The sequence below is a fragment of the Micromonospora sp. CA-259024 genome (assembly GCF_050936255.1).
GTDB lineage: Bacteria > Actinomycetota > Actinomycetes > Mycobacteriales > Micromonosporaceae > Micromonospora.
In genome coordinates, this window is record NZ_JBNJND010000001.1 from 1,148,129 (window position 1) to 1,205,799 (window position 57,671).

Annotated in this window: 50 protein-coding genes (2 of these 50 running past the window's edge); 37 read left to right on the forward strand and 13 right to left on the reverse strand. The window is 71.4% G+C overall.

Annotation, left to right across the window (positions count from 1 at the left end):
* Positions 1–589, forward strand: the end of a protein-coding gene (locus ACQEUX_RS04670) for an aspartate aminotransferase family protein (RefSeq protein WP_433041626.1). 701 nt of this gene lie to the left of the window's left edge; the window shows 589 of its 1,290 coding nt (coding positions 702–1,290); its start codon lies off the left edge, out of view; the stop codon is at positions 587–589.
* Positions 586–2,076, forward strand: coding sequence for a CoA-acylating methylmalonate-semialdehyde dehydrogenase (locus ACQEUX_RS04675; RefSeq protein WP_433041629.1), 1,491 nt, complete (start codon positions 586–588; stop codon positions 2,074–2,076). Before ACQEUX_RS04670 ends, ACQEUX_RS04675 begins: the two co-directional genes overlap by 4 nt.
* A 48-nt stretch (positions 2,077–2,124) precedes the next feature.
* Here ACQEUX_RS04675 and ACQEUX_RS04680 read toward each other — a convergent pair whose 3' ends face one another.
* Positions 2,125–2,424, reverse strand: coding sequence for a DUF4326 domain-containing protein (locus ACQEUX_RS04680; RefSeq protein ID WP_433049599.1), 300 nt, complete (start codon positions 2,422–2,424; stop codon positions 2,125–2,127).
* Here ACQEUX_RS04680 and ACQEUX_RS04685 point away from each other — a divergent pair.
* A complete protein-coding gene (locus ACQEUX_RS04685) occupies positions 2,305–3,495 on the forward strand; it encodes an MFS transporter (RefSeq protein ID WP_433041632.1) in 1,191 nt (396 codons plus the stop codon). The genes ACQEUX_RS04680 and ACQEUX_RS04685 overlap by 120 nt on opposite strands.
* Before the next feature lie 111 nt (positions 3,496–3,606).
* Here ACQEUX_RS04685 and ACQEUX_RS04690 read toward each other — a convergent pair whose 3' ends face one another.
* The 6 genes from ACQEUX_RS04690 to ACQEUX_RS04715 all read right to left on the reverse strand — a co-directional run bounded on the left by ACQEUX_RS04690 (position 3,607) and on the right by ACQEUX_RS04715 (position 6,914).
* Complete coding sequence (locus tag ACQEUX_RS04690; RefSeq protein WP_433041635.1) at positions 3,607–5,235, reverse strand: isovaleryl-CoA dehydrogenase; 1,629 nt, start codon at positions 5,233–5,235, stop codon at positions 3,607–3,609.
* Positions 5,232–5,831 (reverse strand): TetR/AcrR family transcriptional regulator, encoded by a 600-nt coding sequence (locus ACQEUX_RS04695; protein ID WP_433041638.1) that lies wholly within the window; start codon positions 5,829–5,831, stop codon positions 5,232–5,234. The genes ACQEUX_RS04690 and ACQEUX_RS04695 overlap by 4 nt, the downstream gene beginning before the upstream one ends.
* Before the next feature lie 185 nt (positions 5,832–6,016).
* The gene (locus ACQEUX_RS04700; protein ID WP_433041641.1) at positions 6,017–6,175 is read right to left on the reverse strand and encodes a hypothetical protein; all 159 of its coding nucleotides are present in this window, start codon (positions 6,173–6,175) and stop codon (positions 6,017–6,019) included.
* Positions 6,172–6,378: a hypothetical protein gene (locus ACQEUX_RS04705; protein WP_433041644.1), complete on the reverse strand. Its 207-nt coding sequence runs from the start codon at positions 6,376–6,378 to the stop codon at positions 6,172–6,174. Before ACQEUX_RS04705 ends, ACQEUX_RS04700 begins: the two co-directional genes overlap by 4 nt.
* Positions 6,379–6,502: 124 nt before the next feature.
* Complete coding sequence (locus ACQEUX_RS04710) at positions 6,503–6,742, reverse strand: hypothetical protein (RefSeq protein WP_433049999.1); 240 nt, start codon at positions 6,740–6,742, stop codon at positions 6,503–6,505.
* Positions 6,663–6,914, reverse strand: a complete 252-nt coding sequence (locus tag ACQEUX_RS04715; protein WP_433041647.1) for a MerR family DNA-binding transcriptional regulator — start codon at positions 6,912–6,914, stop codon at positions 6,663–6,665. The genes ACQEUX_RS04710 and ACQEUX_RS04715 overlap by 80 nt, the downstream gene beginning before the upstream one ends.
* Here ACQEUX_RS04715 and ACQEUX_RS04720 point away from each other — a divergent pair.
* The 4 genes from ACQEUX_RS04720 (at position 6,913) to ACQEUX_RS04735 (ending at position 12,327) form a co-directional block, all read left to right on the forward strand.
* A complete protein-coding gene (locus tag ACQEUX_RS04720) occupies positions 6,913–8,157 on the forward strand; it encodes an MFS transporter (RefSeq protein WP_433041650.1) in 1,245 nt (414 codons plus the stop codon). The genes ACQEUX_RS04715 and ACQEUX_RS04720 overlap by 2 nt on opposite strands.
* Positions 8,154–9,194, forward strand: coding sequence for an NADP-dependent oxidoreductase (locus ACQEUX_RS04725; RefSeq protein WP_433041653.1), 1,041 nt, complete (start codon positions 8,154–8,156; stop codon positions 9,192–9,194). The genes ACQEUX_RS04720 and ACQEUX_RS04725 overlap by 4 nt, the downstream gene beginning before the upstream one ends.
* 193 nt (positions 9,195–9,387) lie before the next feature.
* A complete protein-coding gene (locus ACQEUX_RS04730; RefSeq protein ID WP_433041656.1) occupies positions 9,388–11,334 on the forward strand; it encodes a beta-propeller domain-containing protein in 1,947 nt (648 codons plus the stop codon).
* Positions 11,335–11,433: 99 nt separating this feature from the next.
* Positions 11,434–12,327 (forward strand): NAD-dependent epimerase/dehydratase family protein, encoded by an 894-nt coding sequence (locus tag ACQEUX_RS04735; protein ID WP_433041659.1) that lies wholly within the window; start codon positions 11,434–11,436, stop codon positions 12,325–12,327.
* A gap of 6 nt (positions 12,328–12,333) precedes the next feature.
* On the opposite strand, the gene ACQEUX_RS04740 is transcribed toward ACQEUX_RS04735, so the two are convergent.
* A complete protein-coding gene (locus ACQEUX_RS04740) occupies positions 12,334–13,437 on the reverse strand; it encodes a glycoside hydrolase family protein (RefSeq protein ID WP_433041662.1) in 1,104 nt (367 codons plus the stop codon).
* 225 nt (positions 13,438–13,662) lie between these two features.
* On the opposite strand from ACQEUX_RS04740, the gene ACQEUX_RS04745 reads away from it, so the two are divergent.
* Together ACQEUX_RS04745 and ACQEUX_RS04750 are read left to right on the forward strand one after the other, a co-directional pair.
* The gene (locus ACQEUX_RS04745) at positions 13,663–16,461 is read left to right on the forward strand and encodes a family 78 glycoside hydrolase catalytic domain (RefSeq protein ID WP_433041665.1); all 2,799 of its coding nucleotides are present in this window, start codon (positions 13,663–13,665) and stop codon (positions 16,459–16,461) included.
* 60 nt (positions 16,462–16,521) lie between these two features.
* On the forward strand, positions 16,522–21,174 hold the full coding sequence (locus ACQEUX_RS04750) for a family 78 glycoside hydrolase catalytic domain (RefSeq protein WP_433041668.1): 4,653 nt from the start codon (positions 16,522–16,524) through the stop codon (positions 21,172–21,174).
* Between the two features lie 65 nt (positions 21,175–21,239).
* On the opposite strand, the gene ACQEUX_RS04755 is transcribed toward ACQEUX_RS04750, so the two are convergent.
* Entirely contained in the window at positions 21,240–22,271 is a 1,032-nt protein-coding gene (locus ACQEUX_RS04755) for a LacI family DNA-binding transcriptional regulator (protein WP_433041671.1), read from the reverse strand.
* Positions 22,272–22,590: 319 nt separating this feature from the next.
* Here ACQEUX_RS04755 and ACQEUX_RS04760 point away from each other — a divergent pair, with 319 nt between their 5' ends.
* Positions 22,591–24,114, forward strand: coding sequence for a sugar ABC transporter ATP-binding protein (locus tag ACQEUX_RS04760; protein ID WP_433041674.1), 1,524 nt, complete (start codon positions 22,591–22,593; stop codon positions 24,112–24,114).
* Positions 24,111–25,184: an ABC transporter permease gene (locus tag ACQEUX_RS04765; RefSeq protein WP_433041677.1), complete on the forward strand. Its 1,074-nt coding sequence runs from the start codon at positions 24,111–24,113 to the stop codon at positions 25,182–25,184. Before ACQEUX_RS04760 ends, ACQEUX_RS04765 begins: the two co-directional genes overlap by 4 nt.
* Positions 25,185–25,197: 13 nt before the next feature.
* Here ACQEUX_RS04765 and ACQEUX_RS04770 read toward each other — a convergent pair whose 3' ends face one another.
* Positions 25,198–26,373, reverse strand: a complete 1,176-nt coding sequence (locus ACQEUX_RS04770) for an RNA-guided endonuclease InsQ/TnpB family protein (RefSeq protein WP_433041680.1) — start codon at positions 26,371–26,373, stop codon at positions 25,198–25,200.
* A 131-nt stretch (positions 26,374–26,504) separates the two neighbouring features.
* Between ACQEUX_RS04770 and ACQEUX_RS04775 the strand changes: the two genes are divergently transcribed.
* The 9 genes from ACQEUX_RS04775 (at position 26,505) to ACQEUX_RS04815 (ending at position 36,646) form a co-directional block, all read left to right on the forward strand.
* Positions 26,505–27,563: an ABC transporter permease gene (locus ACQEUX_RS04775; protein WP_433041683.1), complete on the forward strand. Its 1,059-nt coding sequence runs from the start codon at positions 26,505–26,507 to the stop codon at positions 27,561–27,563.
* Positions 27,564–27,600: 37 nt separating this feature from the next.
* Positions 27,601–28,686 (forward strand): rhamnose ABC transporter substrate-binding protein, encoded by a 1,086-nt coding sequence (gene rhaS, locus ACQEUX_RS04780; RefSeq protein ID WP_433041686.1) that lies wholly within the window; start codon positions 27,601–27,603, stop codon positions 28,684–28,686.
* Between the two features lie 62 nt (positions 28,687–28,748).
* Complete coding sequence (locus ACQEUX_RS04785) at positions 28,749–29,126, forward strand: L-rhamnose mutarotase (protein ID WP_433041689.1); 378 nt, start codon at positions 28,749–28,751, stop codon at positions 29,124–29,126.
* Entirely contained in the window at positions 29,123–30,304 is a 1,182-nt protein-coding gene (rhaI, locus tag ACQEUX_RS04790) for an L-rhamnose isomerase (protein ID WP_433041692.1), read from the forward strand. Before ACQEUX_RS04785 ends, rhaI begins: the two co-directional genes overlap by 4 nt.
* A gap of 37 nt (positions 30,305–30,341) precedes the next feature.
* On the forward strand, positions 30,342–32,375 hold the full coding sequence (locus ACQEUX_RS04795) for a bifunctional aldolase/short-chain dehydrogenase (RefSeq protein ID WP_433049602.1): 2,034 nt from the start codon (positions 30,342–30,344) through the stop codon (positions 32,373–32,375).
* Complete coding sequence (locus ACQEUX_RS04800) at positions 32,375–33,811, forward strand: rhamnulokinase (RefSeq protein ID WP_433041695.1); 1,437 nt, start codon at positions 32,375–32,377, stop codon at positions 33,809–33,811. The genes ACQEUX_RS04795 and ACQEUX_RS04800 overlap by 1 nt, the downstream gene beginning before the upstream one ends.
* 2 nt (positions 33,812–33,813) lie before the next feature.
* Positions 33,814–34,596, forward strand: coding sequence for a (Fe-S)-binding protein (locus tag ACQEUX_RS04805; protein WP_433041698.1), 783 nt, complete (start codon positions 33,814–33,816; stop codon positions 34,594–34,596).
* Positions 34,593–36,047: a lactate utilization protein B gene (locus ACQEUX_RS04810; RefSeq protein WP_433041701.1), complete on the forward strand. Its 1,455-nt coding sequence runs from the start codon at positions 34,593–34,595 to the stop codon at positions 36,045–36,047. The genes ACQEUX_RS04805 and ACQEUX_RS04810 overlap by 4 nt, the downstream gene beginning before the upstream one ends.
* Entirely contained in the window at positions 36,044–36,646 is a 603-nt protein-coding gene (locus tag ACQEUX_RS04815) for a LutC/YkgG family protein (RefSeq protein WP_433041704.1), read from the forward strand. Before ACQEUX_RS04810 ends, ACQEUX_RS04815 begins: the two co-directional genes overlap by 4 nt.
* Positions 36,647–36,650: 4 nt before the next feature.
* On the opposite strand, the gene ACQEUX_RS04820 is transcribed toward ACQEUX_RS04815, so the two are convergent.
* Both ACQEUX_RS04820 and shbA read right to left on the reverse strand, forming a co-directional pair.
* Positions 36,651–37,514, reverse strand: coding sequence for an anti-sigma-D factor RsdA (locus tag ACQEUX_RS04820; protein ID WP_433041707.1), 864 nt, complete (start codon positions 37,512–37,514; stop codon positions 36,651–36,653).
* On the reverse strand, positions 37,511–38,083 hold the full coding sequence (gene shbA, locus ACQEUX_RS04825) for an RNA polymerase sigma factor ShbA (RefSeq protein ID WP_433041710.1): 573 nt from the start codon (positions 38,081–38,083) through the stop codon (positions 37,511–37,513). Before shbA ends, ACQEUX_RS04820 begins: the two co-directional genes overlap by 4 nt.
* A 163-nt stretch (positions 38,084–38,246) precedes the next feature.
* Here shbA and ACQEUX_RS04830 point away from each other — a divergent pair, with 163 nt between their 5' ends.
* The 13 genes from ACQEUX_RS04830 (at position 38,247) to ACQEUX_RS04890 (ending at position 51,649) form a co-directional block, all read left to right on the forward strand.
* Entirely contained in the window at positions 38,247–39,218 is a 972-nt protein-coding gene (locus tag ACQEUX_RS04830) for an ABC transporter ATP-binding protein (protein ID WP_433041713.1), read from the forward strand.
* 5 nt (positions 39,219–39,223) lie between these two features.
* On the forward strand, positions 39,224–39,994 hold the full coding sequence (locus tag ACQEUX_RS04835; RefSeq protein WP_363754157.1) for an MlaE family ABC transporter permease: 771 nt from the start codon (positions 39,224–39,226) through the stop codon (positions 39,992–39,994).
* Between the two features lies 1 nt (position 39,995).
* Positions 39,996–40,799, forward strand: a complete 804-nt coding sequence (locus ACQEUX_RS04840; protein WP_433041717.1) for an MlaE family ABC transporter permease — start codon at positions 39,996–39,998, stop codon at positions 40,797–40,799.
* A 2-nt stretch (positions 40,800–40,801) separates the two neighbouring features.
* The gene (locus ACQEUX_RS04845) at positions 40,802–42,082 is read left to right on the forward strand and encodes an MCE family protein (RefSeq protein WP_433041719.1); all 1,281 of its coding nucleotides are present in this window, start codon (positions 40,802–40,804) and stop codon (positions 42,080–42,082) included.
* Positions 42,079–43,110, forward strand: coding sequence for an MCE family protein (locus tag ACQEUX_RS04850; RefSeq protein ID WP_433041722.1), 1,032 nt, complete (start codon positions 42,079–42,081; stop codon positions 43,108–43,110). The genes ACQEUX_RS04845 and ACQEUX_RS04850 overlap by 4 nt, the downstream gene beginning before the upstream one ends.
* Positions 43,107–44,087 (forward strand): MCE family protein, encoded by a 981-nt coding sequence (locus ACQEUX_RS04855; RefSeq protein WP_433041725.1) that lies wholly within the window; start codon positions 43,107–43,109, stop codon positions 44,085–44,087. Before ACQEUX_RS04850 ends, ACQEUX_RS04855 begins: the two co-directional genes overlap by 4 nt.
* Positions 44,087–45,337, forward strand: coding sequence for an MCE family protein (locus tag ACQEUX_RS04860; RefSeq protein ID WP_433041728.1), 1,251 nt, complete (start codon positions 44,087–44,089; stop codon positions 45,335–45,337). Before ACQEUX_RS04855 ends, ACQEUX_RS04860 begins: the two co-directional genes overlap by 1 nt.
* Positions 45,334–46,749 carry an MCE family protein gene (locus tag ACQEUX_RS04865; RefSeq protein WP_433041731.1) on the forward strand — a complete coding sequence of 472 codons (1,416 nt, stop codon included), beginning with the start codon at positions 45,334–45,336 and terminating at the stop codon, positions 46,747–46,749. Before ACQEUX_RS04860 ends, ACQEUX_RS04865 begins: the two co-directional genes overlap by 4 nt.
* Positions 46,746–48,002, forward strand: a complete 1,257-nt coding sequence (locus ACQEUX_RS04870; RefSeq protein WP_433041734.1) for an MCE family protein — start codon at positions 46,746–46,748, stop codon at positions 48,000–48,002. The genes ACQEUX_RS04865 and ACQEUX_RS04870 overlap by 4 nt, the downstream gene beginning before the upstream one ends.
* Positions 47,999–48,781: a hypothetical protein gene (locus ACQEUX_RS04875; RefSeq protein WP_433041737.1), complete on the forward strand. Its 783-nt coding sequence runs from the start codon at positions 47,999–48,001 to the stop codon at positions 48,779–48,781. Before ACQEUX_RS04870 ends, ACQEUX_RS04875 begins: the two co-directional genes overlap by 4 nt.
* A gap of 14 nt (positions 48,782–48,795) precedes the next feature.
* Positions 48,796–49,323 carry a hypothetical protein gene (locus ACQEUX_RS04880; RefSeq protein ID WP_433041740.1) on the forward strand — a complete coding sequence of 176 codons (528 nt, stop codon included), beginning with the start codon at positions 48,796–48,798 and terminating at the stop codon, positions 49,321–49,323.
* Between the two features lie 39 nt (positions 49,324–49,362).
* On the forward strand, positions 49,363–50,580 hold the full coding sequence (locus ACQEUX_RS04885; RefSeq protein ID WP_433041743.1) for a PP2C family protein-serine/threonine phosphatase: 1,218 nt from the start codon (positions 49,363–49,365) through the stop codon (positions 50,578–50,580).
* Positions 50,581–50,707: 127 nt separating this feature from the next.
* Positions 50,708–51,649: an anti-sigma factor RsbA family regulatory protein gene (locus ACQEUX_RS04890; RefSeq protein WP_433041746.1), complete on the forward strand. Its 942-nt coding sequence runs from the start codon at positions 50,708–50,710 to the stop codon at positions 51,647–51,649.
* A 51-nt stretch (positions 51,650–51,700) separates the two neighbouring features.
* Here ACQEUX_RS04890 and ACQEUX_RS04895 read toward each other — a convergent pair whose 3' ends face one another.
* Positions 51,701–52,654 (reverse strand): AraC family transcriptional regulator, encoded by a 954-nt coding sequence (locus ACQEUX_RS04895; protein WP_433041749.1) that lies wholly within the window; start codon positions 52,652–52,654, stop codon positions 51,701–51,703.
* A 231-nt stretch (positions 52,655–52,885) separates the two neighbouring features.
* On the opposite strand from ACQEUX_RS04895, the gene ACQEUX_RS04900 reads away from it, so the two are divergent.
* From ACQEUX_RS04900 to ACQEUX_RS04915, 4 genes are all read left to right on the forward strand, one after another.
* Positions 52,886–54,424 (forward strand): flavin-containing monooxygenase, encoded by a 1,539-nt coding sequence (locus ACQEUX_RS04900; RefSeq protein ID WP_433041752.1) that lies wholly within the window; start codon positions 52,886–52,888, stop codon positions 54,422–54,424.
* A 509-nt stretch (positions 54,425–54,933) separates the two neighbouring features.
* The gene (locus tag ACQEUX_RS04905) at positions 54,934–56,130 is read left to right on the forward strand and encodes a low temperature requirement protein A (RefSeq protein WP_433041755.1); all 1,197 of its coding nucleotides are present in this window, start codon (positions 54,934–54,936) and stop codon (positions 56,128–56,130) included.
* Between the two features lie 157 nt (positions 56,131–56,287).
* Complete coding sequence (locus tag ACQEUX_RS04910; protein ID WP_433041758.1) at positions 56,288–57,184, forward strand: acetyltransferase; 897 nt, start codon at positions 56,288–56,290, stop codon at positions 57,182–57,184.
* A 76-nt stretch (positions 57,185–57,260) separates the two neighbouring features.
* On the forward strand, positions 57,261–57,671 hold the start of the coding sequence (locus ACQEUX_RS04915) for an alpha/beta hydrolase (RefSeq protein WP_433041761.1). Its footprint extends 576 nt past the window's final position; 411 of the gene's 987 nt are visible here — the first part of the coding sequence; the start codon lies at positions 57,261–57,263; its stop codon lies beyond the right edge, outside the window.

Here is a 57,671-nt window from a genome sequence, read left to right on the forward strand (position 1 = left end):
CGACGAGTACGGCGTCCTGCTCGTCTCCGACGAGGTCCAGACCGGTTGGGGCCGGACCGGCGAGCACTTCTGGGGCATCCAGGCGCACGACGTCGTGCCGGACGCGATGACCTTCGCCAAAGGACTCGGCAATGGTCTGGCGATCGGCGGTGTCGTCGCGCGCGCGGAACTCATGGACTGCCTGCAGGCCAACTCGATCTCCACCTTCGGTGGCAACCCGATCTCCACCGTGGGGGCCCTTGCCACCCTCAACTACCTCCTCGACCATGACCTGCAGGCGAACGCGGCAAAGCTGGGAAACCGCCTGATCAATGGCCTTCGCTCGGTCGCTGCGACGCATCCGGTGGTCGGCGACGTACGCGGCAGGGGTCTGATGCTCGCCCTCGAGTTCGTCGGCCCGGCCGGCGAACCCAATCCCGCGGCCGCAGCCGCCCTGCTGGAGGAAGCGCGCAGTCGTGGACTGCTGGTCGGCAAGGGCGGCCTGCACGGCAACGTGATCCGGCTGGCGCCGCCGATGACGCTCACCGAGGACGAGGCCGACGAGGCGCTGGGCATCCTCGCTGAGGCAATTGAGGCGGTGTCGGCATGAGGATCACGCACTGGATCGGCGGCAAGGCATGGACCGGCATCGCCCAGCGCACGGGTGACGTGTACGACCCCGCGACGGGTCAGGTCGGCGGGCAGGTCGATTTCGCCAGCGCCTCGGACGTCGACGAGGCGGTGACCGCCGCCCGCGAAGCCTTCTCCCGGTGGCGCAACGCCTCCCTCGCCCAACGGGCGAACGTGATGTTCGCGTTCCGTGAACTGCTCAACGCCCGGAAGTCCGACCTCGCCGAGATCATCACCGCCGAGCACGGCAAGGTGCTCTCCGACGCGGCGGGCGAGATACAGCGTGCGCTGGAGGCGGTGGAGTTCGCCTGCGGTATCCCGCAGCTGCTCAAGGGCGGATTCAGCGAGAACGCCTCGACCAAGGTGGACGTGTACTCGATCCAGCAGCCGCTCGGCGTGGTCGGGGTGATCTCCCCGTTCAACTTCCCGGCGATGGTGCCGCTGTGGTTCGTGCCCAACGCCGTCGCCTGCGGCAACACCGTGGTGTTGAAGCCGAGCGAGAAGGACCCCTCCGCGGCGAACTTCCTGGCGGAGCTCTTCGCCGAGGCCGGGCTGCCGGATGGCGTGTTCAACGTCGTGCACGGCGACAAGGAGGCGGTCGACCGGATCCTCGAGCATCCGGAGGTCAAGGCGGTCTCGTTCGTCGGGTCGACGCCGATCGCCCGGTACGTCTACGAGACCGGAACGCGTAACGGCAAGCGGGTGCAGGCGCTCGGCGGCGCGAAGAACCATATGGTCGTGCTGCCCGACGCCGACCTCGACCTCGCCGCGGACGCCGCCGTCTCGGCCGGTTTCGGCTCGGCCGGTGAGCGCTGCATGGCGATCTCCGTCGTCGTGGCGGTGGATCCGGTCGGCGATGAGCTGGTCGGCAAGATCAGCGAGCGGATCGCCGGAGTGCATGTCGGCGACGGTCGCCGCCCGGGCTGCGAGATGGGACCTTTGGTCACCGGGGCGCACCGCGACAGGGTGCGGTCATATCTGGACGCGGGTCGGTCCGCGGGCGCGAAGCTGGTGGTCGACGGACGCGGTCATGCGATCGACGGTGACGACGCCGGCTTCTGGCTGGGGCCGACACTCTTCGACCACGTCGACGTGGACATGTCCATCTACACGGACGAGATCTTCGGTCCGGTGCTCTCGGTGGTGCGGGTCCCCAGCTACGACGCGGCGGTCGACGTGGTGAACGCCAACCCGTACGGCAACGGCACCGCCATCTTCACCAACGACGGCGGCGCCGCACGGCGGTACCAGAATGAAATCGAGGTCGGCATGGTCGGCGTCAACGTGGCGATCCCGGTTCCGGTCTCGTACTACTCGTTCGGTGGTTGGAAGGACTCACTGTTCGGTGACTCGCATGCGTACGGGCCGCAAGGCGTGCACTTCTTCACCAGGGCCAAGGTGGTCACCAGCAGGTGGCTCGATCCGTCGCACGGCGGCGTGAACCTCGGCTTCCCACAGAACAGCTGAGCAGCTCGTCGGCAGACCACCTCGACCCAGACAGCTCCGCCGGGCCTCCTACCGGAGGCTCGACGCCGCCGGCGAGTCGGCGAGTTCCGCGATCACCTCGGCGTGACAGAGCTCTGGCGCACACCAACAGCCGAGCCTGCCCGCGCACTTCCGCAGTTGTTGACTATGGCGCTGGTCGCCGCTGCCGATCCACGCCCGGCCAGCTTGCCGGTAGGCCAGACTGCACGGGTGAGAGTCACCGCGCTCACCATCAGGTGGACGCCGTGGCGGTTCGTGACCGCCTTCGGTGTTGTCAGCCTGCTGTCGGACGTGGTGTACGAGGGCGCCCGGTCGGTCATCGGCCCCTATCTGGCCACCATCGGCGCATCCGCGACCGTCGTCGGGCTGGTCACCGGAGCTGGCGAGGCGACCGCCCTGGCCGGGCGGTTGGTCACCGGACCCCTCGCCGACCGGACCCGCGCCTACTGGCCGCTCGTCCTGGTCGGCTATGCCGTGACCATGGTCGCCGTGCCCGCTCTCGGGCTGACCACCGCACTGTGGCTGGCTGCGGCGCTGTTCGTCGCGGATCGCGCCGGCAAGGCCATTCGCGGCCCGGCGAGGGATGTCATGCTCTCGCACGCCGCTGCGGCAGTCGGCCGCGGCAAGGGCTTCGCCGTCCATGAGGCGCTCGACCAGGCCGGCGGCGTGGCGGGGCCGCTGCTGGTCGCCGCCGTACTGGCCGCGACCGCCCACAACTACCGGCCCGCGTTCCTCGCCTTGGCTGTACCCGCCGTGGCGGCGATGCTCCTGCTGCTGTGGCTACGCGCCGGCGTGCCCGACCCGCGTCGCTTCGAACCAGGCCCTCGACCCGGCGCGCCGCCCGCCCCGCCGGGCGGCCGGCTACCCCGCGTGTTCTGGACCTATCTGGCGTTCACGGCGGTGACCACGGCCGGCTACGCCACCTTCGGTGTGCTCAGCTTCCACCTCGCCACCCGGCACGTCGTACCCGTGGCGGTGGTCCCGGTCGTGTACGCCGCCGCGATGGGCGTCGACGCGCTCGCCGCGCTGGCCTCCGGGTGGCTGTACGACCGGGCCGGCGTCCGGGTACTGGCCGCCGTACCCGTGCTGACCGCTCTGATCCCGCTGGCGGCCTTCACCACCACCCCGGCGACCGCGGTCGCCGGGGTCCTGGCCTGGGGCGCCGTGCTCGGCATCCAGGAATCCACCATGCGTGCGACCATCGCCGACATCGTCCCCGCCGCTCGGCGGGGCACCGCCTACGGCATCTTCGCCGCCGGGTTGGGCGGGGCGACCCTGGTCGGTGGGCTGCTCACCGGCGCCCTCTACGACTACTCGATCACCGCATTGATCATCACCGTGGCCGGCATCCAGGCCGTCGCCCTGGCCCTGTTCCTTGCCATCGTTCGACCGGCGACCTGACGCTGGGTCCCGAGAGGCGGCGGCGGACGTCCGGCTGACCAGCCGGCACCCCGCCGCGTCTGGTGTGGCCGACACCGCTGAGGACGGTGATGGCCACCGGGGAGGTTTCTGTCAGCTCACCTTCGCGGTGGCGCGGGAGATGATCGCGGCGAAGTCAACACCGGTCGGTAGGGTGCCGTACGCCTGGCCGTGGTCGCCTGCGAGCCGGGACGCGCAGAAGGCGTCGGCGACGGCGGGGTGGCCGTGCCGCACCAGCAGCGAGCCCTGCAGCACCAGGGCGAGCCGCTCGACGACGCGCCGCGCCCGCAGTTCGAGGTCGTCGAGGTCGGACAGGTCGGACCGCACCTGGCGGACTGCGGCGTCGAGCCGTGCGTCGGCGCCGGCAGAGGCGGCCACCTCGGCCTGGAACGCCTCCATGACCTGGGGTTCCTTGACGAGAACACGCAGGACGTCCAGGGCGGCGACGTTGCCGGAGCCCTCCCAGATCGAGTTCAGCGGCGACTCGCGGAACAGCCGCGGCATGCCCGACTCCTCGACGTAGCCGTTGCCGCCCAGGCACTCGAGGGCCTCCGCGGCGTGTGCCGGCCAGCGCTTGCAGACCCAGTACTTGCCGACGGCGAGGGCGAGCCGTTTGAACGCGGTCTCGCTGGCGTCGCCGCGCGCGGATCGATCGGTCGCTCCGGCGAGGCGCATCATGAGAATGGTGGCGGCCTCGGACTCGACCGTGAGGTCGGCGAGCACGTTGCGCATCAGGGGCTGGTCGATGAGGTACCGGCCGAAGGTCTGCCGGTGGGTGGCGTGGTGGACGGCGGTGATCACGCCTTGGCGCATCCCGGCCGCCGCGCCGATCACGCAGTCGAGGCGGGTCAGGTTGACCATGTCGATGATCGTGCGCACGCCACGGCCCTCGTCTCCGACGCGCCAGGCGACCGCCTGCTCGTATTCCACCTCCGCCGAGGCGTTGGACCGGTTGCCGAGCTTGTCCTTCAGGCGCATCAGCCGCATCGGGTTGCGGGTGCCGTCGGGAAGGACACGCGGGACGAGGAAGCAGGTGATTCCGCCCGGTGCCTGGGCGACGGTGAGGAAGATGTCGCACATCGGCGCCGACGTGAACCACTTGTGCCCGACGAGCCGGTAGGTTCCGTCCGGCTCAGGGCGGGCGGTGGTGGTGTTGGCGCGCACGTCCGAGCCGCCCTGCTTCTCCGTCATCGACATGCCCGCCAGCAGCCCCTGCTTCGCCAGCGGCGGACGCAGCCCGAAGTCGTACGTCGTGGCGGTGAGCAGCGGCTCGTACCGCGCGGCCAGCTCCGGGTTGTGCCGCAGCGCCGGCACTGCTGCGTAGGTCATCGAGATCGGGCAGCCGTGGCCGGCGTCGGGCCGCCATGTGTAGAACTTGGCTGCCCGGGCCACGTGTGCGCCCGGTCGGGCGTCCGCCCACGGTGCGGCGTGCAGGCCGTGCGTGACCGCGGTGCGCATCAGCTCGTGCCAGGCGGGGTGGAACTCCACCTCGTCGATCCGGTGGCCGTAGCGGTCGTGGGTGCGTAGGACCGGCGGATGCTCGTTGGCCAGCCGTCCGTACTCGAAGGCTTGCTCGGCGCCGCCCAGGCGGCCGAGCTCGTGCAGCTCGGCGGCGGCCCAGCCGGCGCCCTCCCGCTCGAGCCCGTCGAGCAGTGCCGGGTCGTCCGCCGCGTCGTAGCCAGCGAGCGGGGGAACCTGGTTGAAGACCTCGTGTGTCGTCACGGCGATACTCCCAGCGCGCGGTGGATGAAGGCGACCAGGGCGGGGATGGTCTGCGGGCCGGCGACCCCGGCGGCCAGCGGACCGACCATGGCCTCGGCCAGGGCGCCGACCAGCGCGTTCGCGGTCAGCTCCGGATCTTGCGGGGGTAGTTCACCGCTCGTCACACCGGCCGCGACGTACCCGGCGATCAGTTCGGCGTACGCGCGGCGGAAGACGAGCCGCTCGGCGTCGACCGCCGGGTCGACCGGCTCGGCGAGCAGGGCATACGCCAACCGTGGGGACTGCAGGGCGCGGCCGGAGAACGTCTCGACGACGGCGGCCATCTGCTCGGCGGCGGAGGTCTCCAGCGCTGCGGCGCGCGCGACCGCGTCCACCTCGTGCTGGGAGGCCGCGCGGAATACCTCGGCGAACAGGTCGGCCTTGGTCGGGAAGTGGCGGTAGAGGCTGCCGGTCGCCATGCCGGCCCGCTCGGCGACGGCGGCGACCGAGCAGCCGGCGTACCCGTGCTCGGCCATGATTTCCAGCGCCGCGCCGATGATCCGTTCCCGGGAGGCGCTCAGCCGAGCCTTCACCCGCTCGGTGCTTCGGTACGCCACGCAAGGATTGAACCATCATTCAATCCTTGCCGACAAGGTGTCCTGGGCCTGGCCGGCCTCGCCGGGCCGTCGCGGCGGTGCGACCGGAAAAGGTAGCCGGGGTGATCCAGGCCCGGCCACCTTGCCGATGGACCAGACTGCATGTTGACATCCTCCACCGCCCTGAAGGGCGGGGATTCCCTCGGTCACCCGAGGGGTTCCTGTTTCACCGGGCCACTCAGGTCGAAGTCGTGCGGGACGCCGCTGCCTTCCGGATAGAACCGCACCACCAGCCGCCCGCCCCCGTCGATCAGACGGGCCGGCGGCTCGTAGCCTGGCGCGGGCAGCGCCGCGCTGGGGCTCACCGCGCCACCCCCGGTGGGGCGTCGCAGGCGAGGGGGTCGGTGCGCACCCGCGGGTTGCCGCGCACCAGCGCCGTCACCAGACCGGCCACCGACTCCTCCCGGGCCTGTTCCAGCAGCACTTCCACGTCGAGCGACCGGAACGGCTCCAAGTACACGTCGATCGTGGTGCGCACGTCGCAGTGCCCAAGCATGGTCTGCTTCATCGAGGGCTCCTTGGGAGGCCCGCCCAAGCCCGCAGACGTCTCGGTGGTCCTGGACACTCTCGGCCTCCAACGCCGAGCGGTTGGCGGTGGTGTGGGTTTCTGCTGCCGACGAACCACCACGCGGCTACGCGTGGACGGGTGACCGCATCCGTTCGAGGTGTTCTTGGATCGCGCTCCGGCTCAGGCCCATGCATGTCATCTTGCAGTCGAGGCGCGCCAGTTCGGCCGCGAAGAGCTCTTCGAGGTTTGCGTCCACGCTGCTCGGGCTCTGCGCGCTGGGGTGGTTACGCAGCAGCGGGATGATCAGCTTCGTCGGAAGTCCGGACCGGACGAGGCTGCTGACGAGCACGACTTGTGACGTCACTCTCGCTGTACTCCCGGTACCCGTTGGTGCCGCGCTGTGGGGAGAGCAGTCCGCGTTCCTCGTAGTAGCGCAGCATCCGAACCGGGACCAGGCTCCGCTTCGACAACTCGCCTATGCGCACGTTTCCTCCCTTGACCCTCACACTGATGTGACACTTTACGGTTCGCGGCATGACCGCTCAACTGTCGGAGGCACCCTCCGACGCGTCGCGCAAGTTGCCATGGTGGCCACTGCTGGTGCTGTCCGCCGCAGCGTTCGCCACCGTCACCGTCGAACTGCTTCCCGCGAGTCTGCTCCTAGGACTCAGCGATGACCTGGATGTCACGGAGTCCACCGCCGGCCTGCTCGTCACAGCGTGGGCGCTCACCATCGCCGTCGCCAGCGTCCCCTTGACCCGCCTGACGGCTCGGGTACCGCGCCGCCACCTCGTGCCGTTTCTTCTGCTGCTATTGGCGCTGGCGACGGCCGGCACCGCCCTCGCACCGTCGTACGGTTGGGCGCTCACCAGTCGGATGGTCGCCGCCAGTACCCATGGCGTGTTCTGGTCGCTACTGGTCCCGACCGTGGCCACCCTTGTCCCGTCGGCGGTCCTCGGTCGAGCCGTCTCGGTGGTGCTGGCGGGGCCGGCGTTGGCCGGCATCATCGGTATCCCGCTCGGCGCGGCCATCGGCGAAGGCGTCGGATGGCGCGCGTCCTTCGCTCTGCTGGCCGGACTGCTGGTGGCGGCGTCACTGGCCGTGCGGAGTCTGCCGCTGCAGGATTCGCCGATTCCCGTCGCGCGGCAGGGGGGTCGGGATCCCGCGACGAGGGCCGTACTGGCCGTCGCGTTCGCTGGCGGCCTCGTGCTGACTGGTCATTTCATGCTGTATACCTACATCGCACCCCTGCTTCAGCAGTTCGGCGGGTACGCCGCCGCCGCCCGCACCGCCCTGCTGCTCGTCTTCGGACTCGCCGGTCTGATCGGCATCGCGGTCTCCGGACCGCTGTCCGACCGGTTCCCGCGTCAGGCACTCGGCTGGGTCAGCGCCGCCTTTGCCGGTAGTGCCGCCTCCCTGGCGCTGCTGGACGTGAACCTGGTCATGGCGATAATCGTCATCGCGCTGTGGGGCGTACTCATCGGGCTGCTCCCCCCGGTACTCCAGACCCGCCTGCTGCGCATCGCCTCCCCCGGCCGGGAAGCGGCGGCGGGAGCCGTCGGCATCGCCGTGCTCAACATCGGCATCGCCGCCGGCGCGGCATTCGGTGGATTCACCGTCGACATCTGGAACGCCGGTGCGCTGCCGATCGTCGCTGCCGCCGTCATCACGGTGGCCGCGGTCGGGCTCCTCGGCATCGGTGCGCGCCGGGACCGCCGATCCGAAGCCGCCTTGACCGACCAGCCCGCAGCCCGCGCCCAGGACGGAGTCGACGAATGACCGACCCGGCCGCACCGGTGCCGGGCGAGCCCTCGGATCCAAAGCTCATGCGGGCGGCCATAGTGGAGCGTTTCGGGGGACCGGAAGTACTGCGCCTGGTCCATCTCCCCCGACCGACACCGAAACCAGGACACGTCCTGGTCCGCGTGCACGCGGCATCCGTGAATTACGGCGAAACCAAAATCCGCAAGGGTCTAGTGCCGGAACTCGGGCCGCCACCGCACACGCTGGGATCTGACCTGTCTGGCACCGTGATGAACGCCCACCCCTCAACCCACCGGTTCAAGGCCGGCGACGAGGTCTACGGCATCCACTTCATCGGGACGTACGCCGAGTACGTCTCGGTGCCCGAACTGAGCCTCGCCGCGAAACCCACCACGTTGGATCACGTGCATGCGGCGGCTCTCCCCGTCGCCGCGCAGACAGCCCTGATCGCGATCTTCGACTACGCCACCCTGCGACCGAGACAGCAGATCCTGATCCACGCCGCAGCCGGAGGCGTCGGACACCTGGCGGTGCAACTCGCCAAACTCCGCGGCGCCCACGTAACCGGCACGGCCCGGCAGGAGAAACACACCTTCCTCCGCGGAATGGGCGCGGACGAGTTGATCGACTACACCCAGGTGGACTTCACCCGGGTGGCTCGCAACGTCGATGTAGTCCTCGACCTCATCGGCGGAACGTACGGACGACGCTCGTTGGACTGCCTGCGACCGGGCGGGTTGGTCCTGGGCGCGGCGCTCGAGCCCGGCTTGACCGATGCGGAGGCACACCGGCGCGGGATGCGGTACCGCTGGCTAGGCGGCACGAGCATCGACAGGCCACTCGACAGGATCCGCGACCTCGTGGACACCGGCCAACTACGGGTCCACGTGGACAGGACCTACACACTCGAGGAACTCCCCGCCGCTCATGCGTACGCCGACAGCGGTCGCGTTACCGGCAAGCTGGTCCTCACCATCAGGAGCAGCGGCGCTGCAGGCACAAATCCAGGGCTCGAGAGGCCAAGCTCTGATGCCAGGACAGGAGGCGAGTAGTGCCGCCGGCCCAGCGGCCGGTGCCGTAGTCGCGCAGGCGCCAGAACGGTGGTGAGGTCGGGGTGGGCAGGAACTGGCTGGGAACCCAGCCCGGGGCAGTCACGTCGTATGGGCCATGACGGGTAGCAGCGCCCACGTGTCCCATCCAACGGCCGCCATTGGCGTCCCCCGCGTCATGACTCCAGCTCGCGTCATGGGACTGGCCCTGGTCGCCGGCCTGGTGCTGGTCACCGGCTGTACGGCGGAGCCGGTCCCCGCGCCGCCACGTGACCGGGCAGTGCCGGCCGGCGGGTTCCGGCTCGTCACGTTCGACTCCTGCCCGGAGGCGCTGCGGCATCTGAAGACGGCTGCCCGGGCGTACGTCGGGCCCTGGGGGTTCGGGTCGAACGGGGACGTCCGTACCTTCGGCCGCGCCGAACAGGCTGGGGCTCCCGCCGCAGCGGGGGCGGCGGATACGGCGTCCAAAGCTGCCGCCCCCGGCTACTCGGGCACCAACACCCACGAGGCCGGGGCCGATGAACCGGACCTGGTCAAGACCGACGGCAAGCGGATCGTCACCGTGCAGCACGGCAAGCTGTACGTGGTCGACCCGGCCACCCGCCGGTTGACCGGAGAACTGGACCTGGCACCGGGTGCCGATCAGTTCGGCGGGGTCGAAGACAGCCTGCTGCTGCACGGTGACCGGGCGCTGGTGCTGCGCCGCGACGGGTGGGCGGGGAGGGCGAAACCGGCCGTCCCCGAGGGAGGCGGGCGCGTCGCGGACGCCCCGGCGCCGGACGGCATCGTCGGCCCCCGGCTGATCATGGTCGACCTGTCCGGCGAGCCGAAGATCATCGGCGAATACCGGATCGACGGCGATCTGGTGGACGCCCGCCAGGTCGGCACGACGGTCCGGGTCGTGGTCCGCTCCGCGCCCCGGCTGAACTTCCCGTACCGGGAACGGGCCACCGATGCGCAGCGCACCACCGCCAACCGCGAGATCATCGACAACGCCACCGCCGACGACTGGCTGCCCCGGTACGAGGTCACCTCCGGCGGGCGAACCAGCGCCGGACGGGTCGGCTGTGAACGGGTGAGCCGGCCGGCCGTCTACTCCGGCACGTCGCTGGTGACCGTGCTCAGCTTCGACCTCGGTGCGGCCGCGCTCGGCGCTGGCGACCCGGTCACCGTCATCGCCGACGGCGACACCGTCTACAGCAACGGGCCCCGGCTGTACGTCGCCAACGATCAGCGCTGGCGGATGCTGCCAATGCTGACCGCGGGGAACGTCGCACCCGATCCCAGGGACGAGACCACCGAGATCTACCAGTTCGACACCGCGGGCGCCGGTGCCCCGCGGTACGTCGCCACCGCGTCCGTACCGGGCTGGCTCATCAACCAGTACGCCATGTCCGAGTGGGACGGGCACCTGAGAGTGGCCACCACCAGTGGCCGTACCTGGGGCGACAGGCCGAACTCGACGTCGAGCGTGCACGTCCTGCGCGCCGACGGCACGGCGCTGACCCAGGTCGGCAAGGTCACCGGACTGGGCAAGGGGGAACGGATCTACGCGGTACGGTTCGTCGCCGGCACCGGGTACGTCGTCACCTTCCGGCAGACCGACCCGCTCTACACCGTCGATCTGCGTGATCCGGGGGCGCCGACGGTGACCGGCGAACTGAAGATCAACGGGTATTCGGCGTACCTGCATCCGGCCGGCGAAGGACGGCTGCTCGGTGTCGGGCAGGAGGCGTCCGGCCAGGGCCGTATCCAGGGCACCCAGCTCTCGCTCTTCGACGTCTCCTCTCCGGCGCAGCCGACCCGGGTCGCCCAGTATCACGTGAAGCAGGGGCACTCCGAGGCAGAGTTCGACCCGCATGCGTTCCTCTACTGGCCGGCGGAACGCCTGGTCGTGGTCCCACTGACCGTCCACGGCACGGGCCAGCCGAGCAACGTGGCGGTGGCCCTGCGGGCCGGCGACGGCGGCTTCACCGAGGTCGGCACGGTCGACCACACGCTGAACACGGGGCGTTCCGAGGATCTGACGCCGATCCGCCGGTCACTGGTGGTCGACGGAGTGCTCTGGACCGTCTCCGCCGGTGGCCTCAAGGCGACCAGCCTTTCCACGATGAAGACCCTCGGCTGGCTGCGTACGGCGTGAACGGCGTGGTGGTGTCCGGCGTGGGGTTGTTCCGCTGCCGGAGGGGACCGGCCTGCACCCGCGTGCGGGGCATCGCGCCTCGCCGGAGAAGATGTCAGCATGACCGATCCCGTACTGCCCAAGCGCGTCGTCGTCACCGGTGCCACCGGCAAACTTGGTCGCGCCGTGGTCGCGCACCTGCGCGCCGTGGGCGTCGACGTCCTCGCGGTCGACCGCGTCGGCGGACGTGACCCCCGCGATGTCGACGGCGAGTTCCTCCTCGTCGACCTGACCGACTACGGGCAGGTGGTGGAGGCGTTCACCGGCGGCGCCGACGAGCACGCGGGCGGGGTCGAGGCGGTCGTGCACCTGGCGGCGGTGCCGGCACCCGGCCTGATGTCGAACGCGACCACGTTCGCGAACAACTCCGCCGCGACGTACAACGTCTTCGCCGCGGCCCGGGCGGCCGGCGTCAAGCGGGTGGTGTGGGCGTCGAGTGAGACGGTGCTCGGGCTGCCCTTCGACACACCGCCGCCGTACGCGCCCGTCGACGAGGAGTACGCGCCTCGGCCGGAGTCGACGTACTCGCTGAACAAGGCGCTGGAGGAGGAGATGGCGCGGCACTTCTGCCGGTGGGACCCGGAGTTGGTCATGGTGGGCCTGCGGTTCTCCAACGTGATGGACGTCGAGGACTACGCGCCGTTCCCCTCGTTCGACGCCGACCCGCAGCTGCGCCGGTGGAACCTGTGGGGTTACATCGACGCCCGCGACGGGGCCCAGGCGGTCGAGCGGGCGCTCGCCTACGACCAGCCCGGCGCCGATGTCTTCATCATCGCCAACGCCGACACCGTCATGACCAGGTCCAGTGCCGGCCTGATGGCCGAGGTCTACCCGGATGTCGAGGTCCGCAAGGAACTCGGCGAGCACGAGACGCTGCTCAGCATCGACAAGGCCCGGCGCGTGCTGGGCTACGAGCCTCAGCACTCATGGCGAGACCACGTGGACCTGACGTAGTCCCGGTCAGCGTGCGGCCTGGTAGGCGCGGCCGACGGCGGTAGCCGTGCTGCCGGTGCGGAAGAGGCCGGTCTGGTCCTTGTCCGTGGCGGGCAGGCCGAACCAGGCGTACCGGTGCAGCCAGGACAGGCCGCCCAGCATCCGGGTCGCCGCGGTGAGGAACGCGGCCTGCTGTGCCTGGGTCGGAAAGCGAACGCCGTTGGAGAAGTCGATCAGGGCGAACTCGGTGAGCCAGATCGGCAGCTTGTAGCGGTCGTGGACCGCCTGGAGGTACGACCGGAGCTGATTGACCGCGTTGGCGGTGGTGAAGTCGCCGCCGTACCAGTGCAGGGCGATGAAGTCGACGCGGTAGCCGCGCTGCTTCGCGCCGGTCATGAACCGGTCGAGCCACTCGCCCGGCCGGTCGCCGCCCCAGGCCACCGCCGGGCTGCCCAGCGGAAGGCCGGTGGCTTCCAGTTGCGGCCACAGCTCCAAGGCCTGCTCCACGCTCATGTCCGCCTGCCCACCCATGTCCGGCTCGTTGAACCCGAGTAGCTGTCGACCGTTCTTCTTGGCCTGCTGGAGGTTGCTGGCGGTGACGCTCTTCGCCCCCCAGATCATCGGGACGAACTCGGCGCCCTTCGGGCTGGTGACGCCCTGGTGGGCCACGTCCCAGGTGTAGTACCAACTCGCACCGGAGTTGGCCAGTGCCTGGCTGACGCCGTCGAAGGTCCACACACCGACGCCCTTGCGCTTCGAGGTGACCGCGGTGGCCGCCGGGGCGACCGGGCGCCCGGTCGTCGGCTTCGCCGTCGGCGTCGGGCTCGGGGTCGCTCCCGCCGGGCTCGCCGTGGCGGCGGGTGTGGTCGCGGTGGGTGCGTCGGGCGCCGGGTTCGTGGGCGGCAGCGCTTCGGCCGCCTGCGTCGCGGCGGGGGCGGGTGCCGGCCCGGTCGGTTGGACCACGACGATCACCCCGGTCACCAGTACGGCGACCGTGGCGGCCACGGCGAGCGGCCACAACAGACGCCTCGCGCCGAACGGGAGGCGACCGCCCAGCCCACGTCGGGGTTCCGCGTGGGCGCCCCGGGTCACCTGTGCGGTGTCGGCTCGGCCGTGACCGGTTCCGCGCATTCTTTTCACTCCTTCACGTGGTCGCACGACTACTCGATGGAGGGGTGATGGTTGATCGCCACCAGGGCCTCCCATCAGGAGACTGGCCGGCCGCACCGGGATAACGGTTTCACGTGTCGATCGCCGCCCGTGAGCCGTCTCGGGATCAGACCACAGTGAACGTCTTCACTTGCTCACAACGAGCGCGTAGCCTGCTTGAAACGATTCATAAGATCGGAGGTCGGCGTGACCAGTCGTACTCTCGGAATCCAGTCATCGGCCCGGCGGCGGCGAACAGCGGTGTCCCTGGCCGCGGCGGCCGTCGTCACGGTGGTTCTCACCGGGGCGCCACCGGCGATCGCCGCCCGGGGCCACGCGCCCGGCGCACCCGCATCGCTGACCGTCGGAGACCGAAGCCGCCCGCTCAACGTCGAGGGCGTCCCGCGGTTCGGCTGGCTGCCCCGCGACGCCGACCCCGGCGAGACGCAGACCGCGTACCGGATCACCGTCGCCGAGAGCGGCGGCGACCGGGTCTGGGACTCCGGCAAGGTCGCATCCGACCAGCAGTCCTACGTGCCGTACGCGGGGCCCGCCCTGCGCCCCGGCACCGCGTACGAATGGACGGTGCGTACCTGGGATCGCAGCGGACGGCAGTCCCCGCCGGCGGCCGGCGCCTTCGAGACCGGCATCGCCGACAACCAGTGGGAGAACGCCAGCTGGATCCGACGTGCCACCACCGAGGCGGACGACTACACACTGGCCCGCGCCGAGGTGCGCCCCAACGCCAGCCCCGTGATCCGGGCCCGCGCGTACACCGCCGCCGACCACACCTACGAGCTCTACCTCAACGGCGCCCGCGCCGACCGGGGCACCTCCTTCGGCTACCCGGGCGAGGACTACTACCAGGCCGCCGACGTCACCCGGCTGGTCACGGCCGGCGCGCCGCTGGTCATCGGTGTGCGCTACCACTGGTACGGCAGCGGCCAGGGCCGCCCCGCCGGTGCCCGGGGCGTACTCGTGAAGCTGGTCGTCGAGCACGCCGACGGCACCCGCGAGGTGTTCGGCACCGACGGATCCTGGCGGGTGGCCCGGGACACCCAGTTCGCCGCGAACGCCGAGCGCCGCAACGGCGAGGGTGACCGGATCGAGCGGCAGGACGCCCGCGCCGAGGTCGCTGGCTGGACGCGGCCGGGATACGACGACAGCGCGGCCGGGTTCACCGCCGCCGAGGTGCTCGGTGCGCATCCGACCCTCTCGTCCCCGCACCTGATCGGGCAGGAGACCCGGCTGGTCGAGAAGACCGTCTCGCCGGTCGCGCTGCGCAGGGCTGCCGACGGTACGGTGGTCGCCGACTTCGGCGTGGTCATCCCCGCCCGTCCGGTTGTTCGTTTCGACAGCGGCGTGGCCGGGCGCACAGTCGACGTACGGGCCGGCTACACCCTCACCGACACCGGCCGCGTCGCCACGTCCACCCTGGATTCACAGGGCACCACGATGAGTTTCCCGTACCTGCAGAAGGACGGTGCGCAGGAGTTCCGGGCCTTCACCCACCTCGGTTTCCGCTATCTGGAGATCCCCGCCGCGGGCGAGGAGATCTCGCCGCGCGACGTCTCCGCCGTCGTCGTGCACACCGACGTCCCGGCTGGCCGGGAGGCGAGCTTCACCAGCTCGAACGCCACCCTCGACGCGGTCTGGGCAATGATGAAGCGCTCCGCGATCTACTCCGTCCAGGAGGCGTTCGTCGACACTCCCACCCGGGAGAAGGGCCAGTTCCTCGGCGACGCCGCGAACATCTCCTACGCGACGATGGCCGCCTTCGGTGAGCGGGACGCCACCCAGCAGGCGATTCGTGAGTTCCTCCGCTCGGCCGTCCGCTACTGGGGCGCCGAGGGCGATCGGGGCCGTTACAACGCCGTCTACCCCAACGGTGACGGTAAGCGGGACATCCCCGACTACTCACTGATGTTCGTCGACTGGGTGTGGCGGTACTGGACCGAGACCGGCGACCGGGAACTGCTGGCCGAGGCGTACCCGGCCATCCGCGACACCGCCGAGTACGTGCTGCGCCACATCCCGGCCAGCGGTCCCACCGCCGGTCTGGTCACCGACCTGTCCGGCGGCAGTGGCGCCTACCGCTTCGGCATCATCGACTGGCCCGAGCCCGGTCGCTTCGGCTACGACATGACCACCGCCGCCCGGACCACCATCAACGCGCAGAGCGCCGACGTGCTGCGTAGCACGGCCCGGATGGCCGAGGCCCTCGGCCGGCCGGACGCCGAGGTGGCCGCGTACGACGGGCGGGCCGCCGACCTCATCGAAGCGGTCAACGCCTCGCTGCGCGCCGCCGACGGCAGCTACGTCGACGGGCTGTCAGCCACCGGTGAGCGCAGCGGTCACGCCGGACAGCACGCGACGTCGTACGCCATCGCCCACGGTGTCGCCCCGCCCGCCGACCTGGCGGCGCTCGCCGAGCACGTCGCGTCGATGGGCATGAAGCAGGGGCCGATGACCGCGCACTGGCTGCTACGGGCGCTCGCCGACGCCGACCGGCCCGACGCGGTACTGCGGCTGCTGACCAATCCGGACGACCTGGGCTGGGCGAACATCCTCGCCCAGGGCGGCACCTTCACCTGGGAGGCCTGGACCCTCGATCCCGGCAGCAACTTCAGTCAGTCGCACGGTTGGGGAGCGCAGGCGGTCGTCGACGTGCAGGAGACCCTGCTCGGCGTCCGCGTCGCCAGCCCGGGCGCCGCGGTGGTCGACGTCGTGCCGCCCGCCGTGGGACTGGACAGGGCGAGGGGCACGGTGCCCACCCAACGTGGACCGGTCGGCCTCGACTGGAAGCGCACCGGGGCCGGCCTGCGCGTCGACCTCGACGTGCCGGTCAACGTCACCGCCCGCGTCGCCCTGCCGGTCATCCCCGGGAAGTCCTACCGGGCGGCCGGCCCGAGCAGGGCCACCTTCCTCGGCATCGAGGATGGTCGAGCCATCTTCCAGGTGGGCTCCGGCCGGTCCAGCTTCCATCCGGTCGCCCAGCACCGCTGACGTCCGTTCCCGGGCCACCCACCGGCCCAGCCACCAGCCACCAAAGGATGAGGACCAGGAATGATGCGCACAACGCGGCGCCGCGCCGCACTTTCCGCGCTTCTTGTGCTGCTGCTCGGCGCGACGCCGATGGTGGTGCCGGGACCGGCGGCCGCCGCACCGGCGGCCGCCCCACAACTCACGGCGACCGGTCTGACCACGGAACGGGCCACCGATCCGATCGGGCTGGACGTGGCGAAGCCTCGCCTCGGCTGGCGTATCGAGGGCACCGTCCGGAGCGTGATCCAGGAGTCGTACCAGGTGCGGGTCGCGACGAGCCCGGCCCGGCTGAACGACGCCGACGTCTGGGACAGCGGCCGGGTCCGGTCGCGGCACAGCACCCTCGTCCCGTACGCCGGACCGCAGTTGCAACCCCGTACCCGGTATGTCTGGCAGGTTCGGGTCTGGGACGCCGCCGGCCGCGTCTCCGGGTGGAGCGCCCCCGCGTCCTGGGAGACGGGCGTCCAGGGTGGTGCCGGGTGGCGGGCCGACTGGATCGGGATGCCGTCACCCACCGAGTCGTGGACCGACTACACGGTGCAGACGACGGTCCGGCTGGAACGCGACGCCGCTGGGATCTACCTGCGTGCCCGCGGCCCGTCCAACGCGTACATGTGGCAGTTCTCCATCACCGGCGGCAGCGCCAAACTGCGTCCGCACGTCCGGGTCAACGGCGCCTGGACCCTGCTCAAGGAGGTGCCGCTCGGTGGGGTGGTGCCGGCCGACAAGCTGACCACACCGCACACCCTGCGCATCACCGCGGCCGGTGACACCATCACCACCTGGGTCGACGGCACCCAGGTCGACGTCACCCGGAGCAGCGCGCACCGGGCCGGCTCGGTCGGGCTGCGCACCAACGGCGTGGAGACCGGAGTCTTCTCCGACTTCTCGGTGACCAGCGGTGGTGGCGACACCCTCTACGCGGCACCGCTCACCGACGGTGGAAATCCGTTTGGGGCGGGCACGGCGACTGCGGGCGGCCTGCGGGTCACCGGCGACACCGAGGCCATGCTGACCGCGCTGGACGCGAACCCGCTGCTGCGCCGAGGATTCCGGGTCGACGGCACGGTCGCCCGCGCCCGGATCTACGCCACCGCACTCGGTGTCTACCAGTTGTCGCTCAACGGCCAGCGGGTCGGCGACCACGAGCTGGCGCCCGGCTGGACCGACTACGCCAAGCGCGTGCAGTACCAGGCGTACGACGTGACCCGCCAGCTCCGCTCGGGCGACAACGCCCTCGGCGCGATGCTCGGCGACGGCTGGTACGCCGGCAGCATCGCCTGGTTCGGCAGCGACATCTACGGCTCCCGGCCACACCTGAGCGCGCAGTTGCAGATCGACTACACCGACGGACGTAGCGAGACGATCGGCACCGACGGCTCGTGGCGTGCCGCCGCCGGGCCGTTCCTGCAGAGCGACCTGATCCATGGCGAGACCTACGACGCGCGGCGGCTGCCGGCCGGCTGGGACACGGTCGGGTTCGACGACAGCGGCTGGGCGGCCGCCACCGTCGACGACGTCGACGCCACCGACCGGATCGTCGCCCAGGTCGACCCGCCGGTGCGGGTCACGCAGGAGCTGCCGGCCCGGGCGCTGACCGAGCCCACCCCGGGCACCTGGATCTTCGACCTCGGCCAGAACATGGTGGGCAAGGTACGGCTCACGGTCAACGGCCCGGCCGGCACGACGGTACGCATCCGGCACGCCGAGGTGCTCAACCCCGACGGCACCGCCTACACCGCCAACCTGCGCACCGCCCGCGCCACCGACCTGTACACCCTTCGCGGCGGCGGGGCCGAGGTCTACCAACCCACGTTCACGTTCCACGGCTTCCGCTACGTCGAGCTGACCGGCCTTCCCGGTAAGCCCGACCTGTCGTCGGTGACCGGCCTGGTCATGCACACCGACGGGGAACTCACCAGCGAGTTCGAGACCTCCAACGCCATGGTGAACCAGCTGCACAGCAACATCACCTGGGGTCAGCGGGGCAACTTCCTGTCCATCCCGACCGACACCCCGGCCCGTGACGAGCGGCTCGGCTGGACCGGTGACATCAACGTCTTCGCCAACACCGCGACGTTCAACATGGACAGCCTGACGTTCCTCACCAAGTGGTTGCAGGACCTGCGGGACGCGCAGTCGGCCAACGGCGCCTACCCCGACGTGGCTCCCCGTGCCTGCTGCGGGGACGGCGCGACCGGTTGGGCCGACGCCGGGATCACCGTGCCGTACGCGCTGTGGCAGCGCTACGGCGACACCCGGGTGCTCCAGGAGCACTACGCCTCGATGGTGAAGTACGCGTCCTGGCTGGAGAGCACCAGCTCGGGCAACCGGCGTACCAACGCCGGTCCGTACCTCGACTGGCTCAACCTCGACGACCCGACGCCCGCCGGTGTCGTGGGCACCGCCTACTACGGCCACAGCATCCGGCTGCTGGCGGAGATGGCCGAGGCCATCGGCCAGGACGCGGACGCGGCACGCTACACGGCGCTGGCCAAAGCCATCGCGCAGGCGTTCGTCGATGAGTACGTCGCCGCCGACGGCACCGTGCAGGGCGACAGCCAGACCGGGTACGTGCTGGCCATCGGCATGGGCCTGCTGCCGGACCCGCTGCGTGCCAAGGCCGCCGACCGGCTGGTCGCCAACGTGCAACGGCACGACTGGCACCTCTCCACCGGCTTCCTCGGCACCCCGGACCTGCTGCCGGCGCTGAGCGACACCGGGCACCTGGACGTCGCCTACCGGCTGCTGCTCAACGACACGTACCCGTCGTGGGGCTACGAGATCGCCAAGGGTGCGACCACGATCTGGGAGCGCTGGAACTCGATCATGCCGGACGGCAGCTTCGGCGACGTGTCGATGAACTCCTTCAACCACTACGCCTACGGTGCCGTGGGCGACTGGATGTACCGGACCGTCGCCGGCATCCAACCCGACGCCGGCAACCCCGGCTACACGCACCTCACGTTCGCTCCCCAGCCGGGTGGCGGTCTCACCTCGGCCAAGGCGTCGTACCGGTCGGCGTACGGGGTGATCGGCAGCGACTGGAAGCTGGACGCGCGCGGCGACATGCGGTTGCGGCTCACCCTGCCGGGGAACACCACGGCGACCGTACGCCTCCCGGCCGCCGGTCGGAACGCCGTCACCGAGGGCGGCCGGCCGGCGGAGCAGGCCGACGGGGTGCGGTTCGTGCGGATGGACGGCGCCGTCGCCGTCTACGAGATCGGCTCCGGTTCGTACTCCTTCGCGATCGACCGGGTGCTCGGCGACCTGGGCGATGCCGGCGACACAGCGCGGGAGCTGGTGACGCTCACCAACGAACTCGCCGGTGAGCTGGGCGGGCCGACGGCGGCGTACCTGCGTGACCGGTTCGGTCGACTCGGCGCGGAGACGACGGCGGCGCGGACCGCGTACCTGGCGGGCAACCCGCGGTCGGCGGCCACTGACGTGCACCGCGCGCTGGCGACCGCGGCCGACACGACCCGGTGGCTGCGCACCCAGGTCGCCGCGGGCCGCATCGCGCAGGCCCATGCCGACCGGTTCACCGCGCTGCTCACCCAGGTCGACCAGCGGCTCTCCGCAGCGTCGTCGACCCTGGTCGGCGCCGTGGTCAAGCTCGACCTGCCGGTGGGGGAGCGGCTGCCCGGCGACGTCGTACGCGCCACCGTCACGGTGGCCAACGGTGGGCGTGACCCGCTCGCCGGGGTGACCTCGGACCTGCGCGCACCGGACGGCTGGACGGTGACCCCGGTCGGCAGGCAGGCCACCACGGTCACGCCGGGCGGCACCGTCAGCCACCGCTACGACCTGCGGATCCCCGCCGGCCAGGCACCGGTGGGCGCCTCCGTCGAGGGAACCGCCAGCTACCGCCACCGGGGCGGCACCGCCACCGTGCCCGTCGCCGGAACGGTCACCGTCGTTCCGGCGGTGCAGATCGTCTCGGTGACCTCGGTCCCGGCCGACGTCGCGCCCGGAGCCGAGACGACCGTCGGCACGGTGTTGCGCAACCGGGCCGGTGTGCGGGTCGCGGGGCAGCTCACCGTCACCGCCCCGGACGGCTGGCGGGTGGCATCGGCCACCACCGGTTACGACCTCGCCCCCGGCGCGGAGACCACCGTGTCCACCGTCCTCACGGCGCCGGTGTCGGTGACGGAGGGGCCGGCGGAGGTCGCGGTGGCCACCGGCGACACGGCGGTCGAACGGCGCACGCTCGCGCTCCCGGTCCGGCTCGCCAACCCGCCGGCGGGTGCGTCCGACCATGTCGACCTCGGTGACGCGGCCTCCGAGCAGGCACACCGCCTCGCCGCCTCGCCGTACTCGGCCACCAACGTCGAGGCCGGCCTGACCCGGCGGTACACCGACGTGACCCGCCCCGGCGGTTGGTTCGAGTTCGACCTCGCTGTCGCGCCCGGCCAACCGTTCGTGCTGCGGACGCGCGAGACGTACGACCAGGCCCAGCTCAAGGACTATGAGGTGGTCGTGGACGGGGTGGTGGCGCACGCCCGCTCGTGGCAGCGCACGGCGGACGGGGCCGGCACGGTCAGCTACCAGTTCGTCGTCGACCTGCCGGACGCGACGCGGGACGGGCTGGTGCGGGTGCGGTTCCAGGACACCGGTGACGGTTACGACCCGTCGATCGCCGACGTCTGGGCCACGGCCGTCCCGTCAGCCTGACGCTCTGGTCCAGGAGCCGGGCGGGCCTCCGGCCCGGCTCCTCGGCGAACGGGGCCGGTCGGCGGTCAGCGCCGGGCGCGCCGGGGTTGGTCGCTGGAGCGGCGGACGACCAGCTCGGGCTGGAACACCACGTGCCGGTGCCGGTGCGTGTCGCCGGTCTCGGCCTCCTCGAGCAGCAGTTGCGCCGCGGTGCGGCCGAGCTGGTCGCGGGGTTGGCGCACCGACGACAGCGGCACCGCCGCCGCGTCGGCGAACTCGATGTCGTCGTAGCCGACGATGGCGACGTCGGCGGGCACCCGTAGGCCGCGCGCGGTCAACTCCTGCAGCACGCCGAGGGCGATCAGGTCGTTGGCGCAGAAGACCGCGGTGGGGCGCTGCCGGGCAGGCAGGGCCAGTAGTTCCTCGGCGGCGCGTCGGCCGGCGGCGACGGTGAGGCTGCTGGTCACCGCCACCCGGAGCTCGGCGGTGCTGCCGCGTTCCTCCAACGCCGCGGCGGCCCCGGCGTGCCGGTCGGCGACCTGGGCGATGGAGAGCGGGCCACCGAGGTAGGCGATGCGGTGGTGGCCCTGGTCGAGCAGGTGGTCCATGGCGAGTCGGCCCCCGAGGACGTCGTCGACCGCCACCGAGCAGCGGCTCGCCCGGCCGGCACCCCGGTCGACCAGCACCACCGGGATGCCCCGGTCGATGAGCTTGTCCAGGGTCGGCTGCGGGCCGTGCTCGACCGGGGTGATGAGCACACCGCGGACCCGCTGCTCTTCCAGCAGCTCCAGGTGGCGGCGTTCGCGGGCGCTGTCCTCGCCGCTGTTGCAGACGACGAGCATGGCGCCCGCTTCCTCGATCACCTGTTCGGCGCCACGGACCACGTCGGTGAAGAACGGGTTCGCCACGTCCAGGACGACGATGGCGACGGTGCGGCTGTGCCCGGCACGTAGTTGACGTGCGGAGTCGTTGCGAACGTAGCCGAGGGTGGTGATGGCGTCGAGCACCCGCTGGCGGGTCGCGGGGGCGACGGTGTCGGGTCGGTTGAGCACGTTGCTCACGGTGCCGAGGGAGACGCCGGCGTGCCGGGCGACCTCCTTGATGTTCGCCGTTGCCATGGCTCCCTCAATGCTTCGTGCGGTGGTCGCGGCCCGCGCCCGGCGTCGGGCAGCGCGGTCGCGGCGGTCCCGGAAGGCCGGTCACGCGTGGCGTGGGACGGCACGACCAGGTCGCCTCGGCAGTCTATAGCGACTAAAACGTTTCATCCATTCGGTCGGAGGCACCGCGCGTCGGGTCGTTGTCGGGCGGACCAGCGCCGAGTGGTCGGAAAGCCCGGAGCGGCAACAAGGAAGAAATGGCGATGAAACTCTTGACGCTCTCGAAGGTCGGCCCCTACGGTCCATGGACGACGCATGAAACGATTCAGGAGGGGGTCGGATGACCGCCGAAGCACCAGGCGCGGACCGCGCTCCGCTGCTGGTACTCGACGGCGTGACGAAGTCCTTCGGGGCCGTCGCCGCGCTGCGCGGGGTGCACCTGGCGCTGCACTCCGGTGAGGCTCACGCCCTGGTCGGCGAGAACGGGGCCGGCAAGTCCACACTGGTGAAGATACTGGCCGGCGCCCACGGGCCGGACTCCGGCGGGATGACCCTCGACGGGCAGCCGCTGCGCCTTCGCGGCCCCGGCGACGCCCGGGCCGCCGGCATCGCGGTCATCTACCAGGAGCCGACGCTCTTCCCGGATCTGTCGGTGGCGGAGAACATCTTCATGGGCCGGCAACCGCTTCGCGGCCTGCGCCGCATCGACACCGCGACGATGAACCGCGACGCGGAGCGGCTCTTCCAACGGCTGGGCGTCCGGATCGACCCGACCCGCCCCGCTCGGGGGCTCTCCATCGCCGACCAGCAGCTCGTCGAGATCGCCAAGGCGATCTCCTTCGACGCACGGGTCCTGGTCATGGACGAACCCACCGCCGCGCTGTCCGGCGTGGAAGTCGAGCGGCTGTTCGCGGTCACCCGCTCGCTCTGCGAGCGCGGGGCGGCGGTGCTGTTCATCTCGCACCGGTTCGACGAGGTGTTCGACCTCTGCCACCGCATCACCGTGCTGCGCGACGGCGCCTGGGTCTCCAGCGACCCCGCCACCGACCTCACCGTCGACGAGGTGGTGCGGCGCATGGTCGGCCGGGACGTCTCCTCGCTCTATCCCAAGCAGGACGCCCAACTGCGGGACACGCTGCTCGAAGTCCGTGGGCTGACCCGCGCCGGCGTCTTCGCCGACGTGTCGTTCTCCGTGCGGGGTGGGGAGATCGTCGCCCTCGCCGGGCTGGTCGGCGCCGGGCGCAGCGAGGTCGCCCGCGCCATCTTCGGCGTCGACCGCTACGACACGGGTGAGGTGCTGGTCGCCGGCCGAGCCGTCCGGACGGGCAACCCGGGCCGGGCGATCGCCGCCGGCATGGCGCTGGTCCCCGAGGACCGTCGACAGCAGGGCCTGGTCATGGAGTTGTCGGTGGAGCGCAACGCCACCCTGGCCCGCCGCCGGGCACTGAGCCGGCTGGGCCTCCTGCTCGGCGGCGCCGAGCGCACCGAGGCCCACCGTTGGACGCGGCGGCTGCAGGTGAAGGCCGCCCGGCTCGGCGCACCCGTGGCAACCCTCTCCGGGGGCAACCAGCAAAAGGTCGTGCTCGCCAAGTGGCTGGCCACCGAACCGCGGATCCTGATCATCGACGAACCCACCCGTGGCATCGACGTCGGGACAAAGTCCGAGGTGCACCGTCTGCTCTCCGAGCTGGCCGGCGAGGGTCTGGCCATCCTCATGATCAGCAGTGAGCTGCCCGAGGTGCTCGGCATGGCCGACCGGGTTCTCGTCATGCACGAGGGGCGACTGGTCCGCGAGCTGTCCCGGACCGAGGCGGACGAGACCTCCATCATGTTCGCCGCCACCGGTCAAGGAGCGACCGCATGAGCCTCACCGACGCCGGCGCGCCCGAGCAGGTCGCCGGGCACGCCCCGACCGACCCCGGCCGGCAGCGCCGCCGCGGCCTCACCGAGCGACTGCTGGCCGTACGCGAGCTGAGCCTGCTGATCGCGCTCGGCGTGCTGGTCCTGGTCACCACCCTGCGCAACGAGCGATTCCTCAGCGGCCAGAGCGTCAAGGACCTGCTGCTGGGCTGCGCGATCCTGGTGATCCTGGCGGTCGGCCAGACCCTGGTCATCGTCACCCGCAACGTCGACCTCTCCGTCGGTTCGATCCTGGGACTGGTCGCCTTCGCCACCGGCACGCTGTTCGTCTCCGCGCCCGGCACCCCGTGGCCGGTGGCGCTCGTCCTGGGCGTCGCGCTGGGTGCGCTGTGCGGTGTCGTCAACGGTGGCCTGATCGCGGTGGCCCGGGTGCCCGCCCTGGTCATCACCCTCGGCACCCTCTACGCCTTCCGCGGCGTCGACTACTACTGGGCGTCCGGGCGGCAGATCAACGCCGCCGACATGCCCCCGTCGTTCCTGCGGCTGGGCAACCAGACGGTGCTCGGCGTACCCGTGCTGTTCCTCGTCGCGCTGGTCGTCGTCGCCGTCATCGGTTTCTACCTGCGGTCCTACCGCAGCGGCCGGGAGCTCTACGCGATCGGCTCCGAACCGGCCGCCGCCCGGCTCTCCGGCATCCCGGTGGGCCGGCGGGTGTTCGCCGTGTTCATCGCCAACGGCGCGCTCGCCGGCCTCGCCGGTGTGCTGTACGCGGCCCGGTTCGGCACCCTGGACGCAGCCGCCGGCACAGGTCTGGAGCTCCAGGTCGTCGCCGCGGCCGTGGTCGGCGGGGTGGCGATCTTCGGCGGCAGCGGCAGCGCCTACGGTGCGGCGCTCGGCGCCGTGCTGCTGACCACGATCGGCAGCTCACTGGCCGTCCTGCGCATCGACCCGTTCTGGCAGCAGGCCGTGGTCGGCGCACTCATCCTTGCCGCCATCGGGCTGGACCGGCTCCTGGCCCTGCGGGTGGCGGCCCGGCTCCGAGGGAGAAGCGCCCGTGACTCCTCTGACGCCTGAAGACGCCAGCTTCTCAGGCTGCACGCGCGGCCTGAAGGGCAAGCCCTGCCCTGAGTATGTTGCTTGCACCGACCACGTCCGCGTGCCCGGTGTGGCCGCAGGCCACGCAGGCGAACTCGGCTTGGGTCAGGCGGTTTTCCCGAGCACAATGCCCACACTGCGGGCAGGTGCGGGAGGTGTTGGCCGGGTTCACCGCGATCACCAGCCGCCCGGCACTTTCAGCCTTAGCCGCAAGGACTCGCAGGAACACCCCCCAACCCGCGTCCAGGATCGAGCGGTTGAGCCCGGACTTCTGGGCCACATTGGTGGCCGGCGCGTTGACGGTGCCGTGCGTCGAGCCGGTCATGTTCGTGATGCACAGGTCCTCGTGTGCGATCAGGTCGTGGTGGCCGACCAGCCAGCGAGCGATCTTGTGGGCATGGTCGAGCCGCTGCCGCCCGATGCGGCCGTGCAGGGCCGCGACCCGCTCGCGTGTCTTCCGGCGGCGGATGGACCCAGGCCGATGTCGAGCCAGGGCGCGCTGTGCGTCGGTAAGCCGTGCGCGCGATGCGGCGAGGTGCCGGGGATTTGCGACGTGTACGCCGTCGGACGTGGTCAGGAACGAAACGACGCCCATGTCGACACCGACCACCCTGCCGGTGGCTGCCAATGGCTGGGCGGAAACCTCGTCGCAGGACAGGATCACATGCCAGCGGCGTCCTTGCCGTTTCACGCTGATCGTCTTGACCGTACCCTCCACCTGCCGGTGCGCGTGCACCCGCACGTGCCCGATGCCTTGCAGGTACACCCGCACCCGATCCGAGCCGGGGGCGGGGTTCCAGCGGCATCCGTCGCGGTCCTTGGGCCATTCGACGGTGTCGAACCAACCCGGGCCTTTGAACCGGGGGTATCCGGGGGTCTGGCCGGCTTTGATCCGGCGGAAGAAGGCGGTGAACGCCTTATCGAGGCGGCGCAGGGTGGCCTGCTGGGAGGAAAACGACCAACGTGCGTGGTCAGGGTCGGCGCGGCGGATGTCTCTGAGTTGGGCGGACTGGTCGCCGTAGCGGATTGTCACCCGGGACCGACGCCACGCCTCCCGGCGTTCCTCCAGCGCAGAGTTGTAGAGGCTGCGGTGGTCGTCCAGACACGCGGCGAGGGAGGCGGCCTGCCGGGTGGTGGGACGCAGCAGGAACTTATACGCCCGTCTCACCGGTCACGTTTCTGTGGCTCGGGTCCCGCACACACGTCCAAAACCTACCGCAACCATCCATGCGGAATTGAAGGGAGGGAGCGCGGATTCTCCCGATGCCTAACGGCGCTGGTCCCCTCCGCGCGAATCTGATGGCACATGACAGCCTGTACGCCGCACCGCCGTCCGTCGTGGGCCCTGGGCGGGAAACGAGCCGCCTCGCCACTCTGCGCGGGCTGCTCGGCTCCTGGGACGCGGTGATCCTCGCCGCTCTGGTGGTGGCCGTGCTGGTCGCCGGGCTGACCGTGGAGAACTTCGCCACCGGTCGCAATGCCCAGTTCCTGCTGCTCGATCTGGTGCCGCTGGCACTCATCGCGCTGCCGATGACCCTGATCGTGATCACCGGCGAGATCGACCTGTCGGTGGCCAGTATGGTCGGCCTGAGTAGCACCCTGATGGGCCAGCTCTGGCTCTCCAGCGGGCTGTCGCTGGAGCTGATCTGCGTCCTCGTGGTGCTGCTCGGCGCCGTGCTCGGCGCGGTGAACGGCCTCTTCGTCACCGGCTTCGGCCTGCCGTCGCTGGCGGTCACCATCGGCACGCTCGCCCTCTACCGAGGGCTGTCGTTCGTCGTGCTCGGCGACCAGGCCGTCGCGGACTTCCCGGCCGACTGGACGGCCGCCATGGTGCGCAACATCCCCGGCACGTCCGTCCCGGTCGTGGTGGTGCCGCTGCTGCTGCTCGCGGTGGTCTTCGCGGTCGTGCTGCACGCCACGCCGGCCGGCCGCGCGCTCTACGCCATGGGCAACAACGACCAGGCGGCCACGTTCACCGGCGTCTCGGTGGCCCGGACGAAGTTCTGGCTGTTCGTGGTCTCGGGTGCCGTCTGCGGGCTGGTCGGCATCTTCTGGACCCTGCGCTACGCCAGCGCCCGCGGCGACAACGCCACCGGCCTGGAGTTGACCGTGGTGACCGCCGTGCTGCTCGGCGGTGTGTCGATCTTCGGCGGCCGGGGTGGTCTGCTCGGTGTGCTGGCCGGCGTCCTGCTCCTCGGCGTCCTGCGCAACGCGCTGCAACTCGCCGACGTCGACGCGAACGCGCTGACGATCGTCACCGGCACCCTGCTCATCGCATCCGTCGTACTGCCCAACGCCGTCGCGGATGTCCGCGCCCGGCTGCACCGTCGACGCCAGCGGCACCCCGTCGTGCCGTGACCTCCCCCGCGCACCAACCACCCCCGGAAGGATGACGATGTCCGCGTACCGCAGAGGGCTCCGTGTCGGGGCCACCAGCCTCACTCTCGCCGCACTGCTGCTCAGCGCCACGGCCTGTGGCGGCACCACCCGGGACAACGCCGGCAACGACACCGGCGCCGGCAACCAGGCGAGCGGCGCCGCCAATCCCAACGCCGCTCTCAAGGAAGGGCTCAAGATCGCCTTCCTGCCGAAGCAGCTCAACAACCCGTACTTCACGGTCTCGGACAACGGCGGCAAGGACGCCGTCACCGAGATCAAGGGTGAGTTCAAGGAGGTCGGTCCGTCCGAGGCCAGCGCCTCGTCCCAGGTCAGCTACATCAACACCCTGTCCCAGCAGGGCATGGACGTGATCGTCACCTCGGCCAACGACCCGAACGCGATCTGTGGGGCGCTCAACCAGGCGAAGGCGGCCGGCGCGAAGATCGTCACGTTCGACTCCGACACCAAGCCGGAGTGCCGCCAGATCTTCGTCAACCAGGTGACCGCCGAGGGCATCGCCGAAAACCAGGTCAAGCTCATCTCGCAGCAGATCGGCGGCGAGGGCGAGATCGCGATCCTCTCTGCCACCGCCAACGCGACCAACCAGAACGCCTGGATCGCGCTGATGAAGAACGAGCTGACGAAGCCCGAGTACAGCAAGATCAAGCTGGTCACCGTGGCGTACGGCAACGACGACGACCAGAAGTCCTTCCAGGAGACCCAGGGTCTGCTGCAGTCGTACCCGAACCTCAAGGGCGTCATCTCGCCCACCACGGTCGGCGTCGCCGCCGCCGCCCGCTACCTCAGCGGATCGCAGTACAAGGGCAAGGTCAAGCTGACCGGCCTGGGCACCCCGAACCAGATGCGCCAGTACGTCAAGGACGGCACCGTCGACGCGTTCGCCCTGTGGAGCCCGGCCGACCTCGGCTACCTCGCCGCGTACGCCGGTGCGGCCCTGGCCTCCGGCCAGATCACCGGCGCCGAGGGCGACAAGTTCAAGGCCGGCAAGCTCGGCGAGTTCACCGTCGCGAAGGACGGGGTGGTCATCCTCGGCCCACCCACCGTGTTCGACAAGAACAACATCGACCAGTTCCAGTTCTGAGCGCCCTCCCGGTCGGTGCTGGCGCACGCCGAGCACCGACCGGGGGAGCCGACGGGAGAACCATGCCCCGCGTCTGCTTCACCCTCCAGGTCGACCCCGAACGACTGGACGAATACCGCGCCCGCCACGTGCGGGTCTGGCCGGAGATGCTCTCCGCGTTGGCCGAGAGCGGCTGGCACGACTACTCGCTCTTTCTCCGCGGGGACGGCCTGCTCGTGGGCTATCTGGTCACCGACGACTTCGCGGCGGCCCAGGCCGCCATGCAGGCCAGCGACGTCAACGCCCGCTGGCAGGCGGAGATGGCGCCCTACTTCGTCGACCTCGACCAGGGCGCTCCCGACCGCGCCATCCGGCCGCTGGACGAGGTCTTCAACCTTGAGGCGCAGCTCGCCGCTGAGCCTGCGGCGCGGTCCACCGCAGAGACGGGAGAAACACGATGACGCAGCCCGACGCGCAGACCCTCGACCGGGTCAAGCAGGCCTTGCGGTCCCAGCGGATCGAGACGCCATCCTGGGCGTACGCCAACTCCGGAACCCGGTTCAAGGTCTTCCCCCAGGAAGGGGTGCCCCGTAACCCGTACGAGAAGGTCGCCGACGCGGCGGTCGTCCACCAGCTCACCGGCATCGCACCCACGGTGGCGCTGCACATCCCGTGGGACCGTGTCGACGACTACGCCGACCTGGCCGCGTACGCCGGTGATCACGGTGTCGGCCTGGGCGCGATCAACGCGAATGTCTTCCAGGACAACGACTACAAGCTGGGCAGCGTCACCAACCCGGATCCGGGGGTGCGCCGCAAGGCCATCGACCACCTGCTCGAGTGTGTGGACATCATGGACCGCACCGGCTCCCGCGACCTGAAGCTCTGGTTCTCCGACGGCACCAACTACCCGGGCCAGGACGACATCCGGGCCCGGCAGGACCGGCTGGCGGCGGCGCTGCGCGAAACCTACGACCGGCTCGGCGACGACCAACGGCTCCTGCTGGAGTACAAGCTGTTCGAGCCGGCCTTCTACACCACCGACGTGCCGGACTGGGGCACCGCGTACGCGCACTGCCTGGAGCTGGGCCCGAAGGCGCAGGTGGTCATCGACACCGGGCACCACGCACCGGGCACGAACATCGAGTTCATCGTGGCGTTCCTGCTGCGCGTCGGGAAGCTCGGCGCGTTCGACTTCAACTCGCGCTTCTACGCCGACGACGACCTGATGGTCGGCTCCGCGGACCCGTTCCAGCTGTTCCGGATCATGTACGAGATCGTCCGTGGCGACGCGTTGGCACCGGAAGCCGGCATCGCGTTCATGCTCGACCAGTGCCACAACATCGAGGCGAAGATCCCGGCCATCATCCGCTCCGTGCTCAACGTGCAGGAGGCGACCGCGAAGGCGTTGCTCGTCGACGCGGACGCGCTGGCCGCCGCGCAGCGCAGCGGTGACGTGCTCGCCGCCAACGCCGTGCTGATGGACGCGTACAACACCGACGTCCGGCCGCTGCTCGCCGAGCTCCGTACGGACCTGGGCCTGGATCCGGACCCGATGGCCGCGTACGCCCGCTCCGGCTACTTCGACAAGATCCGCGCTGAACGCGCTGACGGCCAGCAGGCCGGCTGGGGCGCCTGACCACCACTGAGAAACACAGACTGGGGACGTGAGGACGATGCAATCCGAGGTTCAGGCGTTGATCGCGCGCAGCAACCGGCTCGGCGCCGACCCGACCACGACGAACTACGCCGGGGGCAACACCTCCGCCAAGGGTGCGGCCACCGACCCGGTCACCGGCGGCCCGGTCGAGCTGCTCTGGGTCAAGGGCTCCGGCGGTGACCTCGGCACCCTCACCCCGGCCGGTCTGGCCGCGCTGCGGCTGGACAGGCTCCGCGCCCTGGTCGACGTCTACCCCGGCATCGAGCGGGAGGACGAGATGGTCGCCGCGTTCGACTACTGCCTGCACGGTCGGGGTGGAGCGGCGCCGTCCATCGACACCGCCATGCACGGCCTCGTCGACGCCGCGCACGTCGACCACCTGCACCCCGACGCCGGCATCGCGATCGCCGCCGCCGCCGACGGGCCAGAGCTGACCAAGGAGATCTTCGGCGACCGGGTGCTGTGGGTTCCCTGGCGGCGGCCCGGTTTCCAGCTCGGCCTCGACATCGCCGCGGTGGCACGGGCCAACCCGCAGGCGATCGGCGTGATCCTCGGCGGGCACGGCATCACCGCGTGGGGCGCGACCAGCGACGAGTGCGAACGAAACTCGCTGGAGATGATCCGGTCCGCGCAGGCGTACCTCGACCAGCGGGGTGAGGCGGAGCCGCTCGGCCCGGTCATCGCCGGCTACGAGCCGTTGCCGATCGACGAGCGAAGCCGTCGGGCGGCGGCGCTGTTCCCGGTGCTGCGGGGCCTGGCGTCCACCGATCGCCCGATGGTGGGCCACTTCACCGACAGTGACGCGGTGCTCGACTTCGTCTCGCGGGAGAAGCACCCCGCGCTCGCCGCCCTCGGCACGTCCTGCCCGGATCACTTCCTGCGCACCAAGGTCCGCCCGATGGTGCTCGACCTGCCGCCCACCGCCCCGGTCGAGGACGTGATCGGCCGCCTCAGGGAGCTGCACGCCTCCTACCGCGACGACTACCGTGCCTACTACGACCGGCACGCCAGCGCGGACAGCCCGCCGATGCGAGGGGCCGATCCGGCCATCGTCCTGGTGCCCGGTGTGGGCATGTTCAGCTTCGGCGCCAACAAGCAGACCGCGCGCGTCGCCGGCGAGTTCTACGTCAACGCCATCAACGTGATGCGCGGCGCGGAGGCCGTGTCGCGCTACGCGCCGATCGACGAGGCCGAGAAGTTCCGGATCGAGTACTGGGCACTGGAGGAGGCGAAGCTTCAGCGGATGCCGAAGCCGAAGGCCCTCGCCACGCGGGTCGCGTTCGTCACCGGCGGCGGCTCCGGCATCGGCCGGGCGATCGCCCACCGGCTCGCCGCGGAGGGGGCGTGCGTCGTGGTCGCCGACCGCGACGCCGAGGCGGCCGGCGCCGTCGCCGCGGAGATCGGCGGCACCGATGTGGCGGTCGCCGTCGCCGCCGACGTCAGCGACGGCACGGCGGTCGCCGACGCCCTGCGCGATGCGGTGCTCGCCTTCGGTGGGGTGGACCTGGTCGTGAACAACGCCGGGCTCTCACTGTCCAGGTCGCTGCTGGAGACGACCGAGGCGGACTGGGACGTCCAGCACGACGTGATGGCCAAGGGCTCCTTCCTCGTCTCCCGGGAAGCCGCCCGGGTGTTGCTGGCGCAGGGGATGGGCGGGGACATCGTCTACATCTCCAGCAAGAACTCGCTGTTCGCCGGCCCGAACAACGTGGCCTACGGCGCGGCCAAGGCCGACCAGGCGCACCAGGTCCGGCTGCTCGCCGCCGAACTCGGCGGCCACGGCATCCGGGTCAACGGTGTCAACCCGGACGGGGTGGTCCGCGGTTCCGGCATCTTCGCCGGGGGCTGGGGTGCGCAGCGGGCCGCCGTCTACGGCGTGCCGGAGGAGCAACTGGGCGAGTTCTACGCCCAGCGCACGCTGCTCAAGCGCGAGGTGCTGCCCGAGCACGTCGCCAACGCGGTCTTCGTTCTCACCGGCGGCGAACTGTCGCACACGACGGGACTGCACATCCCGGTGGACGCCGGCGTCGCCGCGGCCTTCCTCCGCTGATGGCCACCGTGCGTCTGGCCGCCGTGGACGTGGGCGCGTCCAGCGGCCGGGTCATGCTCGCGCGCGTAGGGCCAGGGACGCTGGAGCTGACCGAGGCACACCGCTTCGGCAACGAACCGGTGCGGGTGGCGGGCACCCTGCACTGGGACGTCCTGGCGCTCTACCGGGGCGTCCTGGAGGGGCTGCGCGCCGCCGGTCCGGTCGCCGGCATCGGCATCGACACCTGGGCGGTGGACTACGGGCTGCTCGACGCCACCGGCGCTCTGCTCGGCAACCCGGTGCACTACCGCGACGGACGTACCGAGGGCGTCGCCGACCGGGTGGCGAAACAGCTCGGCCCGGAGCGGCTCTACGCCACGACCGGGCTGCAACACCTGCCGTTCAACACCCTCTACCAGCTCGCCGCCGCCGCCGGTACGCCCCAGTTGGAGGCCGCACACCGGTTGCTGCTGATCCCGGACCTCATCGCGTACTGGCTCACCGGCGAGATCGGCGCCGAGGTCACCAACGCATCCACCACCCAGCTGTACGACCTGCGCCGCCGCGCCTGGGCGACGGACCTGATGGCCGACGCGGGAATCCGCGGCGAGCTGTTCCCGCCGCTGCGCGAGCCGGGCACCCGGATCGGTCCGGTCCTGCCCGCGCTCGATCTGCCCGGAACGCCCGACGTGGTGGCGGTGGGATCGCACGACACGGCCTCGGCCGTGGTGGGCGTGCCGGCGGTGGGTGAGCACTTCGCCTACATCTCATGCGGCACCTGGTCGCTGGTCGGCGTCGAGCTGGATGCCCCGGTGCTCAGCGAGCCGAGCCGGCGGGCCAACTTCACCAACGAGTCCGGCGTCGACGGCACGACCCGCTACCTGCGTAACGTGATGGGCCTCTGGCCACTGCAGGAGTCACTGCGTGCCTGGGGCACCACGGACCTGCCCGCCCTGCTCCGGCAGGCGGCCGAGAGGCCGGCCTTCCGCTCGGTGGTGGATCCGGACGACCCCGCCTTCCTGCCACCCGGCGACATGCCCGCCCGCATCGCCGAGGCCTGCCGGCGCACCGGGGAGCCGGGGCCGGACAGCCCGGCGGCCACGGTCCGGTGCATCCTGGACAGCCTCGCGCTGGCGCACCGGCGCGCTGTCCAGCAGGCGCAACAGCTCTCCGGTCGGCACGTCGACGCCGTGCACGTCGTCGGCGGCGGCGCCCGCAACGATCTGCTCTGTCAGCTCACCGCCGACGCCTGCGGCCTGCCGGTGCTCGCCGGGCCGGTCGAGGCCACCGCCCTGGGCAACGCCCTGGTGCAGGCCCGCGCGCTCGGCGTGATCGGCGGTGGCCTGGCGCAGCTGCGGTCCGTGCTGCGCGCGACGCAACAGATCGTGCGGTACGAGCCACGCGCCGGCACGACGGCGTGGCGCTCGGCCGCCCGACGACTCGGATGGGAGGACTGAGGATGCGGATCGCCCTGTTCGTCACGTGCCTGGCCGACACCCTGTTCCCGGAGGCGGCCAAGGCGACGGTGCGGCTGCTGGAACGGCTCGGTCACGAGGTCGTCTTTCCGCAGGACCAGACCTGCTGCGGGCAGATGCACATCAACACCGGCTATCCGGACGACGCACTGCGCCTGGTGCGGCGGCATGTGCGGACCTTCGCCCCGTACGACGTGGTGGTGGCCCCGTCCGGCTCGTGCGTCGGGTCGGTGCGTCACCAGCACGCGATGGTGGCCCGGCGGGCCGGTGACGAGAGGTTGGCCAGCCAGGCCGAGGACGTCGCCCGTCGTACGTACGAGCTGTCAGAGCTGCTCGTCGACGTGCTGGGGACGACCGACGTCGGTGCCTACTATCCGCACCGGGTGACGTACCACCCGACCTGTCACTCGCTGCGGATGATCCGGGTGGGGGACAAGCCGATGCGGCTGTTGCGCGAGGTGCGCGGCCTGGACCTGGTGGAGCTGCCGCAGGCCGAGCAGTGCTGCGGCTTCGGCGGCACGTTCGCGGTGAAGAACGCGGACACCTCGACGGCGATGCTGGCCGACAAGATGCGTCACGTGCTCGCCACCCGGGCCGACGTCTGCACCGCGGGGGACGCCTCCTGCCTGATGCACATCGGCGGTGGGCTGTCCCGGCTCCGGACCGGCGTACGCACCGTGCACCTCGCGGAGATCCTGGCCGGTACCGAGCCCACCGCCGACCCGGTGGAGCAGGCGCAGCGGCGGATTGGCGGGGTGACGGTATGACGGAGACCTTCCTGGGGATGCCGGCCACCGCGCCGCGCGGTGTCGGGCACCTGCGCGGCGACGAGCCCTTCCCGGTCGCGGCCCGGCGCAGCCTCGCCGACGCCCAACTGCGCCGCAACCTCGGCCACGCCACCGCCACCATCCGGGCCAAGTCGGCCGCCGTCATCGGTGAGGTCCCCGACTGGCAGGAGCTGCGCGAGGCCGGCCGCGCCATCAAAACCGACGCGATGGCCCGTCTGCCCGAGCTGCTCGACCGGTTGGAGGCGGCCGTCACCGCCGCGGGCGGCACCGTGCACTGGGCGGCCGACGCCGTCGAGGCCAACCGGATCGTCACCGACCTGGTCAAGGCCACCGGCAGTGACCGGGTTATGAAGGTCAAGTCGATGGCGACCCAGGAGATCGGCCTCAACGAGGCCCTGGAGGCGGCCGGCATCGAACCGGTGGAGACAGACCTCGCCGAGCTGATCGTCCAGCTCGGGCGGGACAAGCCCAGCCATATTCTGGTGCCCGCGATCCACCGCAACCGCGCGGAGATCCGCGAGATCTTCCTGCGTGAGATGCCCGGCGTGGACCCGGGGCTGACCGACGAGCCCGCGATCCTGGCGGCGGCGGCCCGCCGCCACCTGCGCCGTACGTTCCTCAGCACCCGGATCGCGGTCTCCGGGGCGAACTTCGCGGTCGCCGAGACCGGCACCCTCGCGGTGGTCGAATCCGAGGGCAACGGTCGGATGTGCCTCACCCTGCCGGACACGCTGATCACCGTGATGGGCATCGAGAAGGTCATCCCCACCTGGGCCGACCTCGAAGTGTTCCTGCAACTGCTGCCCCGGGCCTCCACCGGGGAGCGGATGAACCCGTACACCTCGATGTGGACCGGAGTCACCCCCGACGACGGGCCACAGGCCTTCCACCTCGTGCTGCTGGACAACGGCCGCAGCGCGGTGCTCGCCGACGAGGTCGGCCGGCAGGCGCTGCACTGCATCCGCTGCTCGGCCTGTCTCAACGTCTGCCCCGTCTACGAGCGCACCGGCGGGCACGCGTACGGCTCCGTCTATCCCGGACCGATCGGCGCCGTGCTCTCGCCGCAGCTGACCGGCGTGGAGGACAACGCCTCCCTGCCCTTCGCCTCCTCGCTGTGCGGCGCGTGCTTCGACGCCTGCCCCGTGAAGATCGACATCCCCTCGATCCTGGTGCACCTGCGCGCGCAGCACGTGGACGCGTACCGGAAGGAGCATCAGCTGCCCGGCGCCGAGGCGGTCACCATGGCCGCCGCCGCGTACGCCATGGATCACCCGCCGCTGTACGAGGCCGCCCAGCGCGGGTCGCGGCTCGCCCGCTTCGCCGGTCGGCGCGGCCGTGGTCTTCCCCCGCCGCTGTCCGGTTGGACCGTCGGCCGCGACCTGCCGCAGCCGCCACCGCAGACCTTCCGCGAATGGTGGGCGCAACGATGACCTCCCGCGAGTTGATCCTCGGGCGCCTCCGCGCGGCTCTCGCTGCGGCCCCTTCCACCCCCGGCGACGTGCCCCGCGACTATCGGCCGGCCGGTGGTGCCGTGGACCTCGACGTGCTGGTGGACCGGCTCACCGACTACCGGGCCACCGTGCACCGGTGCTCCGACCGCGAGGTGGCGCAGGTCGTCGACGCGGTCCTCGGTGGCCGACGCGTCGTGGTCCCGCCCGGGCTGCCCCGGCACTGGCTGCCGGACACCGTCGACGTGCTGACCGACGACAACGCCCCGAGGGAGCAGATCGCCGCGGCCGACGGGGTGGTCACCGCGGCGACGGTCGCCGTCGCCGAGACCGGGACCGTCATCCTCGACGCGGCGCCCGACCAGGGGCGGCGGGTCATCACGCTCCTGCCGGACGTGCACATCTGCGTCCTGCGTACCGATCAGGTCGTCGCGGGTGTCCCGGACGCCCTCGCGCGCCTCGACCCGCACCGCCCGCTCACCTGGGTCAGCGGGCCGTCCGCCACCAGCGATATCGAACTCAACCGGGTCGAGGGCGTGCACGGCCCGCGGCACCTGCACGTGGTGCTCATCCCCGCCTGAACGGTCAGCCGAGCAGATCACCGGTCGGCAGCGGCAGCGGCAGCGGGGGTAGCGACGGCAACACCGACGGGAGCGGCACCGACGGCAACGGAAGTCGGGGCAGCAACGGGTTGGCGGTGGGGGTCGGCGGGTGCGTCGGCGCCGGCCGCTGTGGCCGTGGTGGTGTGCTGCCCGGCGTCGGGACGCCGGAGGGCTCGGGGGCGGTCGACACCGCGGGCGACGGCGTCGGGACGACCGGGACGGTGGCGCAGCGCGGCCAGCCGGGGCACCGGTGCGTGGCCAGATCCCGCAGGACGGCGTCGATGTCGGCGCGCAGCCGGATGACGTCGGCCGGATCGGCGACCCGGCCCAGGTCCCGTTGGGCCTGGTCGATCAGCTCCCGGGCGTCGTCGTACCGGCCCTCGGCGACGGCCGCGCGGGCACGGGCGGTGGTGTGTTCGACGCCGAGCACCTCCGCCCGCTCGGGATGCAACACCCTGGTCAGCGACCACAGAGGACTGGTCGGTCCGGCGTCGTGGCTGGCGACTCCCAGCCCCGTCGCGAGCATGAGCACGGCGAGGACGGCGGCGGCCAACCCCAGGGCACGCCTTGCGGACGGCTGCCACCGGGTCGGGCCGGGAACGGGGGCGCCGGCCCGGAGCGTGCCGGCCCGAGCGGCGGAAGCCGACGGGACGACGTGGACCGGGCCGTCGACCACGGTGGCCGGCTGGTCGGTGCTGAGGTCGGCACGCCAGGCGGCCAGCATGGCCGTGAGGCCGTCGGCGTCGTCCTCCTGCTCGCCGCGGCCGAGCGCGTCGAGGAGCAGGTCGTCGCGGTGGATCGCGGCGAGGTCCACGTCCTCACCGCCGTCCGGCCGGGGCTCGCTCATGCCGCCACCTCGTCAAGTCCGTCGCCGGCAAGCGTACGGAGCCGGGCCAGGGCACGGGACTGGGCCACCCGTACGGCCGGCGCCGACATGCCGAGGATCGAGCCGACCTCCTCGGCGGTGAGACCGACTGCCACACGGAGGGTGATGATCTCCCGCTGGAGATCGGGGAGGCGGTGCAGCAGCACCGCGAGTCGTCGGGCCAGATCGGTGGCGACGGCCTGCTGCTCCGGCCCGGGCGTGGTGTCCACCTGCTCCAGATCGGCGTCGGTGACGGCGGCGCCGCGGACCGCCGCGCGCTGGGCGTCGGCCACCTTGTTCGCCGCGATGGCGAAGACGAACGCGGAGAACGGTCGGCCCTGGTCGCGGTAGCCGGGAAGGGCCTTCAACACCGCCAGGCAGACCTCCTGGGCGACGTCGTCAGCGGTGGTGTACGCCCCGCCGACGCGACCCAGCCGGGCCCGGCAGTAGCGGACCAGCCCCGGCCGCACGTTGGTGAGCAGGGCAGCGACCGCCGCCCGGTCGCCGTTGGCGGCCAGGTGGACGAGCTCCGGCTCGATCGTTGTGGTCATCGGGGACGCGAGGCACCTTCGTTACCGGCGGGTTAACCGCACGCTATCGAGACGCGCGCCACTTTGCCTAGTTCACGTTGTGTGCTGACGAGGTAGCCCAAAAAAGTTGTTACGCCCGCCCGGGTCGCCGCGATGTCACAGGTAGGAGCGGAGAGGGGCGTGGATGGGCGTCGAGGTGGCGGTGCAGGGGCTGACCAAGTCCTTCGGTGGCCAACCGGTCTGGTCGGACGTCAGCCTGACCCTGCCGGCCGGCGAGATATCCGTGCTGCTGGGTCCGTCCGGCACCGGCAAGTCGGTGTTCCTCAAGACACTGGTGGGGCTGCTCCGCCCGGATGCCGGGTCGATCTGGATCGAGGGCAAGGATCTGCCCCGGCTCTCCGAGCGGGAGTTGTACGAGGTGCGCAAGCTGTTCGGGGTGCTGTTCCAGGACGGTGCGCTGTTCGGCTCGATGACCATCTACGACAACGTCGCCTTCCCGCTGCGGGAGCACACCCGCAAGTCGGAGTCCCAGATCCGCGAGGTCGTCAGCGAGAAGCTCGACATGGTCGGCCTGATCGGCGCCGAACGGAAACTGCCGGGGGAGATCTCCGGTGGGATGCGCAAACGCGCAGGCCTGGCCCGCGCGCTCGTGCTCGACCCCCGCATCGTCCTCTTCGACGAGCCGGACTCCGGGCTGGACCCGGTGCGGACCGCGTACCTGAACCAGCTGATCGTCGACCTCAACCAGCGGACCGGGGCGACCTTCCTGATCGTCACGCACGACATCAACACCGCGCGCACGGTGCCGGACAACATCGGCCTGATCTACCACGGGCATCTGGCCATGTTCGGGTCGCGGGAGTTGCTGCTGTCCAGCACGGAGCCGGTGGTGCGGCAGTTCCTCAACGCCCAGCGCATCGGACCGATCGGCATGGCCGAGGAAAAGGACGCCGAGGAATTGCAGGCCGAGGCGGACGCCGGCGTGGAGCTGCCACCGTTGCCGCCCATCCCGCTGCAACTGCCTCCGTCGGACGGACTGCCCCGCGCCGCCGAGCGCCCCCCGGGGCAGTGGTGCCGGGAGCACGGCGTCACGCCGCCCCCCGGCTCGTTCGCCGGGCTGACCGACGGGGTGCCGGCCGGGAACGGGCGGCGGTGACCTCGATGAGCGGACCCGTCACCGCCGTACGCCACACCGGCGAGTTCTTCGCGTTCTGCCTGGACACCCTGCGCGGCCTCGGCCGGCGACCGGTGCAGGTCCGCGAGTTCGTCCAGCAGGCCTGGTTCATCAGCTCGGTGTCGATCCTGCCCGCCGCACTCGTCTCCATCCCCTTCGGCGCGGTCATCGCGTTGCAACTCGGCTCGCTGGTCCGCCAGCTCGGCGCGCAGTCGTTCACCGGCGCGGCGTCGGTGCTCGCGGTGGTCCGCGAGGCGGGGCCGATCGTCACCGCGCTGATCATCGCCGGCGCGGGGGGCTCGGCGATCTGCGCCGACCTCGGCTCCCGGAAGATCCGCGAGGAGCTCGACGCGATGCAGGTGCTGGGCATCGACCCCATCCACCGCCTCGTGGTGCCCCGCGTGCTCGCCTCGATGCTGGTCGCCGTGCTGCTCAACGGCCTGGTCAGCGTCGTCGGGGTGACCGGTGGCTACCTGTTCAACGTGGTCCTGCAGGGCGGCACACCCGGCGCGTACCTGGCCAGCTTCCAGGCCCTGGGGCAACTGCCGGACCTGCTGGTGGGCGAGGTCAAGGCGCTGCTGTTCGGCGCCGCCGCCGCGTTGGTCGCCTCGTACAAGGGGATGACCGCCAAGGGCGGCCCGAAGGGCGTCGGCGACGCGGTCAACCAGAGCGTGGTGATCACCTTCATGCTGCTGTTCGCGCTGAACTTCATCGTCACGGCCGTGTACTTCCAGGTCGTACCGCAGAAGGGAAGCTGACGTGCCGGTGCTGCGCCACCTCGACAACCTGGGCGGACAGCTCGCCTTCTACCTGCGGGCGTTCGCCTGGACGCCGCGCACCGTACGCCGCTACAAGCGCGAGGTGATCCGGCTGCTGGCGGAGGTGAGCTTCGGCTCCGGTGCGCTCGCCGTGCTCGGCGGCACCGTCGGTGTCATCTGCTTCCTCACCTTCTTCACCGGCACCGAGGTCGGCCTTCAGGGCTACCAGGCGCTCAACCAGCTCGGCAGCAGCGCGTTCACCGGTTTCGTCTCGGCGTACTTCAACACCCGGGAGATCTCCCCGCTGGTCGCGGCGCTGGCCCTGTCGGCCACCGTGGGCTGCGGGTTCACCGCCCAGCTCGGGGCGATGCGGATCTCCGAGGAGGTGGACGCGCTCGAGGTGATGGGGATTCCGTCGCTGCCGTTCCTGGTCACGACCCGCATGATCGCCGGGTTCGTCGCGGTCATCCCGCTGTACGTGGTGGGGCTGCTCGCCAGCTACCTGGCCACCCGCACCATCGCCGTCTTCTACTTCGGACAGTCCGCCGGCACGTACGACTACTACTTCCACCTGTTCCTGCCGCCGGAGGACGTGCTCTGGTCCTTCGGCAAGGTGCTGGTGTTCAGCGTGATCGTGGTGCTGGTGCACTGCTACTACGGCTATACCGCCAGCGGCGGGCCCGCCGGCGTGGGCGTCGCGGTCGGCCGGGCCGTGCGGCTCGCCATCGTCGCGGTCAACATCGTCGACTTCTTCCTGTCGCTGGCCATCTGGGGCGCCACCACCACCGTCCGGATCGCGGGGTGACCATGAGACATCGCATCCTCGGCATCGTGTTCATCGCCGTGCTGCTCGCGGCGTTGACCGCCTCGGTGCTCCAGTACCGCAAGGCGTTCACGCCGGTCACCTGGGTCACCCTGGAGGCCGGCCGGTCCGGCCTGCAGCTCAGCCCGGGCGCCGACGTCAAGGTCCGCGGGGTCGTCGTCGGCGACGTGCGCACCGTCGACAGCACCGGCGCGGGCGCGACCATCCGGCTGGCCCTGGACCCGGCCACCACGCCGCGGATCCCCGCCGACGTCAGCGCGCGGCTGCTGCCCAAGACGCTCTTCGGCGAGCGGTACGTCGAGCTCGTGCCGGCCGGCGGCAGCGGCGTACCGATCCGTGACGGCGCCATCATCCCCCAGGACCGCAGCCACACCGCCGTCGAGCTGGAACGCGTCCTCGACGAGGCGCTGCCGCTGCTCCAGGCGGTGCGGCCCGAGCAGCTCGCCGCGACACTGGGCGCGATCGCCACCGCCCTCGACGGACGCGGCCAGCAGCTCGGCGCGAACATCGAGCGGCTCGGTGCGTACCTGCGGCAGGTGAACCCGGCGATGCCGGCTGTCGCCGAGGACATCCGCAAGCTCGCCATCGTGCTGGACAGTTACGACGCCGCCCTGCCGGACCTGCTCGCCCTGCTGCGGGACGTCACCGTCACCGCCCGCACCGTCACCGACCAACGCGCACAGCTCGCTGCCTTCCTCGCCGACACCACCGACACCGCCGACGCCACCCGCGGCTTCCTCGACCGACACGGCGACCAGATCATCGAGCTCGGCCAGGTGAGCCGCCCGGTGCTGGAACTGCTCGCCACGTACGCCCCCGAATACCCGTGCCTGATGAGCGGCCTGGTCGCCCTGCAACCCCAGGTCGAGCGGGTCTTCGCCGGCGGGCGGATGCACGTCACCCTGGAGGTCACCCGCGACGGCGGCAGGTACGAGAAGGGCCGCGACGAGCCCGTCTACGGCGCGCACGACGGGCCGCAGTGCCGGGGCCTGCCCCAACCGGGGCGATCGGCGCCCAGCGTGCCGGTCGCCGACGGTTACGACCACGGCGGCGCTCGCCCGCACACCCCCTTGCCGGTCGGCCAGGCGGCGGCCGTGCCCGCCGCCGGTTCCCCGGCGATGGGCCGGGCCGCCACCGGCGAGGAGCGCGCGCTGGTCAAGCCGCTCGTCGGCGCCGTCACCGGCGTCCTGCCCGCGGAGGTCCCCGACATCGCGGTCCTGCTGTGGGGGCCGTTGCTGAGAGGAGGGGTGGTGAACGCGCGATGAGCAACAGAGCCGTGGCACCCCTGCTGAAGCTGGTGGTCTTCGCCGTGGTGACCCTGCTGCTGACGGCGCTGCTCGCGCAGACCCTCGGTGCCTTCCCACCGGGTGGGGTCACCTACCGGGCCCGGTTCACCGACGTCACCGGCCTGCTCCCGGGCGACGACGTCCGCGTCGCCGGTGTGCACGTCGGCCGGGTCCGCGACATCAGGGTCGTCGACGACACACTCGCCGAGGTGGCCTTCACGGTCACCGCCGACATCCCGGTGGCCACCAGCGTCCGCGCCAAGATCCGCTACCGCAACCTGGTGGGCCAGCGGTACGTGGCGCTGAGCGAGGGGCCCGGGGAGGGGCGTCCACTGCGGCCCGACGGCCTCATCCCGCTCGGCCAGACGACACCGGCCCTGGACCTCACGGTGTTGTTCAACGGGTTCCGGCCCCTGTTCACGGCGCTCAGGCCCGAGGACGTCAACAAACTCGCCTACGAGATCATCCAGGTGCTCCAGGGCGAGGGCGGCACGGTCAGCAGCCTGCTGCAACGCACCGCGTCGCTGACCAACACCCTCGCCGACCGGGACGCCGTCATCGGGCGGGTCATCACCAACCTCAACGGCGTCCTGGGCACGCTGGCCGACCGGGACCAGAACCTGGACCAGAGCATCAGCCAGCTCCAGCAGTTCGTCTCCGGGCTGTCCGCCGACCGCGCGGCGATCGGCGAGTCCCTGGTCAGCATCGGTGAACTCACCACCGCCACGTCGTCGCTGCTGCGCGAGGTACGACCACCGCTCGCCGCGGACGTGCGCGCCCTGGACGAGCTCTCCGGCACTCTCCACCGCAACGCGGCCGTCATCGACAGCACCCTCGGGCGGCTGCCGCAGCGGTACGAGTCCCTGACCCGCGTCGCGTCCTACGGCTCGTGGTTCAACTTCTACCTCTGCGACTTCGACGGCAACGTGGCGGTGTCGGGCCGGGCACCGATCGACCTGCCCACCTTCAGCGCCCCGGCCGCCCGATGCGCGGGAGGCAGCCAGTGACACCGTTTCGGGAACGCAACCCGGTGGTCGTCGGCACCCTCGGGTTGGCGCTGATCGTCGCCGTGCTGCTGGGCGCCTTCCAGCTCGACCGGCTGGCCGACCTCACCGGACGCGGCTACGCGGCGGCCTTCCACGACGCCAGCGGCCTCGTCACCGGCAACGAGGTACGGGTCGCCGGGGTGCGGGTCGGCAAGGTGACCGCCGTGGAACTCGCCCGCGACGGCGCGCCGTACGTGCGGGTCGGGTTCCGGGTGGACGACGACAGCGTCCGGCTCGGCACCGACACCGGCGCCACGATCAGGATCAAGACGGTGCTCGGCCAGAAGTACCTGGCCCTGTCGCCGGCCGGACCGGGTCGGCTGCCCGAGGGCGGGCAGATCCCTCTCGCCCGCACCGCCGCGCCGTTCGACGTGGTGCAGGCGGTCACGGGGCTCGCCGACACGCTCGACAAGGTCGACACCGATCAGCTCGCCGCCGCCTTCACCACCCTGTCCGAGACCTTCGCCGACACCCCCGCGAGCGTCGACGCCTCCCTGGTCGGCCTCTCCCGGCTCTCCCGGACCGTCGCCGGACGCGACGCCGAGCTGCGGGCGCTGCTCGACCGCGCCCGTCAGGTGACCGCCGTGCTCGCCACCCGGGACGAGGAGTTCCGCGCACTGGTCACCGACGGGGAGGCGCTGCTCGCCGAGGTGAGCCGGCGTCGGGACGCCATCCACCAGCTGCTCGTCGGTACCGACGACCTCGCCACCCAGCTGTCCGGCCTGGTCAGCGACAACCGCGCCCAGCTCGCTCCCGCGCTGCACAAGCTGCGGGAGGTCGTCGCCGTCCTGCAACGCAACCGGGACGACCTGGAAAAGACCATCCAGCGGATGGGGCCGTTCGTCACCGCGTTCGCCAACGTGGTGGGCAACGGCCGCTGGTTCGACTCGTACGTCTCCGGTCTGCTCCAGCCGTACCAGCCCACGGGAGGCCGCTGATGCCCGGTCCCATCCAGCGGTGGCGCCGGCCGGTCGCCGTCACCACCGTCCTGCTGGTAGCCGTCGCCGTCGGCGTGATCGTTCTCCGCGACGGCACACCCCCACGGCGGGTCGTCGCCCATTTCACCCGCGCCGTCGGGGTCTATCCCGGGTCGGACGTCCGGGTGCTGGGCGTCCGCGTCGGTGAGGTGGTCGCGGTGACCCCGCAGGGCCGCACCGTCCAGGTGACCATGTCCTACGACCCGGGGATCGCCGTCCCCGCCGACGCCCAGGCGCTCATCGTGCCGCCCAGCGTGGTCAGCGACCGCTACGTCCAGCTCACTCCTGCCTATTCCGGTGGCGCCGCGCTCGCCGACGGGGCCGAGATACCGCTGGAGCGGACCGCCGCCCCGATGGAGATCGACGACATCTACCAGGCGCTCGACGACTTCAACCGCACCCTCGGGCCGGAGGGCGCCAACCGCGACGGCGCCCTGTCCGACCTGGTCGCCACCGGCCGCGCCAACCTGGAGGGCAACGGCCAGCACCTGCACGACACCCTCGACGGCCTGTCCCGGGCACTGGCCACCCTCTCCGACGGGCGGCAGGACCTCTTCGGATCGGTCGTCAACCTCCAGCGCTTCACCACCGCGCTGGCCCGCAGCGACCGGGAGGTGCGCGCCTTCAACCAGCAGTTGGCAGACGTCGCCCAGCAACTGGCCGGGGAGCGCGACGAACTGGCCGCCGCGCTGCGCAACCTCTCCACCGCGCTGGCCGACGTGACCACGTTCGTGCGGCAGAACCGCGACGTGTTGACCTCCAACGTCGCCGCGCTGGCGGACATCACCGGCATCCTCGTCCGCCAGCAACAGGCCGTCATCGACATCCTCGACGTCGCCCCGCTCGCCTTGGGCAACCTCAACCTGGCGTACAACCCGCGGTCGGGCACCCTGGACACCCGGGACAACGTGATGGGTCCCTACGACCCCGCCGGTTTCGCCTGCTCGCTGATCGCCGACCAGTTCCCCACGGCGCAGGTGCCCGCCAAGTGCCGGGCGCTCGCGCAGACCCTGCACTCCCGTGGGCTGCCCATGACCGACCAGCTCCGCAAACTCCTCAAGCTGCCGCCCGGCGCCCCGGCGACCGGCGGGTCCTCACCGGGGAAGCCTCCCCCCAGTTCCCCCGGTGCGCCGATCCCCGACCAGGCGCCGGGCGGCCCTGCCATCACCAGCGACCCCACCCTCGGCGGCATCCTGCGGGGTGTGTCGTGAGCGCCCGCATCCTGCGGACCCTGGCGTGCGCGATCGTGGTGGTGATGCTGCCGGCCGGGTGCGGCCTGCCCGACCTCGCCGACCTGCCGCTGCCCGGCGGCGCCCCGAAGGGCGACGGGTACGCCGTCACCGCCGAGTTCAGTGACGTGCTCGACCTGGTGCCGCAGGCCGCCGTGAAGGTCGACGACGTGACGGTCGGCAGCGTGGAGAAGATCTCCCTGGCCGGCTGGACCGCCCAGGTCACCCTGCGGCTCGGCGCGGACGTACGCCTGCCGTCCAACGCGACGGCCGCCGTCCGGCAGAGCAGCCTGCTGGGCGAGAAGTACGTGACGGTCGCGTCGCCACCCACCGGCGCCTCCTCCGGTCGACTCGCCGACGGTGACCTCATCCCGCTGTCGCGGACAGCTCGCGGCGCCGAGGTGGAGGAGGTCCTCGCCGCGCTCGGGCTGCTGCTCAACGGCGGTGGTCTGGCGCAGCTGAGGACCATCAACCAGGAGCTCGGCGCCGCACTCGAGGGGCGGGAGCCCGCCGTCCGGGACACGCTGGACCAGCTGGACACCTTCATCGGCGGGCTGGACAAGCAGAAGGCCGACCTGGTCCGCGCCCTCGACGCCCTGGACCGGCTCAGTGGCCGGCTCGATCGTCAGAAGCAGGTGCTCGGCGAGGCCGTGGACTCGCTCGCCCCGGGCCTGACCGTGCTGGCCGGGCAGCGCGCCCAACTGACCCGGGCGCTGACCGCGCTGGACCGCTTGGGTGACGTCGGCACCCGGGTGGTCAACAGCAGCCGCGACAACACGCTGGCCGACGTGCGGGCGCTGCAACCGATCCTGGAGCAGTTGGCACGTGCCGGGGACGACCTGCCGAAGTCGCTGGACTTCATGCTGTCGTTCCCGTTCCCGCCCAATGTCACCGGCGCGATCGTCGGCGACTTCGTCAACCTCTCCATCACCGCCGACCTCGACTCGGCGTCGATCCTGGCGAACCTGGTCGCCGCTGCCCCCGCCGCGCCGGCCCGTCCGCGCACGCCGGCAAAGGGCGCCACCCCCGGCGCACCGGCGGCCGGTGGCGCCGCACCGACCGTGCCGCGGCCTGGCGGCGGGTCCCGTTCGCTGCCCGACCTGCCGATCCTCAGGTGCCTGCCCGACCCGCTCAACTTCCCCGCGACCTGGACGCCGCCGAAGGACTGTCTGCTGCCGGAGGGCTGCGTCCTGCTCAAGCCCGGCTCGACGGTGCCCATCGGCGGGCTGATCCTGCCGAAGGGCCTCGTGCCTCCGGGCACGGTTTTTCCCGTCGGGACCGAACTGCCCTCCGGCACGGTTCTGACGGCACCGTGCATCCTGCCGCTGACCGGCGCGGTGATCGGACAGATCGGCACCCTGCCGGACCTGCTGTCCGGGGGGTTGACGCCATGATCGGACGTACCGCGAAGGTGCAGGTTCTGGCGTTCCTGCTGGTGAGCGTGCTCGGCGTCAGCTACGTCGGCGTCCGCTACGTCGGGCTGGGCGACCGGCTGCTCGGCGGAAGCTACGTCGTCCACCTGGACCTCGCCCGGGCGGGCGGCATCTTCCCCAACGCCCCGGTCACCTACCGCGGCGTGCCGGTCGGCCGGGTCGCCGCGGTCGCCCTGCGCGGCGACGGGGTCCGGGCCGACCTGCGGTTGCAGCGTGACGTCCGGGTGCCCGACGACCTGCGGGCCGTGGTGGCGCACCGCTCCGCCGTCGGCGAGCAGTACGTGGACCTGCGTCCGGAGCGCGACAGCGGTCCGTACCTCACCGACGGCGCGGTGATCCCGGTCGAGCGGACCGGAGTCCCGCTCGCGCCGGAGGTCCTGCTGAGCAACCTCGACGCCCTGGTGCGCTCCGTCGGGCCGGAGGACCTCACCGTCCTGATCACCGAACTCGGCGCCGCGTTCGAGGGCAACGAGCTGGCCCTGGCCCGGATCCTGGACGACGGGGACGCGCTGCTGACCGATGCGGCCACCCGCCTGCCGGAGACACTCGCGCTGATCAACGACGGGCGAACGGTGCTCACCACCCAGGCCGAGTCGGCGCAGGCGCTGCGCCGGTGGGCGGCGGGCCTGGCCCGGCTGGCGGCCACCCTCCGCGACGCCGACCCCGACCTGCGGCGGCTGCTCGCCGCCGGGCCTCCCGCCGGTCGGGAACTGGTCGCGTTGCTGCGGGGGCTGGAACCGACGGTCGGCACCCTGCTCGGCAACCTGGTGACCGTCAACGGCATCGCCGCCCGGCGGCTGCCCGGCATCGAGCAACTGCTGGTGGTGTACCCGATCGCCGTCGCCGGCGGCTTCACCGTCACCCCGGGCGACGGCACCGCCCACCTCGGCCTGGTCCTCAACGTCGACGATCCGCCGCCCTGCGTGTACGGGGGCGGCCGAACGACCTGCGACGCGGGGGAGCGGGCGGCCGGTGCCAGCGTGCGCGGTGCCGCCAACGCCCCCCGACCGGGTGGCCGGGAACCGGATCCCGACCCGGGGCGGTCCGGCAGCGCCCCGACCGGCGGGACCGAGCCCGGCGGGTACGACCCGGGGACCGGCCTGGTACTCGGCTCGGACGGCCGGCCTTTGCAGTTCGGCGGGACCGGAGGCCAGTCCCGGACAGCCGGAGACCAGTCGTGGAAGCAGTTGCTGCTGGCCGGGGTGACGCCGTGAGCGACGCGAAGAAGGAGGCGCAGATGCGGGCCCGGAGGGACCACACGCTGAAAGTCATCAAGGGGGCGAAGCCCGGGGTGCCCGGCCGCGCGTCGCAGCGCCGGATCGTGCCCCGCCAGTTCCCCCGACCGGTCGAGCCGATCGAGGACCTGCTGAAGCGGCTCGACCAGGAGCCGGTCGAGGACCCGGCGGATGTTGCGGACCCGGCGAGCGGAGACGATCTCGCGAGCGCGGACAGCTCGCCGGAGGAGGCCTCGGATGCCCGCCGCACGGGTGAGCGGGCCACGTCGAGCACCCGGCGACGGTCGCTGGTCGTCCTGCTCGTGGCCGTGCTCGCCGCGACGGTCGCCGCAGGCGGCGTGACCGGGCACCGCTGGTACCTCGACCGGGCGACGGACCAGGCCCGGCAGCAGGCCCTCGCCGCCGCCAAACAGGCCAGCGTCAACTTCGTCTCGGTCAGCGCGGCCAGCGTCGACCGGGACATCCAGCGGATCACCGCCGGAGCCACCGGCGACTTCAAGGACGAGTTCACCCGGGGTCAGTCGCAGGTCCGCGCCGCGGTCGTGGAGAACAAGGTCGACTCGCGCGGAACGGTGCTGCGGGCGGGGCTGGTCTCCGGAGATCGCCGTCGAGCGGTCGTCCTGGTCGCCGTCGACGCCACCGTCAAGAACGTGAAGGCACCCGAGGGGCGGCCGTCGCACTACCGGATCCAGCTGGACATCGTCCACGACACGGCATCCGGGCGGTGGCTCGTGTCCCGGCTGCAGTTCGTCGGATGAGAGAGGGAGGACACGTGCGTACCCTGGTCCGATTTCCGCGGCGGCCGCGCGTTCCCCGGCTGCGTTCCGCCCGGATCCGGCTCGTGCCGGCCCTGGTCGTCGCGATCGTCCTCGCTGCCGCCGTCGCCGGCGCCGGCTGGTGGGGCGACCACCGCGCCGAGCAGCGGGACAGCGCCGTACGCCAGGCACTGGCCACCGCGCCCGCCGCCGCCAAGGCGATCTTCTCCTACGACTACCGGACGTTCGACGACAGCGTCGCCAACGGCCGCACCTTCGCCACCGGACAGTTCGGCAAGGAGTACGAGCAGACCACGGCGGCGTTGAAGCAGACCGCCACCACCCAGCAGGCGGTCGTGGCGGCGGAGGTGTCCGCGACGGGCGTGGTGACCGCGACCGCCGAGCGGGTCGAGTTGCTCGTCTATGTCAACCAGTACCGGCGCAACGTGAACACCGCAGGCGAGAAGGTCGACCAGAACCGGGTGGTGCTCACCCTGGTCCCGGTGGACGGGGAGTGGAAGGTGTCCCGGGCAGCCGCCATCTGACTTGTCTGTCCTGCCCAGGGACGGGTTAGGCTCCTGCACGTGATTGACGTGCAGGGCAGCGGGAGCGACGAGCGGCTTCGTCGTATCGAGGCGGTCACCGACGCCGCGCTGTCCCAGCTCGACGCCAAGGACCTACTGGAAGAGCTGGTCGATCGTATCGGAGAGGTGCTGGGGGTCGACACCGCCGCCATCCTGCTGCTGGACCTGCACGCCCAGCAGTTGGTGGCCACCGCGACGAAGGGGCTGACCGAGGCGGTCCGGGAGGGCGCCCGGATCCCCGTCGGCCGCGGCTTCGCCGGCCGGATCGCCCAGGAGAAGCAGCCCGTCGTCGTGGAGCACGTCACCGCCGCCGACGACCCGGCTCTGTTCGGCCGGGGAGTGCGCTCGCTGATGGGTGTGCCCATGTTCGCCGGCGGCGAGCTGATCGGCGTACTGCACGTCGGCTGCCTGCGGCCGCACCGGTTCACCGACGACGATGTGCGACTGCTGCAACTCGCCGCCGACCGTGCGAGCCTCGCCAGCCGGACCCGGGCCAGCGGCCTCGACCGCAGCGCCGCCCTGGCGTTGCAGCGCAGCCTGCTGCCCACGCACCTGCCCGACGCGCCGGGTGTGGACATGGCCGCCCGCTACGTACCCGGTCACGACGCCGGCGTCGGCGGCGACTGGTACGACGTGTTCACCCTGCCCTCCGGTTGGCTGGGTGTCGTCATCGGCGACGTGTCCGGCCACGGGCTGCAGTCGGCGGTCGTCATGGGGCGTCTCCGCAGCGCGCTGCGCGCCTACGCTCTGGTCTGCGACGATCCGGCCACTGCGCTGACGCTGCTCGATCGCAAGGTCCACCATTTCGAGACCGGGAACCTCGCCACCGTCCTCTACGCCATGATCTCCCCGGACCGCACGGCGATCCGGATCTCCCTCGCCGGGCACCTGCAACCCGTCCTGGCCGCACCGGGACAACCGGCCGACACGCTGGCCATTCCCGTTGATCTTCCATTGGGTGTCGGCCCGCGTCAGCCGGCCCGCCGGTGCACCGAGGTGGCCTTTCCGTCCGACGCGGTGCTGATCTGCTACACCGACGGGCTCGTCGAACGCCGTGGCGAGGTCATCGACGTCGGCATCGAGCGGCTCTGCGCAGCCGTTGAAGCCGGCCCCGCCGAAACGGTCTGCGCCCGCGTCATGACCACGCTCGCCGCCGAACAGACCACCGACGACATCGCTCTGCTCGCCATCCACTCAGCCAACCGACGTATCCCGTGAGTGACACTGACCGACAGTTCCCGAGCTGTCACACGTACGCTGCAGCTGACCGGTGCCACACGGGTCCCCGGGCTGATCCTGCCGGGGCCCACGCGGCGGCCGGGTCATGCACCTCGGAGGCCGCAGCTTGAGTATCTCCGTCGCCACCAGGGCCGATAGTTTCGCGCACCCCGCTCTCTTCTACGCGGACCACGAGGAGTATCTGGCCGGCACGTTGCCGTTCATCCGGGCCGGTCTCGACGCCGACGAGCCGGTCATGGTCGCCGTCCCGGGGGACAACCTCGACCACATCCGGACGGCGCTCGGCGCCGACGCGGGCAGGGTCCAGCTGCACGACATGAGCGTTGCCGGGCGCAACCCCGGGCGGATCATCCCGGGCGTCCTGCTCGCCTTCGCCGCCGCCCACGCCGGCAAACGGGTACGCATCATCGGTGAACCGATCTGGGCCGGCCGCACCGCGACCGAATACCCCGCGTGCGCCCAGCACGAGGCACTCATCAACGCGGCGTTCGCCGGCCGACCGGCCACCATCCTCTGCCCCTACGACACCAGCCGCCTGGACCCACGCTGGCTCGACGACGCCCACCGCACCCATCCCACCCTCCACCTGGACGGAGTGGTGCGGGAGAGCCCGCACTACACGGATCCGGTCGAGGCGGCCGCGGGGTTCAACCTGCCGCTGCAGGACCCGCCCGCCCAGGCGACGACCATCACCATCGACCTGCACGCCCTTTCGCTCATCCGCCGGGTGGTGACCGCCGAGGCCAGCGCGGCCGGCCTGTCCCCGGACCGGGTCTCCGACCTCACCCTGGCGGTCAGCGAACTGGCCGCGAACACGGTCCGGCACACCGTTGCCGGCGGCACCCTCGCGGTCTGGACCGACGACACGCGGGTGATCTGCCAGCTCACCGATACCGGGCACATCACGAACCCGCTCGCCGGCCGGATTCCCGTGCCGCCGCAGCAGCCCGGAAGCCGAGGGCTCCTCCTGGTCAACCAAGTCTGTGACCTCGTGCGCATCCACACCGTGCCGGGTTCCACCACGATCCGCCTGCACATGCACCGCTGACGCCCGAGGGCCACAGGGGCAGCCGCGGTCGAGCGGCACCCTGAGGGCGCGTCAGCCGCGCAGGGTCGTGGACGGCGACTCGCCGAAGCGCGCCCGGTAGTCGCTGGCAAAACGCCCAAGGTGAACGAAACCGTGGTTCAGGGCAACGGTCGTGACGGACACGCCGGGACCGGCCGCGCGCAGCGCGCGATGGACCGCATCGAGCCGGCATGCGCGCAGGTACACCGTCGGCGTGGTCCGCAACTCCCGCCGGAAGCACTCCTGTAGCGTCCGTACGCTCACCCCGAGCGCCTCCGCGACGTCCCCGACCGTCAGAGCCTCGCCGTGATGGTCGGAGATCAGGGCGCAGGCTCGGCGGACGAGGCGCCCGGGGGCCCGGTGGTGCGCCGGCTCGGTGAGCTGATCGGAGTGGGTGTGCTGGTGGGCCAGCAACAGCTTGCCGATGAGCCCCTGCTCGAAGCGGTCGGCGACCTGCGGGTGGTCGAACAGGGACGCGTCGGTCGGCTGCGACAGCTCGTCGGCGAGGAACGCCACTCCGCGTGCCCACGCCTGCGCGGTCGGTGTGGTCATGTCCATGCCGATGTCGAAGCGGACCGGGTCGTCCACCGGGCGGCCCAGGAGGCGGGCCAGCTCCCGGTCGACGGTGCGCCGGTCGGCGTAGAAGATCCGGTGTGGTGACCCCTCGGACCAGAGCATGTCCGAGGCGTCGTACGGGGACAGGACGGAGGCGACCCCGGGCGTCGAGGTCACGGTGTGACCGGCGTGCCGGACCATCGTGCTGCCGGCGCGGGGGATCTGGACGAGGTAGAACGACTCCAGCGCGGGCGGTTGGATCCGCACCGCCTGCCCGTAGTCGAGGTCGATGACACCCACCCCGCCCACCCGGCGTGCCGCCATCCGCAACTGGACGCTGCGCACGCCGGCCTGCGGCATGAGCCGGTGTGGACAGAAGCCCCGGCCCACCTCGGCGCGAGCGCGCTCGACGTCGTCCGTCCGGACCGTCACGGCATCCATCCGACACCTCCCGGGCGTCCTGATGCGCTGACCATAGGGCGTGACGGGGGAGGAGAGTGCACGAAAGCCGCCGACCCGACAGGGGACGGCCGGCTGCGCACAGCGGATGGATTCCGCGTCCAGCGGATAGCGGCATCGGCCGCCTGCTCGCTAGCGTGCGGTCACCGCTCGCGACATCACCGCCGCAGCCTCGGCAGCGGTTCACGCACTTCGGAGGATGCCATGAGAATTGCCGTCGTCGGTGCTGGATTCGCCGGTCTGAGCGCAGCGAAGGTGCTGCGGCAGAGCGGATTCGACGTCACCGTTTTCGAGAAGGCGCCCGACGTCGGTGGGGTGTGGAGCCGTACCCGCCGTTATCCCGGTCTGCACACCCAGAACGACAAGGGCACCTATCACCTGTCCGACCTGCCGATGCCCGCCCACTATCCGCAGTGGCCGTCGGGTGAGCAGGTTCAGCAGTACCTGGAGAGCTACGTGGAGACGTTCCGGCTCGCCACCGTGCTGCGCCTGTCCACCGAGGTCGTCTCCGCCGAACTCGTCAACGACGAGACCGGGTGGCTGATCGCGTCGCGGCCGGCGGGCGCCGAGGAGCCGGTGACGGTGGAACGGTACGACCACCTGGTCGTCGCCAACGGCATCTTCTCCGACCCGCTCGTCCCGGCTTACCAGGGTGGCGCGAGGTTCGCCGCCGCCGGAGGGCGCGTGCTGGCGGCGGGGGAGTTCCACGACATCGAGGCCGCTCGAGGGAGGAACGTCCTCGTCGTCGGCTACGGCAAGTCGTCCTGTGACGTGGCGATCCCGTTGAGCGACGTCGCCGCCCAGACCCACGTCGTCGCGCGCGAACTGCTCTGGAAGATGCCCAGGAAGCTCGGCGGGGCGCTGAACTACAAGTACCTGCTGCTCACCCGGATGGGTGAGGCGCTGTTCCGTTATCTCAACCTGAAGGGTTTCGAGCGGTTCCTGCACGGCCCGGGAGACGGTCTGCGCCGAAGCATGGTCGACAGCGTCGGCGCGGTGGCGACCAGGCAGCTCAAGCTGCGCGAGCTGGGTCTCGTGCCGAACGGCAGCTTCGAGGACATCGCCCGCAGCACGGTCAGCCTCGCCACCGAGGGCTTCTTCGAGCGTGTCGCCGACGGCCGGATCACCGTGCACCGGGATCAGGTGATCGAGGAGCTCCTGGATGACGGTGGCCGTCCCGCCGCCCGGCTCGCCGACGGCACGGTGCTCGCCGCCGACCTGGTGATCTGCGGCACCGGCTTCCGTCAGCACGTGCCGTTCTTCGACGACGCGCTGCACGCCCGGCTCCAGGACGACGCGGGCAACTTCATGCTCTACCGTCAGATCCTGCCGATCGGCGTGCCGCGGCTGACGTTCGCCGGCTACAACTCGTCGTTCTTCAGCCCGCTCAGCGCCGAGATGGCGGCGGTCTGGACGGCCGCGTACCTGCGGGGCGGGATCACCCTGCCGACCGCCGTTCGGATGCGCGACGAGGTGCGCGCCCGGCTGGCCTGGATGGCGGCGCGGACCAACGGGCGACACGCCCGCGGCACGAACATCATCCCGTTCTCGATGCACAACATCGATGAGGTACTCGACGAGCTGGGGCTCAACGTCGGCCCACTGACCCGGGCCCGCCAGTGGCTGCTCCCCGTCGACCCGCGCTCGTACCGGCGGGTGACGGCACGCATGATCCGGCGTACCGCCGACGGGGGCGCCGCGGGCCAGGTCGAACCGACCCGGCCCGCGCGCGCGACGCGGTGAGAGCGACGGGGCTACGGGCGGATGCAGCCCGGGTGCGGGGGACGCTCGGGCGCTGTCTGGGCCGCACCGACCGTCCGTACGCGATGGCCGGGCCGGTACCTGCCCGCCGGGTTGCGCCGCTTGGACCTCGCCACCGTCGTCCTTCTCACCTCGCTCGGGGTGGTCCTTCACCCCGACGTCGCCCAGCACATCGCACCCGCTCGACCCCGCACAAGCATCTTCACGCGCTCTAGACAGCCGCCGCGCGTCTTTTCACGCGGTCGATACACCGGGACGTCGGGGACGCGCCGGCCCGGGTGGCTCCGATCAAGCCCGAGCCCGCCGGTCCGGTATCCGCTATGCGACCCAGGAGGACGATATAGGTGGATAAAATACGCCGGCAGGAATCAGGTGGGATCGGCCGGCGAGGAGGCTCAGGGGCGATGGCAGCGGGGCGGGTCGCCGAGCACCGTGACCACCTGGGCGTGCCCGTGCCGACGAACCTGGCCGGCTGAGCTGTCCCGCCGTCCGTGCTGACACGCACCGGGTTTCGGGGGCTCGGGGACAGCCGGAGCCCGAGCTCGGCAACCGTCCTGGAACTGCTGTTCGACATCGTCTATGTCTTCGCGCTCGCCCGGCTCGCCGGGCGGGTCGCGGACGACCTGACCATCGTCCGGCACACGCTGCTGTCCGAGGCCGGCCAGACGGTGCTGTTCTTCACGGCGATGTGGATGATCTGGTCGCTCAACGCTCTCCTGGCGAGCACCTACGACCCTCGGCGCGCCGATCTGCAGGTCGCCCTGCTGGCGACGATGTTCGGCACACTGGTGCTGGCTGTCTCGTTGCCGCAGGCATTCGGTCAGCGCGGCGTCGTCTTCGCCTGCACGTATGTGCTCATCCAGGTCGGTCGACCGCTCTTCCTGATGTTCGCCCTGCGGGGTCACCCCGGTCAGTCGTTCGCGGCCCGGGTGTTGATCTGGCACCTGGCGTCCGCCGTGCTGTGGATCAGTGGCGGCATCAGCGGAGGTCTCGGTAGGGGCATCTTCTGGTCCCTCGCCCTCGCCATCGAGCTCATCGGCGCCGCGACCACCTGGCCCGTGCCGCGACTCGGCAGGAGAAAACTCACCAGTGTGGGGGTCACCGTCTCCCAGGTGCACCTCGCCGAGCGGTACAACCAGTTCTTCATGATCGCGCTGGCCGAGGTGCTGCTCGAAGCAGGTGCCGCCGTCAGCTTCCCGGGCTTCTCGACCGAGGGGACCATCACCCTCGTCGCCGCGTTCGCGGCGACGGTCTCGTTCTGGCGGATCTACTTCTACCACGTCGGGGCCGGTCAGGCCTCGCACCCGGGTGGGGAGGGGATACGCCTGTCCCGGTGGGCGAGCTACAGCCTGCTGTTCATCGTCGGCGGCATCATCTGCACCGCCGTCGGCTTCGGGCAGATCATCGAGGATCCGCACCCGCCGATCGACTGGGCGCTGGTGGCCATCATCTTCGGCGGCCCGGTGCTGTTCCTGCTCGGGCGGAGCTTTCTGGAGCAGGAGAGCCAGACCGCGCCGCGCTGCCGGGCGCTGTACGCCGGCGCGCTGGTGCTGGTCGTGACGGCGCCACTGATGGTGCGGCTTCCGCCGGTCGCCGTGGCGGCCGCAGCGGGGTTGATCCTGGTCGGGATCGCCGTCGTCGACCAGCGAGCCCACCAGCGTGGGGCGGAGACCAACCCGACGCTGTGACAGTCCTTGCGGGCTGGCGAGCGTTGCGCGTATGTTCTTCGGGCACGCCGTCGAGCCGGGAGGAGGTCAGAACAATGTCCGATGTTCTGCGCCCCCTCCGCGCTCCGGCGTCCGCGCGGACCTGACCCGGGGCGCTCGCTTCCCGGAGGACCAATCCATGACTGATCTGGTCATTCGTCCGCTCGTCGCGGGCGAGGAAAACCTGTTCGACTCCATGCCTGATCCGCTGCCCCAACTGCGCCAGGTCGCGTACGCCGACGGGATCGTCGGCGGCGGCTACCGGCCCGAGACCACCTGGGTCGCCCTCCGCGCCGGCCGGCTGGTCGGCCGGGCGGCCTGGCTTCTCCCGCCGGGGGCCGTCGGTGCCCCGTGGCTGGACCGCTTCGATCTCAACGCCGAGCCCGAGGTGGGTGCCGAGCTGCTGCACGCCGCCCACGAGGCGCTGGGCGGTCCCGGTCTGTACTACGCCGCCATGCCGGCGCACTGGCGCCGCCGACCGGAGGTGCTGGCCGTGGTGCGGGCACCGATGGCGGCGGCCCGGCTCGCCGGGCTGGTCGAGCGGGGAGAACGGCTCAGGTGCTCCTGGGCGGGCACACCCCTGCCGGCGTCCTCCGGCCGGTACGACTTCCGTCCGCCCGTCGACGCGGCGGAGATCAACACCCTGGTCGCCAGGATCGCCGAGCCGGACGTGCTGACCGGCGCCGAGATCGCGCGGGCGGTCGGCGGCGTCGACCTCGCCACCGACCCGCTGGCCTGGCTGGGCGACGCCACCGAGGAGTGGCGCATCGCGCTGGAGGCCGGTGAGCCGGTCGGGCTGGTCGGAACGGCCGGAGACGCCTGCTTCCCACTGCTCGCCTATCTCGGCCTGCTCGACGAGGCCGCCCGGCCCGAGCTGCTGGCCGAGGCGGTCCGCGTGTTGACCGCCGGCGGTGCCCGCGAGGTCATCGCCGACGTGGACGCCCACCGGGTGACGGTGCTGGCCGAGTTGGAGCGGACCGGGTTTCGGCAGTTGCGCTCCCGGGTCCTCTTCACGCCACGAAACAGTCAGGAATAGCTGATCGGGGTGCGCCCTGTCACCAGGGCGCACCCCCTCAGCAGGGGTCGACCCCGTCCCCTGTCAGCATCTGACCATGCCGGAGATCATTGCCCTCATCGTCAGCGGGTTGGCGCTGGTCGCGGCGGCGGTCGCCGGGCTCTATCTCTGGCCGTTGCGCCGCCGTGCGTTCCGCCTCGCGCCGGCGCGCCCGCTCGACTTCGACACCGCCACCCGCGCCGCGCAGGCCATCATCGCGGCCGAGGCGGCAGACCCAGAGGTCCGGCCGGAGTCACGCAGCCGCTTGCTGAGCCATGGCTCCCGTACCGGCAAGGTCGTGCTGCTGCTGCACGGATACACCCTCGCGCCCGAGCAGTACGACGAGCTGGCCGAGGAGTTCTTCGACCGCGGGTACAACGTCTGGGTTCCGCGGGCTCCCCAGCACGGCACCGTCGACCGGCGGGCCCACCACCGGGTCGAGGCCGGTGAACTGACGACGTACGCCGCG

Bases quoted from the DNA above. Each gene is read 5' to 3' on its own strand.
- ACQEUX_RS04675 (WP_433041629.1), top strand. From the start codon at position 586: ATGAGGATCACGCACTGGATCGGCGGCAAGGCATGGACCGGCATCGCC.
- ACQEUX_RS04705 (WP_433041644.1), bottom strand. From the start codon at position 6,378: ATGAAGCAGACCATGCTTGGGCACTGCGACGTGCGCACCACGATCGAC.
- ACQEUX_RS04720 (WP_433041650.1), top strand. From the start codon at position 6,913: ATGACCGCTCAACTGTCGGAGGCACCCTCCGACGCGTCGCGCAAGTTG.
- ACQEUX_RS04715 (WP_433041647.1), bottom strand. From the start codon at position 6,914: ATGCCGCGAACCGTAAAGTGTCACATCAGTGTGAGGGTCAAGGGAGGA.
- ACQEUX_RS04725 (WP_433041653.1), top strand. From the start codon at position 8,154: ATGACCGACCCGGCCGCACCGGTGCCGGGCGAGCCCTCGGATCCAAAG.
- ACQEUX_RS04730 (WP_433041656.1), top strand. From the start codon at position 9,388: ATGGGACTGGCCCTGGTCGCCGGCCTGGTGCTGGTCACCGGCTGTACG.
- ACQEUX_RS04735 (WP_433041659.1), top strand. From the start codon at position 11,434: ATGACCGATCCCGTACTGCCCAAGCGCGTCGTCGTCACCGGTGCCACC.
- ACQEUX_RS04740 (WP_433041662.1), bottom strand. From the start codon at position 13,437: ATGCGCGGAACCGGTCACGGCCGAGCCGACACCGCACAGGTGACCCGG.
- ACQEUX_RS04750 (WP_433041668.1), top strand. From the start codon at position 16,522: ATGATGCGCACAACGCGGCGCCGCGCCGCACTTTCCGCGCTTCTTGTG.
- ACQEUX_RS04755 (WP_433041671.1), bottom strand. From the start codon at position 22,271: ATGGCAACGGCGAACATCAAGGAGGTCGCCCGGCACGCCGGCGTCTCC.
- ACQEUX_RS04760 (WP_433041674.1), top strand. From the start codon at position 22,591: ATGACCGCCGAAGCACCAGGCGCGGACCGCGCTCCGCTGCTGGTACTC.
- ACQEUX_RS04765 (WP_433041677.1), top strand. From the start codon at position 24,111: ATGAGCCTCACCGACGCCGGCGCGCCCGAGCAGGTCGCCGGGCACGCC.
- ACQEUX_RS04775 (WP_433041683.1), top strand. From the start codon at position 26,505: ATGGCACATGACAGCCTGTACGCCGCACCGCCGTCCGTCGTGGGCCCT.
- rhaS (WP_433041686.1), top strand. From the start codon at position 27,601: ATGTCCGCGTACCGCAGAGGGCTCCGTGTCGGGGCCACCAGCCTCACT.
- ACQEUX_RS04785 (WP_433041689.1), top strand. From the start codon at position 28,749: ATGCCCCGCGTCTGCTTCACCCTCCAGGTCGACCCCGAACGACTGGAC.
- rhaI (WP_433041692.1), top strand. From the start codon at position 29,123: ATGACGCAGCCCGACGCGCAGACCCTCGACCGGGTCAAGCAGGCCTTG.
- ACQEUX_RS04795 (WP_433049602.1), top strand. From the start codon at position 30,342: ATGCAATCCGAGGTTCAGGCGTTGATCGCGCGCAGCAACCGGCTCGGC.
- ACQEUX_RS04800 (WP_433041695.1), top strand. From the start codon at position 32,375: ATGGCCACCGTGCGTCTGGCCGCCGTGGACGTGGGCGCGTCCAGCGGC.
- ACQEUX_RS04805 (WP_433041698.1), top strand. From the start codon at position 33,814: ATGCGGATCGCCCTGTTCGTCACGTGCCTGGCCGACACCCTGTTCCCG.
- ACQEUX_RS04810 (WP_433041701.1), top strand. From the start codon at position 34,593: ATGACGGAGACCTTCCTGGGGATGCCGGCCACCGCGCCGCGCGGTGTC.
- ACQEUX_RS04815 (WP_433041704.1), top strand. From the start codon at position 36,044: ATGACCTCCCGCGAGTTGATCCTCGGGCGCCTCCGCGCGGCTCTCGCT.
- ACQEUX_RS04820 (WP_433041707.1), bottom strand. From the start codon at position 37,514: ATGAGCGAGCCCCGGCCGGACGGCGGTGAGGACGTGGACCTCGCCGCG.
- shbA (WP_433041710.1), bottom strand. From the start codon at position 38,083: ATGACCACAACGATCGAGCCGGAGCTCGTCCACCTGGCCGCCAACGGC.
- ACQEUX_RS04830 (WP_433041713.1), top strand. From the start codon at position 38,247: ATGGGCGTCGAGGTGGCGGTGCAGGGGCTGACCAAGTCCTTCGGTGGC.
- ACQEUX_RS04835 (WP_363754157.1), top strand. From the start codon at position 39,224: ATGAGCGGACCCGTCACCGCCGTACGCCACACCGGCGAGTTCTTCGCG.
- ACQEUX_RS04845 (WP_433041719.1), top strand. From the start codon at position 40,802: ATGAGACATCGCATCCTCGGCATCGTGTTCATCGCCGTGCTGCTCGCG.
- ACQEUX_RS04850 (WP_433041722.1), top strand. From the start codon at position 42,079: ATGAGCAACAGAGCCGTGGCACCCCTGCTGAAGCTGGTGGTCTTCGCC.
- ACQEUX_RS04860 (WP_433041728.1), top strand. From the start codon at position 44,087: ATGCCCGGTCCCATCCAGCGGTGGCGCCGGCCGGTCGCCGTCACCACC.
- ACQEUX_RS04870 (WP_433041734.1), top strand. From the start codon at position 46,746: ATGATCGGACGTACCGCGAAGGTGCAGGTTCTGGCGTTCCTGCTGGTG.
- ACQEUX_RS04900 (WP_433041752.1), top strand. From the start codon at position 52,886: ATGAGAATTGCCGTCGTCGGTGCTGGATTCGCCGGTCTGAGCGCAGCG.
- ACQEUX_RS04910 (WP_433041758.1), top strand. From the start codon at position 56,288: ATGACTGATCTGGTCATTCGTCCGCTCGTCGCGGGCGAGGAAAACCTG.